Source organism: Rhodococcus daqingensis (assembly GCF_042665615.1).
GTDB lineage: Bacteria > Actinomycetota > Actinomycetes > Mycobacteriales > Mycobacteriaceae > Rhodococcus_G > Rhodococcus_G daqingensis.
This window is the reverse complement of record NZ_JBHTCS010000009.1, coordinates 1-57,671: the sequence shown is the minus strand read 5'-3', so window position 1 is coordinate 57,671 and position 57,671 is coordinate 1. Positions and strand designations below refer to the sequence as shown.

The window sequence follows — 57,671 nt, the reverse complement described above, 5'->3', positions numbered from 1 at the left end:
GGAGCCGCGCCACACGCTGGCGGTGACCCGTCCCGGGAGCGCGCCGCGTTCGGTGGGCGAGGTGAGGGAGATCGCGTGCGGGCGCAGGCAGAGCAGGGCTCCGGCGTCGGACTCCCACTCGGTCGGGCTGATGTCCGGCCGTGGGGCGTGCGCGGTGACCGGTGTGCCGCCGACCGACACCAGGGCCGAGGTGCCGATCACCCGGGTCACGGTGCAGGGCAGCAGGTTCGCGCCGCCGAGGAAGGCCGCGGTGAAACTGCTCGGCGGCCGCTTCCAGAGGTTCTCCGCGGTGTCGATGTCGACGAGCCGGGCGTCGCGCATCACGGCGATCCGGTCGGCCAGCGCCAGGGCCTCGCTCTGGTCGTGCGTCACATAGAGCATCGCGGTGTCCGGCAGGGCCGCCCGCAGCTGCTGCAGCTCGGCCAGCATGCTCTGCCGGAGTTGAGCGTCGAGCGCGGCCAGCGGCTCGTCGAGCAGCAGCACCCTCGGACGGATGGCCAGCGCGCGGGCGATGGCGACCCGCTGCTGCTGCCCACCGGACAATTCGCGGGGCAGCCGTTTGCCGTAGGCGGACATGCCCACCATCTCCAGCGCCTCGGCGACCCGCGTGCCGATCTCCGCGCGGGGCACCCGGTGCGAGCGCAGGCCGAACGCGACGTTCTCCGAGACCCGCATGTGTGGGAACAGCGCGTACGACTGCACGACCACGCCGATGCCGCGCCTGGCAGGGGGCAGGTCGGTGACGTCCCTGCCTGCCAGCCGGACCGAGCCCGAGACCGGCCGGGTGAAGCCGGCCAGAGCCTTGAGCGCGGTGGACTTGCCGGACCCGCTGGGCCCCAGGAGAGCCACCGTCTCCCCCGGGGACACCCGTAGGTTGAAATCGATCAACGCCCGGGTGGCGTTCTTGCCCCGCCCGTAGGCCACGTTGACGCGGTCGAAGGTGATGGCGGGGGCGGAGTAGTCGGTGGCCCCGAGGATGCCGGATTCGGCGGTTCTCGTGGGAGCCGATCCGATTCTCGGCCAGGCCTGCTCGGTGTTGATCTTCCTCATGTCAGTTCCCGGTGGCCTTCTGGTAGGCGGCGACGTCGGCGTCGAGCTCGGTGATGACGGTGTTCCAGTTCGGGGTCCAGACGGTGACGCCGTTCAGCAGGCCCGCCGGGGTGGACTTGTCATTGACATCGACGGTCGCGGCCTCGCGCACGTCCTTGCGGACCGAGACGCCGAGCGCGTCGGAGCCGACCGTCTTCTGTGCCTGCTCCGAGAGCAGGTACTCCATCAGCTTCTTGGCCTGCTCGGACTGCGGCGCGCCCTTGGCCAGTCCCATCACGTAGGGCAGCGCCACGGTGGTGCGGGCGCCGTTCGCCTCGGCCGGGAAGAAGATGTTGAACTTCGAGCCGTCGTCCGCGATGGATGCGAGGTTCATCTGCACGTCGCCGTTCGCGACGAGCAGCTCGCCGTTGCTGACCTTCGGCTGCAGCTTGCCGGTGGAGGAGGACGGCCCGACGTTGTTGGCCTGCAACTTGTTCAGGTACTCGAGTGCGCCCTCCTTGCCCTTGAGATGCTGGAGCAGAAGCAGCACCGCGGTGCCGTCGCCCGCCTGGCCGGGGGTGGAGTACTGCAGCTTGCCCTTGAACTGCTCGCCGAGGAGGTCGTCCCAGGTCGCGGGGGCCGGGTTCGCGCCCGGGTTGGCGATGAAGTTGAGGTAGTTGTTGACGACCGGGACGTACTTGCCCGCCGGGTCCTTCTCCTCGGTGGGGACCGCGGAGGTGTCGATCCCGCTGGGCTGGAGCAGGCCCTGCGCGTCGGCCTTCTGGATGAACGGCGGCAGCGTGACGACGATGTCGGCCTGCGGGTTGGACTGCTCCTTCTCGACGCGGGAGACCACCTCGCCGGAGCCGGCCTCGACCAGGTTGACGGCGACGCCGGTCTCCTTGGTGAACTCGTCGAACCTGGCCTTGTACCAGGTGCTCAGGCCGTCGGCGCTGTAGACGGTGACGGTCTCGGTGTCGGAGCTCGCGGCGGTGCCGGTGCCACCGCAGGCGGTGGTCAGCGTGAGCAGGGTCGCGGCCAGGGCGGCTGCGGCCAGGCTGGGGCGGATGCGCATGACGGATTCCTAACTGTGGGTGAGGGATTCTTCGTGTGCTGAGCGGTGGAGCGGTGGTGCCGTGAACCGGAAGTGCTAGGAATTCAGGAGGAGCTGGGCGAACTCGCGCACCGAGGGCACGACGTGGGTGGCGCCCGCCGCGCGGAGCTGGACCTCGTCGTGGGCGCCGGTGAGGGTGCCCGCGACGATCGACGCGCCCGAGCGCAGCCCGCTGGTGACGTCGTTGGACGTGTCCCCGAGCACGGCAACGCCTTTCACGTCATCGACCTCCAGGCGCAGCAGCGCGGTGAGGATCAGGTCCGGGTAGGGCCGACCGCGACCGGCCTCGGCGGGGGAGAGGGTGAGGTCCGCGATGGTCTGCCAGCCGAGCGCGGCGAGCAGCTTGTCCTGGGTGCCGCGACTGAACCCCGTGGTCAGTGCGACCTTGATCCCGGCCTCGCGCAGCGCGGTGATCGACTCCGCCGCGCCGGGGATCGGCTCGGCATTGCCCTCCTCGATCAGCCGGTCGTAGGCGGACTCGAAGGCGGCGTTGGCGACCTGGGCGCGGTCCTCGTCGCCGAACAGGGCGCGGAAGACGACGATCTTGGACTGGCCCATGGTGCCCTGGACGTACCGGCGCGCGTTGTCGGCCTCGGCGCCCTCCGGGGGCAGGCCCGCGGCGTCGGCAGCCGCGGCGAAGGCCCGCAGCACCAGCCCGTCGTCGGAGACGGTGGTGCCCGCCATGTCGAGCACGGCGAGGGCGATGGGGGTGACGGTCACGATTTCTCCTGGGGCGTTGGATGTATCGGTGATTCAGAGGCCGAGCTGATCGGCGGTCTGTTCGGCGAGGGCGGGGCCGAGGGTCATGCCGCGGCCGCCGGGGCCGGCCACCACCCAGACGTTGTCCGCGGGGCTGCCGCGGTGCACGAGCTCGCCGGGATCCAGGCACTGGCTGTAGACGCCGGCCCAGCGCTTGACGATCGGGGGCAACGTGCGGCCGAGGAGTTCCTCGACCACCCCGGTCAGGTGCTCGTACGGTTCCTCGTCGACATCGAAGTCGAACGGCTCGTCGTACTCGTGGGTGTCGCCGATGGTCAGGCCGCCGTGCAGGCGCTGCACGGCGAGCAGCTGCATCCGGTGCCGCTCGGCGGTGGGGGCCTGGGGCTGAGCAACTCTCAGGTTCTCGAGGGCGGCGCCCGCGAAGCCCGGGTAGTACCGCAGGCTGTCGCCGTCGGCGATGGCCGTGGTCAGCTCCTCGCCGAGCGGGGCGGTCTGCATCATCTGCAGCCGGACCCGGCGCAGCGGCAGCTCCCCGGCCAGGTCCCTGGCCAGACCGCCGAGGGTTGCGCCGGGGCAGATGACGGCCAGGTCGGCGTCGAAGGTGCGGCCGTGGTCGTCGCGGATGTGCACGCCCGCCCCGTCGGAGGTCACCTCGCGGGCCTCGGTGCCGGCGTGGAAGGTGTAGCGGCCGCTCGCCTCGAGGTGGCGGCGGATCGCGGGCAGGGCCACGCGGGACTCGACCGCGCCGTCGCGGACGCAGTGCAGGCCCGCGAGGAACTTGCCCCGCAGGGCGGGGTTGACGGCGAGCACCTGCTCCGGGTCGAGCAGCGCGAAGCCGCGGGCCTCGGCGTCGGGCCGGGTCATGGCCTCCTCGGCGACCGCGACCTCTTCCGGGGTGCGCAGCAGCGTCATCGAGCCGGCCGGGCGGAACCCGATGGCCGGGACCCGGGCGGCGAGGTCCTCCCACAGTTCGCGCGAACGCAGCGCGGCGTCGAGCTCGTGCTCCGCGCGGCCGGAGACCCACACCAGGCCGAAGTTGCGCACGGTCGCGCCGCGCGCCTCGCTCTCGCGCTCGAGCTGGACCACCTCGTGTCCCCGGCGGATCGCCTCGTCGGCGTGCGCGGTGCCGAGGATGCCTCCGCCCACAATCAGAATTCGCATGGCGAGGAGCATGCATTTTGGTCTAGACCAAGGAGTGATGGCGAGGAGAACGCCGGGTGAACAATTGGTATAGACCAATCTGGGGTACGCTGACCTGCATGAACGACGAGAGGTATCTGGTCGCCCGACGGGTGCGTGCCGAGATGGGGGTGTCGCGATGACCGAGACCGCCCCGAAGTACTACCGGGTGCGTACGGAGCTCGCGGCCATCATCGACGGCCTCGACGAGGGCGATCCCGTGCCCGCGGAGCGTGACCTCGCGGTGCGCTTCGAGGTGTCCAGGGAGACGGTTCGCCAAGCCGTGCACGAACTCCTGGTGGAGGGCAGGATCCAGCGTCGCGGCCGCGGCACCGTGGTGGCCAGCCCGAAACTCACCCAGCCGCTCTCGCTCTGTTCGTACACCGAGGGTGCGGTCAGTCAGGGCCGGGTGCCCGGCCGGGAGTTGGTCACTTTCGAGGACGAGCGCGCCGATGCCGAGCTCGCCGCGGACCTCGGGCTGTCCGTGGGGGCCACCGTGATCCACCTGGAACGGGTGCTGCTCGCGGACGGACTGAAGATCGGGCTCGAGAGCACGTACCTGCCGGCCCGCCGATTCGCCTCGATGGCGCGGTCGTTCGACCCGGGCACCTCGCTCTACGCCGCCATCCGCGCCACCGGGGTGGCGTTCGACGCGGCCACCGAACGGATCGAGACGGTGCTGGCATCGCCTCGCGAGGCCACCCTGCTCGACTCGACGACCGCGATGCCGATGCTGTTGCTGAACCGGATCTCTCTGGACGCCGACGGCGTTCCGATCGAGCGGGTCCGCTCGCTCTACCGCGGCGATCGGGTCGCGTTCCTCGCCACCTTGCGGGAGTGAGTGCCTGCTGCGCGACTACGCCGGTAGGGGCTGGCAGTTCTCGAGGGTGCGCTGTGTCGCCGACCGCACCACCTCGCCGATGCTGTGGCTGTTCGCGAACGTGTTTCGCTGCCAGATCGCGCCATTGCCCTGTGCGAGTTCACGTTTGAGTGCCGCCTCGACACGGCGGAACTCCCCGAGCTCGTCGAGCGCATCGCGCACATGGTCGAGCAGGAGCTCGACTCGGCGCGCGCACGGGACGGACTCGGACGTCCGCGGGTCGAGGCCCTGACCGGACAGGCCGTCCCTGGCGGCCATCCAGTTGGCGATCCTGAGCGTCTCCAGTCCGATGTCGGGCGGGTGGTCGCCCCGGTCGACGGCCGATACCGCCGTCATGACCAGGGCTCGCACCAGGGTTGCGATCAGCACTGTCTGGTCCACCGTCGGCATCACGTCGCTGACCCGGACCTCGACGGTGGGCAGGTGGGAGGAGGGGCGGATGTCCCAATAGACCATGCGCTCGTCCAGCAGGCAGTCGCAGTCGACCAGCATGGCGACCAGGTTGTCGTACGCGTCGGCCGAGTCGAAGAACGGTGGCGGTCCGGAGACCGGCCATCTGGACCACAGGATCGTCCGCCAGCTCGCGAAACCGCTGTCGACACCCCGGTGCAGCGGCGAGTTGGCGCTCAGCGCCAGCAGCGTCGGGAGCCAGGGCCGAGCGTGGTTGCAGACCTGGACCCGGGTCTCGCGGTCGGGAACGTCGACGTGCACGTGGCAGCCGCAGATGCCCTGTTCCAGGGCGAGGGTGCCGAACCGCCTCGCCATTGCGTGATAGCGGTCGCAATCGCTCACCGGCATCCGGGCGGGACCCGCGGGGAGGGTGCCGGTCGCGAGGAGCCTGCTGCCGTGCCGGGCCGCCGCGGTGGCCGCGATCGTGCGGGCCTCGAGCAGGTGGGTGCGCAGTCCGCCGCTGTCCCAGCACACCGGGGAATTGGTCTCGACCTGGCACTGGGAGAGCTCGAGCTGGAGCGGTACCCCGAGCTCGGTCGCGGTCGAGACCACCGCCGAGTTCCGCATCTGCGGGAGCCCCGTTTCTGGATCGACCAGCAGGAATTCCTCTTCCACACCCACCGACGGGCACGTGGGGTGGCTCATGCGGGGGATCGCCCCACTCCGGGCATCGACATCAACTCGGATCCGTGGAATCGGAAGGTCCTGACTTCAGCTCAATTCAAGCACTCGGCGCAGACCGCGGAAAGGGTCGCCGGAGCGCCATCGCCATCGGACCCGACGCCTACGAGACGCGTGCCGGGCGCGCTGCCGAGTCCGCGCAGCGGCAGCCGAGGGGCACGTCGCCGCAGTCCAGGGCCAGTGGGTGTCGCATCGGGGCCAGGTCGACGCACTCCTCGTCGGTGCACTCGGCCGGGTCGGTCCGATGCACGATCAGGGTTCCGTGACAGTGATCGAGAGTGTCGGTACACGCGGCGCAGGCCATGGGTGGTACCTCCGTGTCGGGGTGATCGGCATCCTGCCCCCGTTGGTACCACCTGGCGCCGACAGCGCGGGGATTCCCCGTGGCGTGTCAGTCGACCGGAGAAATCGGACCTGGCGCTTTCGCGGAGGTGCCGTGGGGCGGACAATCGAGGGGCAAGAATTGACGGCCTCGACCGACGGAGGAGGGGCAACGGTGAACCGGACCGAGCTCCCACAGACAGTGCGGCGATCGTCCAAGGAGGCGCAAGCGGTCTTCGCGGCGGCACGTGACACGGCCATCAAACGGTATGGGGAGGGCGAGGACGCACTGCGCGCGGCGTACGGCGAGCTCAAACACGATTTCGAGTTGGAGGTCGATCACTGGGTGCCCAAACAGGGTTGACTTCGGCGCACCACGGGTCGGCGTCGCGGTAGGCCGGCGACGCGGTGCGTCTGATCGTGTGCGGACGCGGTGCGTCTGATGCTGTGCGGATGCGGTGGGTCTGATCCTGTGCCGACGCGGTACGTCTACCCTTGTCCGTATGCCAGTTCGCACCCAGCTCAGCCCCGGAACCGTCGCTGCGACGCTCGCCGTCCCCGCCAACATCGAGCGGCCGGAGTACGCGTGGAAGCCGACCGTCAACGAGGGCAACGAGCCGTGGGTGCAGACCCTGGAGACCATCGAGGCCATGCGGGTGGCGGGCGCGATCGCCGCGCAGGCCCTGCAGGAGGCCGGCAAGGCGGTCGCGCCGGGTGTGACCACGGACGAGCTCGACCGCATCGCGCACGAGTACATGATCGACCACGGCGCCTACCCGTCCACGCTGGGCTACAAGGGCTTCCCGAAGTCCTGCTGCACCTCGCTGAACGAGGTCATCTGCCACGGCATCCCCGACTCGACGGTGATCCAGGACGGCGACATCGTCAACATCGACGTCACCGCGTACATCGGCGGGGTGCACGGCGACACCAACGCCACCTTCCTGGCCGGCGACGTGTCCGAGGAGAACCGGCTGCTCGTCGAACGCACCCGCGAGGCGACGATGCGTGCCATCAAGGCGGTCAAGCCGGGCCGCGAGCTCAACGTCATCGGCCGGGTCATCGAGGCGTACGCCAACCGCTTCGGGTACGGCGTTGTGCGCGACTTCACCGGTCACGGCATCGGCGAGACCTTCCACAACGGGCTGGTCATCCTGCACTACGACCAGCCGAACGTGGACACCGTCATCGAACCGGGCATGGTCTTCACCATCGAGCCGATGATCAACCTCGGCACCGTCGACTACGACATCTGGGACGACGGCTGGACCGTGGTCACCAAGGACCGCAAGTGGACGGCCCAGTTCGAGCACACGATCGTCGTCACTGACACGGGCGCGGAAATCCTCACTCTCCCGTGAAAGGTGCGCTGCTCGTCGCCGGAACGACCTCCGACGCGGGCAAGAGCGTGCTGGTGGCCGGGCTGTGCCGGATGCTGGCCCGGCGCGGGGTCTCGGTGGCGCCGTTCAAGGCGCAGAACATGTCCAACAACTCGGTCGTCACCCTCGACGGCGGGGAGATCGGGCGGGCGCAGGCCCTGCAGGCGCGGGCCTGCGGGCTCGAGCCCAGCGTGCGGTTCAACCCGGTGCTGCTCAAGCCGGGCAGCGACCGCACCTCGCAGCTGGTGGTCCGCGGCCGGGCGGTGACGAACGTGGGGGCCCGCGACTACATCGAGCACCGGGAGTGGCTCCGGGGCGTCGTCGCCGACGAGTTGTCCTCGCTGCGAGCGGAATTCGACGTGGTGATCTGTGAGGGCGCCGGCTCGCCCGCCGAGATCAACCTGCGCGCGACGGACCTGGCGAACATGGGGCTGGCGCGGGCGGCGTCGCTTCCGGTGATCGTGGTCGGGGACATCGACCGCGGGGGAGTGCTGGCACACCTGTTCGGCACCCTCGCCGTGCTCTCGCCCGAGGACCAGGCGCTGATCGCCGGGTTCGTGGTCAACAAGTTTCGTGGCGACGTGGGACTGCTGGAGCCGGGCCTGGCCCAATTGCAGGAGATGACCGGCCGCCCGACCCTGGGCGTCGTGCCGTTCGCCGAGGGGTTGTGGATCGACGCCGAGGACTCGCTTTCCATGGTCGCCGATGCCCCGGTCGGCAGACCCGCCGCGCCCGCGGGACGGGGGTGGCTGCGGGTGGCCGCGGTGCGGCTACCGCGGGTGTCCAACTCGACCGATGTCGAGGCACTGGCCTGTGAGCCGGGCGTCTCGGTGCACTGGGTCGGCGAGCCGTCACGGCTGCAGGACGCCGACCTGGTGGTGATCCCCGGCAGCAAATCCACCGTCACGGACCTGGCCTGGTTGCGATCGAGCGGGATCGCGGACGCGCTGGACGCACGCGCCGCGGCCGGGCTGCCGATCCTCGGCATCTGCGGCGGCTACCAGATGCTCGGCAGCACCATCGTCGACGAGGTCGAATCGGGCTCGGGGACGGTGGACGGGTTGGGCCTGCTGGACATGGACGTCGAGTTCGCGCCCGAGAAGGTGCTGCGGCAGGTCACCGGGACCGCCGACTCGGTTGCGGTGTCCGGCTACGAGATCCACCACGGCCGCGTCGTCCGCAACGCAGACCCGCCGCTGCTGCGTGGCACGGACGGCGAGCCGGAGGGCAGCGTGCGGGGGCAGGTGTTCGGCACCCACTGGCACGGTCTGCTCGAGTCGGACGAGTTCCGTCGCGGGTTCCTGACCCGGATCGCGGCCGTCACCGGGCGGCCGTTCACCGTCGCGCCCGACACCTCGGTGGCGGCGGAGCGGACCGCGCAGCTGGACCTGCTGGCCGACCTGGTGGAGCGGCACCTGGACGTCGACGCCGTGCTCGCCCTCGTCAAGGACGGTGCGCCCCAGGGTCTTCCGGTGATCACGCACGCTCCGGCGGCGGTGCCTCGAGCTCGCTGATCGAATGCCCGAAGTGCGCCGCCCAGGCCGCCGGGGTCGATCCGAACCGTTGATCGCTGACCGACGGGTCGGCGCCGAGGCCCAGCAGCAGCACCACCAGGTCGCGGTTCCCGGCCCCGGCCGACGCGTGCAGCGCGGTCTCCCAGGGCTCTTCGATCGGTAGATCCGCGCGGCCGAGGGCGTTGACGTCGAACCCGAGTTCGGCCAGTAGTTGCACCGCGTCGGCGTTTCCCGCGCCGGTGGCCCGCAGGATCGCGGACGGATGGCGTGCGGCAGCGGCCGCGGCGAGTCCGGGTTGCGCGTCGACGAGTGCTGCCGCGGTGGGTCGGTCCGCGATCATGCCCGCCGCCATCAGCCGGTCGACGGGGTCGAGTTCGGGGCCGGTGGCGCCCGCGGCCGTCAACAGGCGCGCCGCATGGGTCTTCCCGTAGACCGTGGCGAGCTCGAGGGGCGTCCGCCCGTTTCGGAGCCGCCGGTCCGGTTCCGCGCCGCGGTCGAGCAGCAGCGCGATGCGGGCGTGGTGCTCGTGGAGGATCGCCCAGCCGAGTTGATCGCCGAGCAGGCTCGCGGGGCTCTCCGGTCCGGCGCCCCGACGAGAGGTCCACGGTTCGCGGTCGCCCCGACCGAGGCCGAACTCCAGCAACAGCGTCAGGTGGTCGTCGTCGCGGCCGAACATGCGGTTGTACAGCGCCTGGCCGTCGTTGGGGTTAGCGCCCGCCTCCAGCAGCAGGCGGGCGAGCGCGATCGAGTGAGGGTGCCGGGGTTGGTTGTCCTCACCGCGCTCGCCGCCACCGAGCGCACCGGTCAGCGCGGTGAAGGGGGGACTCTCGCCGTCCCAGAGGTAGCCGGCGTTCGGATCGGCCCCGGCATCGAGTAGCAGTCGAGCAGCGCCGACCGCCGCGGCCTCGGTGACGGCGGCGTCGTGCCGGGCATAGGTGAGATACAGCAGCGGCGGCCAGTCGAACGGCCCGCCGTCGGTGCGAACGAGCGTCCGGTCTGCGCCGAGCAGCCTCCGCAGCGCCCCGACATCCGCGCAGGCCGCGGCGGTGTGCACGGTGGCGGTCCGGATCTCGGGGTGGGCATCGAGGAGTGCCGAGGCGCGGCGCCACCGGTCCTCGCCGTCGTCGGGGGAGTAGCGCAGGCAGGCCAGCAGCAGGAACTCGTCCGCCAGGGTGCTCGCCGTCGCCATGTCGGGACGCCGGTCGTACGGCCGGGCCTGGCCGCCGGTCACGGTGTGGCCCTGCGCAATGCCGTCCACGCGACCGCGAAGGCGACCGCCGACAGGCCGAGGGGCAGCACGGCCAGGGGCACCACCCGGGGCACGTTCTGGAACCACGCACCGATCGCGGGCCACCACCGCGCCCAGGTGATCAGGATGGCCGCCAGGCCGCCGGCCCCGAGCAGCCCCACGCCCGCCGCCATCAAGCCGGTGACCCGCCAGCGCTGGTAGATCGCCCCGGCCGCCATGGCGACGGCGGCGACGAGGAGCAGCGACGAGAACAACGCGAGGAACTGCAGGACCGGACTGTCGGTGAGGTAGCGGGCGAGGCCGAACATCCGCATCCGCACCCCCCAGCCGTCGGTGGCGGCCTCCACGATCGACAGCAGGTACAGCACGATGGCGAAGACCGCGGCCTGGGCGAGCGCCAACAACATTGTGGCGGTGAAGAATTCGCGCCGAGTCACGCTCATGCCGAGCGCGAAGGGGAAGGTCTGGGTCATCGCCTGCAGGTAGAACGCTATGACCAGGCCATAGAGGGAGAAGACGCCACCGGCGAAGCCCTCGTCCTGATCGTTCTGGACGATGAAGTAGATCGTGTAGCTGAGCAGGAAGGAGACGGCGAGGAGGCCTACCGGCCAGGCGATCAGCAGCGGCCACGCCACGGTGTGCACCCGGAGCACGGCGCCGATCCGGGAGGCGGACTCCGGCTCGGTCCTCGGTGGTGTCGTGGTCGCGTCGACGGTCTGGGTGGTCATGCGGTGATCTCCCGTGTTCCGGTGGTGGTCGCGATGACGAGGTCCTGCATCGATACCGGTTCGAGCTCGACGCCCGCCGCGCGCAGCCTGGCGCGCTCCGGCTCGGTCGCCGTGCGTTGGACCGTGGCGCGGGCCTGCGAACCGAGCGATTCGCGGTGCAGCACCCTGGCGCCGGCCGCGAAGGCGTCGACGGCCGCGGCGGGCCCCGTGGCGACCACGGCCCGTCGGCGCAGCGCGTCGGCGTCGTCGTCGACGACGATCCGACCGCGGTCGACGACGATGACGTGCTCGAGCAGGTCGCTGACCTCGTCGATGAGGTGGGTGGACAGCACGATCGTGCGAGGGTGCTCGGCATAGTCGGCGAGCAGTCGGTCGTAGAACAGGTGCCGGGCCACGGCGTCGAGTCCCAGGTAGGGCTCGTCGAACAGGGTCAGCGGTGCCCGCGCCGCGAGGCCGATGATCACGCCGAGCGTGGACCGCATTCCCCTGGAGAGCTTCTTGACCTTGCGGCCGAGCGGGAGCTGGAAGTCGTCGAGCAATCGATCCGCGAAGTCGCGGTCCCAGCCGGGCATCAGGTGTCCGGCGGCGGCGAGGACGTGCTTGACCCGAAGGTCGTCCACGTACGTCTGACTCTCCTTGATGAAGCAGATGTTCCGCAGCACGCGCGAGTTCTCGAACGGCGTGCCCCCGAGAACCGTGACGTCGCCGGAGGTCTGGGTGTCCTGTCCGGTGAGGATCTGCATCAGGGTGGTCTTGCCCGCGCCGTTGCGGCCGAGCAGCCCGTAGATCTTGTCGCGGTCGATCGTGAACGAGATGTCCTCGAGTGCGGTGACGTCGCCGAATCGTTTGCTCACGCCGCGAACCGACGCGATCGGTTCGGGATCGATGGCGGTCGCTGTCATCTGTTGGCCTCCCGGTTGTCGAGCATGGACTTGAGCTCGGCGATCGACATGCCGAGCTTGTCGGCCTCTGCGATCAAGGGCTCGATGTATTGACGTGCGAACTGCTCGCGGCGTCGGAATCGCAGCGCGTCCCGGGCGCCCACCGTCACGAACATTCCGATCCCTCGCTTCTTGTAGAGGATCCCCTCGGCCACGAGTTGGCCGAGTCCCTTGGCGGCTGTCGCCGGGTTGATCCGATGGAACGTGGCGAGCTCGTTCGTGGAGGGAACCTGGCCGTCCTCCGGTAGGGAGCCGTCGATGATGGAGTTCTCCACGAGCTCGGCGATCTGCTGGAACAGCGGCCTACCGTCGTCGTTCACCGGAACCGCCGCCCGCCAGGCTCACTGGTTCATTACTCATGTAATGAACCATAGAACTAGCGGGCTCGGTGTGCAACGGGTGGTGGGCGCAGTCGCATGGCGTACCGTCCGTAGCCATGGAATTGACGCAAGTTCCCGTCGGGGAGGGCACCTACACCGTTCGCGTCGACGGTCCCGAGAGCAGACACACGGTGCTGCTACTCCCGGGCGCGGGAGAGTCCGCCGCCGTCTTCGATGCGGTGTGCGAGCGACTGCACAACTCCGACCTGCGCACGGTCGTGCCCGAGTCGATCGACGGACTCGACGAGACCGGCGCGATCGAGTTGCTCGACGCGCTGAAGCTGCCGTGGGTGAACCTCGCAGGAAACCGCGAGGGTGCCGCGCTGGCCTGGCTGCTCGCCGCCAAGACCTTCGGCCGGTTCGCCAGCCTCGTCGTGGCGGACTGCCCGCACCCCGCGGTGCCGGACCTCGACGGCGTCGTGCGCGAGTCCGGTTGTGCGCCTGTGGAAATGCCGACCACGCTGCTGATCGGGAACTCACTGGGCCGCCCGATGGCCGACACCAGCGGCCGCCACGTCTACTCCGACTACCGGGTCGTCCAGCTCGACGGTGTCGACTCGGTGCCGCAGGGCGCGGCCGCCGAGATGGCCACCGAGATCGTGCTCCGCACCAGCAGCTGGTAGGCGCTTCGCGCCCGTGCGCGGTCGGCGAGTCCAGAGGCTCGTCAACCGCGCACAGGCGGCGCAGCCGCCTACTACTCGAGCCCGAGCAGGGCGTTCTCGACGACCTCGGTCAGCGCCGGATGGATCCAGTACTGGCCCAGCGCCATGTCCTGCGCGGACAGCCCGAAGTTCATCGCCTGGATCAGCGGCTGGATCAACGTGGAGGCCTGCGCGCCGATGAGGTGGGCGCCCAGCAGCCTGCCGGTGCCGCGCTCGGCGATCACCTTGCACAGTCCCTCGTCGTCCTCCATCGCCCAGCCGTAGGCGACGTCGGAGTAGTTCTGCACCTTCACCGCTACGTCGAGGCCCTGCGCGCGGGCCTGCTCCTCGGTCAGGCCAACGGTGGCGATCTGGGGGTCGGTGAACACCGCGGACGGCACGTAGCGGTGATCCGTCCGGACCAACTCGACGCCGTCCCGCCACCCGTCGCGCAGCAGGTTCGCCTGCACGACCCGCGCCTCGTGGTTGGCCACGTGCTTGAGTTGGTGCGGCGAGGACACGTCGCCGAGCGCGTAGACGCCCTCCGCGGTGGTCCGCTGGAACTCGTCGACCACCACCCGGCCGTCGGCGGTCACCGCGATGCCTGCGGTCTCGGCGCCGAGCCGGTCGCCGTTCGGGGTGCGACCGGTCGCCACCAGCAGGGTGTCGCCGGTGACGACCGTGCCGTCCGCGAGCACAACCTCCACGCTGGCGACGTCACCTCGCACCTCGGCGACCGGGTTGCCCAGGTGCACATCCCATTTGGCGCGCGCCAGGTCGGTGAACCGCTGGGAGACGTCGACGTCGAGGTCGCGCAGGAGTCGGTCGCCGCGGCCGATGACGGACACCTCGCTGCCGAAGGCGGAGAACACGTGCGCGAACTCGGAGGCGATGAAACCGCTGCCGACGATCACCAGGCGCTCGGGCAGGGCCGGCAGCCGCATGATGTCGTCGTTGGTGAAGTACGGGACGCCCGACCGGGCGATCTCGTCGGGGACGATCGGCCGTGATCCTGCGGCGATCACCACCTGGTCGGCGGTGATCACCTCGCCGGTACCGGTCTGGATCGTCCGCGGGCCGACGAAGGTGGCGTACCCGGAGAACACGGTGGTGTTGGGATTCTCGTCGCGTCGGTAACGCTCTCCGCCGGCCGAGATCGGGTCGATCCGGTCGAACACCCGGTCGACGATATCGGACCAGCGGACCTTCTCGACCCGAGCGTCGACGCCGTATCGTGCGGCCTCGCGTACCGTTCGCGCGACCTCGGCGGCGTAGACGAACATCTTCGTCGGGATGCATCCGACGTTGAGGCAGGTACCGCCGAAGGTACCGCCCTCGAGGATCGCGACCTGCATGTCGGCGTACCGGTCGTCGAGAATGGTGTTGCCGGAACCGGATCCGATGATCGCGAGGTCGAAATGGTTCATGAGCCGTGTCCGTGCAGCCAGGACAACCACAGGTCGACCTCATCGAAGGCCTGCTTGCGGGGGACCTCGGTGGAGAGGAACACGTCGTGCCGGGCGCCCTCGATCGGCACGATCGTGGTGCGGTCGCCGAGGCAGCCCGCCCAGCGGGCGATCTGCTTCACGTCGAGTACGAGGTCGGCCTCGTCGGACTTGGACGTGTACCGCGAGGAGTAGTGCGTCTTCTCGGACCGCAGGATCAGCGACGGGACGCCGACGTCGAGCCCGCGGTGCAGTTTCGCGTGCCCCTGCCTGATGGCGCGCAGCCAACCGAAGGTGACGGGGAAGCCGGTCATCGGCTTCCATTCGAGGTTGTAGTCCCACTCGCCGCTGGCGCCGACGTGCAGGCTGCGTCCGTAGACGTCGATCGGCGGCTGCTTGAGGGCGAGCCGGTCCTTGACCCGGCCGACCGCGTTCACGGCCACGGTCCCGACGCTGCGCAGGTACGACGGCCCCTGCAGGTCGAACCACGGACTGTTGAGGATCAGCCCGGCGATGCCTGCGCCCGCGCTGCCGCCGGGACGCCTGTTCAGCCGGTCGAGCCACAGCGGCAGGATCAGTCCACCGGTGGAGTGGGCGACCAGCAGGACGGTGCCGCCGCCGATCTGCTCTCGCACCAGTGTCAGCGCGCGGCCCAGCTCCTCGTCGTAGAGGCTCAGGTCGGTCACGAAGTGCGGGGTCTGGCCCTGCTTCAGGGAGCGGCCGCATTTGCGCAGGTCCAGGGCGAAGAACGAGTACCCCTGGTCATGGAAGTGCTCGGCCATGTGGTGCTGGAAGAAGTAGTCGGTGAACCCGTGTACGTACAGCACGGCGCGCGCGGGTGAGCGGTCGATTCCGCCCTCGGGCTGGTACCGGACCAGTGTGGCGTCGATCTCACCTTCACCGTCGGGATCGATTCCGAGTGGGATGGTCAGCTGCTGATACCCGTCGCCGAGGACGTCGGGAGCCCAAGTAGTCACAGATCACAATGTAATGCGCAGGAAAGCCCCCCGCAGTGGCGCACAATTGGGGGAGGTGAACGTCGCTGATACGCGCGGGTAACCTATCCGCTGCAGTCGGCGCGACTGCGCACTGCCAATGGACAAGGAAGTCGATTTTCCAGTGTCAGACAACAACGCGGTAGAGACCAAGACCGATGTAGTGCTCGTGGGTGCGGGCATCATGAGTGCGACCCTCGGAGCCATCCTGCGGCAGCTGCAGCCGGACTGGTCGATCAGCGTGTTCGAGCGGCTCGATGCCGCCGCCGCGGAGAGCAGCGACCCGTGGAACAACGCGGGCACCGGACACTCGGCTCTGTGTGAACTCAACTACACACCCGAGAACAATGACGGCTCCGTCGACATCGCCAAGGCGATCACGGTCAACGAGCAGTTCCAGGTCTCCCGGCAGTTCTGGGCGCACGCGCTCGAACAGGGCATCCTCACCGCGCCCAAGGAGTTCATCAACCCCATTCCGCACGTGAGCTTCGTGCACGGCGCGGACAACGTGAAGTACCTGAAGGCGCGCTACGACGCCCTCGCCGGACACACGCTGTTCGACGGCATGGAGTACACCGACAGCGCGGACGAGTTCGCCCGCCGCCTGCCGCTGATGGCCAAGGGCCGGGACTTCTCCGATCCCGTCGCCCTGAACTGGACCGAAGGCGGCACCGACGTCGACTTCGGCGCGCTGACGAAGCAGCTGCTGAACCACGTCGCCTCCTCCGGCGGCACCGTGCACTTCGGTCACGAGGTCACTGGCATCAAGAAGCAGTCCAACGGCAGCTGGACGCTCAAGGTGCACAACCGTCGCACCGGCGGCCGCAAGACCGTCAACGCCAAGTTCGTCTTCGTCGGAGCCGGCGGCGGTGCTCTTCACCTGCTGCAGCAGTCCGGCATCGCGGAGGCCAAGGGCTTCGGTGGCTTCCCCGTCAGCGGCGCCTTCCTGCGCTGCACCAACCCCGAGCTGATCGATCAGCACCGCGCGAAGGTGTACGGCAAGGCCGCGGTCGGTGCCCCGCCGATGTCGGTGCCGCACCTCGACACCCGCGTCATCGGCGGCAAGCCGGGCCTGCTGTTCGGCCCGTACGCCGGCTGGTCGCCGAAGTTCCTCAAGGAGGGCCGGGTCACCGACCTGCCCGGGTCGGTCAAGCCGAACAACCTGCTGTCCATGCTCGGGGTCGGCGTTTCCGAGCTCGGCCTGGTCAAGTACCTGGTCAGCGAGCTGGCGAAGAACGCGGAGGGTCGCATCGAGACCATGCGCGAGTTCGTCCCCGAGGCCATCGGAGCGGACTGGGAGCTGATCACGGCCGGCCAGCGCGTCCAGGTGATCCGCCGTGACAAGCGCAAGGGCGGCGTGCTCGAGTTCGGCACCGCGGTCATCAGCGCCGCGGACGGCTCGATCGCCGGTCTGCTGGGCGCCTCGCCCGGTGCCTCGACCGCGGTCCCGGCGATGCTCGACGTGCTCAAGCGCTGCTTCGCGGACCGGTTCGCCTCATGGGAGCCGCAGCTCAAGCAGATGGTGCCCTCACTGGGTGTGAAGCTCTCCGACGACAAGTCGCTGTTCACCGAGGTCTGGGACTGGTCCAGCCGCGTGCTCGAACTCGACACCGACGTTCAGGAGACCGCCTCCGCCGCGGTGTGATAGTCACACCGTATGACGGCAACAGCGGCGCTGCACCGCGCCTGGGCGCTCGATCTGGACCTTCGCACGCTCTATGACCTGCTGAGACTGCGGGTCGACGTGTTCGTCGTGGAGCAGGCCTGCCCGTACCCGGAATTGGACGGGCGGGACCTGCTCCCCGACACCAGGCACCTGTGGATCGAGCAGGACGGACAGGTCGTGTGCACGCTCCGCCTGACGGAGGAGCACGACGGCAGCACCTCGTACCGCATCGGACGGCTGTGCACCCGGGCTGACGCGCGCGGGCACGGACACACCACCAGGCTGCTGCGCACGGCGCTCGCCGAGGTCGGGTCGGCGCCGTGCCTTCTCAGCGCGCAGAGCCACCTGGTGGACATGTACGCCAAGCACGGGTTCACTCCCGACGGCGAGGAGTTCATCGAGGACGGGATCCCGCACGTGCCGATGCGGCGCGGTGGCGGCGAGCCGTGGCGCGAGGTCTAGAGTCAGGACCCGATAGTCCCTGCCGCGGGGAAGTCCTGTGTGAACCAGGCACGGTCCCGCCACTGTGATGGGTCCGGCCCTGCCGGATTCCCGAGTCAGAACACCGCGGCGGCGGATCAAGGTCCGAACCCTCGGCGTGGATACCGGGGAGTGAAGGGAAATGCGCTGTGGCACAAGCTGGTACCGATTCCGAACCGGGTTTCCCGTTCAGTGCGATCGTCGGGCAGGACACGCTACGACTCGCCCTGACCCTCTGCGCCGTGCACCCCGGTATCGGGGGCGTGCTGGTGCGGGGCGAGAAGGGCACGGCGAAGTCGACCGTGGTGCGCGCGCTCGCCGCCCTGCTCCCGGCCGTCGACGACGGCAACGGTGGCCGGCCGGCCCGGCTGGTGGAGCTGCCGGTCGGCGCGACCGAGGACCGGGTGGTCGGGTCGCTGGACCTGGAGAAGGTGCTGCGGGACGGGGAGCGGGCCTTCCAGCCCGGACTGCTCGCCGCGGCCCACGACGGCGTGCTCTACGTCGACGAGGTCAACCTGCTGCACGACCATCTCGTGGACGTGCTGCTCGACGCCGCCGCGATGGGGCGCGTGCACATCGAGCGCGACGGCGTCTCGCACTCCCACCCCGCTCGGTTCGTCCTGGTCGGGACCATGAACCCGGAAGAGGGCGAGCTCCGCCCGCAGCTGCTCGACCGCTTCGGGCTCGCCGTCGACGTGGCGGCCTCGCGCGAGGTGGACGTCCGCATGCAGGTGGTGCGCCGTCGACTCGACTTCGAGGCCGACCCGGCCGGGTTCGCGGCCCGGTACTCGGACGAGGACTCGGCGCTGGCCCGCCGCATCGCCGCGGCCAGGGCGGCCCTGCCCGCCATCGAGTTGAGCGACACCGAACTGCGCCGCATCGCCGCGCTGTGCGCCTCGTTCGACGTCGACGGCATGCGGGCCGACCTCGTGCTGGCCCGCACCGCCACGGCGCACGCCGCCTGGCGCGGCGCGGAGGCCGTCGCCGAGGAGGACGTGCGGGTCGCCGCCGAGCTGACGCTGCCGCACCGGCGCCGCCGCGACCCGTTCGACGAGCCGGGCCTGGACCCGCAGCAGCTCGAGGACGCAATGCGCGACGCCGCCGAGCAGGCGAATCAACCCGAACTCGAGCCGGAGCCCGACCCCGACGGACCCGGTGGCGGCGCGCCGGAGCCCGACGGTGCCGGGCCCCAGAACGATTCCCAGCAGGCCCCCGAGCCGAGCGAGAACGAACAGCCCGGCCCTGCCCGCGCCCCCGAACGCCAGGCCGCGGCGCCCTCAGCGCAGTTCAAGACCCGGTTGCTGACCATTCCCGGCGTCGGCGAGGGCGCGCCCGGCAGGCGTTCGCGGTCGCGCTCCGCGCAGGGTCGGACCGTGCGGCCCACCACCGAACCGGGCCGCGGTCTGCACCTGGTCGGCACCCTGTTCGCGGCCGCCGAGCACCAGGTCGCCCGCGGACGGCGGGACGGCCGGATGCTGTTGGCGCCCGGCGACATCCGCGGGGCGCACCGCGAGGGCCGCGAGGGCAACCTGGTGGTCTTCGTGGTCGACGCGTCCGGTTCGATGGCCGCGCGGGATCGGCTGTCCGCGGTCACCGGTGCCGTCGTCTCGCTGCTGCGCGACGCCTATCAGCGCCGTGACAAGGTCGCGGTGATCACCGTGCGGGGCGCCGCCGCCGAGCTGGTGCTGCCGCCCACCTCGTCCGTCGACGTCGCGGTCCGGCGACTGCGCTCGCTGCGTACCGGCGGCAAAACTCCACTGGCGCAAGGATTCCTGAAGGCCCGCGAGGTGGTGCTGCGGGAGAAGGTGCGCGATCCCCAGCGCCGGGCGATGGTGGTCGCCCTGACCGACGGGCGCGCGACCGGCGGGACGGACCCGGTCCATCGCGCCCGGGTGGCCGCGACCCTGCTCGCGGGCGAGTCGGTTGCCTCGGTGGTGGTGGACTGCGAGTCCGGCATGGTGCGACTGGGCCTGGCCCGCGACCTGGCGACCGCGCTGCGGGGCGCTTACATCCGGCTCGGCGAGCTCTCGGCGGAGCAGGTGGCCGGGGTCGTCCGGGCCGGCACCGCGACGCTCGCGGCCTAGAACGAGAAGAGGAGGAACAGACGATGCCCAAGGGTGTACCGCTTCCCGAGAGCGTCCCGGACGATGGCCTGACCACCCGGCAGCGCCGCAACGCACCGGTCCTGGCCGTGCACACGGGGCCGGGCAAGGGGAAGTCGACCGCCGCGTTCGGGATGGCGTTGCGAGCGTGGAACCAGGGCTTCGACATCGGGGTGTTCCAGTTCGTCAAGAGCGCGAAATGGAAGGTCGGCGAGGAGTCGGCGTTCCGCGCGCTCGGCGAGCTGCACGAGTCCACCGGGGTCGGCGGACCGGTGCAGTGGCACAAGATGGGCGAGGGCTGGTCCTGGACCCGCAAGAAGGGCGACGACGAGGACCACGCCCGCGTCGCGCTGGACGGCTGGCGTGAGGTGGCCCGCCGGATCGCCAACGAGGAGCACAAGTTCTACGTCTTGGACGAGTTCACCTACCCGCTCAAGTGGGGCTGGGTGGACGTCGAGGAAGTGGTCGAGGTGCTGGGTTCGCGGCCAGGGAACCAGCACGTGGTGATCACCGGCAGGGACGCGCCGCAGGCCCTGATCGAGGCGGCCGACCTCGTCACCGAGATGACCAAGATCAAGCACCCCATGGACGCCGGACGCAAGGGCCAGCGGGGCATCGAGTGGTGAACGCCGTTCCTGCGGTGGTCATCGCCGCACCCGCCTCGGGCAGCGGAAAGACCACCGTCGCAACGGGTCTGGTCGGTGCCCTGCGCGCGGCGGGTGACCGGGTGGCCCCGTTCAAGGTGGGCCCCGACTACATCGATCCGGGCTATCACGGCCTGGCGGCGGGACGGGTCGGTCGCAACCTGGACCCGGTGCTGGTCGGCGCGGACCGGATCGGCCCGCTGTACCGGCACGGCAGCGCGGGCTGCGACATCGCCGTCGTCGAGGGCGTGATGGGCCTGTTCGACGGCAAGATCGCGGACCCGGCGCCCGAGGGCGCCGCGGAGGGGTCGACGGCCCAGGTCGCCGGGCTGCTCGGCGCCCCGGTGGTGCTCGTCGTTGACGCCCGCGGCCACAGCCAGTCGCTGGCTGCGGTGCTGCACGGGTTCGCGACCTTCGACAGCGGCGTCCGGATCGGTGGGGTGATCCTGAACCGGGTCGGCAGCGAGCGGCACGAGCAGGTCCTGCGCCAGGCCTGCGATCGCGTCGGGCTGCCGGTGCTCGGGGTGGTGCCCCGGCTCGCGGAGCTGGCGGTCCCGTCGCGTCACCTCGGTCTGATCACGGCCGTCGAGCACGGCCGTGCCGCGACCGACGCGGTGGACGCGATGACCGAGCTCATCGCACAGCACGTCGACCTGGCGGCCGTGCGGGCGCTGGCCCGGTCGAACGTCGACGCGCAGGCATGGAACGCCGTAGACGAGGTCGGTGGCGACGTGTCCGGGCCCGCCCCGGTGGTGGCGCTGGCCGGCGGCTCCGCCTTCACCTTCGGCTATGCCGAGCACCGCGAGCTGCTCGAGGCCGCCGGGGCGCGGGTGTGCACCTTCGACCCGGCCGCCGACCAGCTCCCCGACGGCGCGGCCGCGCTGGTGCTGCCGGGCGGGTTCCCGGAGGAGCACGCGCCCGAGCTGGCGGCGAACATCCCGCTGCTCACCACCGTCCGCGAGCAGGCGCGCCGCGGGATGCCGATCCACGCCGAGTGCGCGGGCCTGCTGTACCTGGCGCGTCGCCTCGACGGGCACCCAATGGCGGGGGTGATCGGCGTGGACGCCGAGTTCGGCAAGACGCTGACGTTGGGCTACCGGGAGGCCGTCGCGCTGGGGGAGTCGGTGCTGTTCGAGCCGGGGACGCGGGTGGTCGGTCACGAGTTCCACCGGACCCGGCTCGAGTCGGCGTCGGTGGACGGCTGGGCCCCGGCCTGGGGCTGGCGGGCGGCGGGGACGTCGGCGCGGGAGGGCTTCGCGGGCGGCGGCGTGCACGCCTCCTACCTGCACACCCATCCCGCGGGAACCCCGGCCGCCGTACGCCGGTTCGTCTCCGCGGCAAGAGCTTTCGAGGTATCCAATGGGTGATCTGGTGGTGGGCATCGGTGCCAGGGACGGGGTGGACCCGGACACGGTGCTGGCCGCGATCAGCGCGGTCGTCGACGACCCGTCGGCGCTGCACGCGCTGGCCACCCTCGAGCGCAAGGCCACCGAGTCCTCGATCGCGACGGCCGCGGCCGAGCTGGGGGTGCCGGTGCTCGGGTTCACGGCCGACGAGCTCTCGGCCGTGGACGTCCCGACGCCGTCCGGACGGGTCGCGGTCGAGGTGGGGACGCCGAGCGTGGCCGAGGCCGCGGCGGTCCTCGGCGCGGGCGGAGGCGACCTGCTGGTGCGCAAACGCGCCCGCGATGGCGTCACCGTGGCCGTCGCCCGTAATGTTTGGTAACCCGAAGACCCCCGACAGCCCAGTCAAGGAGCGCGAAGTGCCAGCAGCGGCCGGAGACGAGCCCAACTACCTCGTAGGGCTCAACCTGACCGATCGACGGGTGGTCGTCGTGGGCGGCGGCACCGTCGCACAGCGGCGCCTCGGCCTGCTCGTCGCCAGCGGGGCGAAGGTGCACGTCGTCAGCCGCGCCGTCACCCCCGCCGTCGAGGCGATGGCCACCGGCGGCCAGATCACCCTCGACCTGCGCGCGTACGTCGACGGTGACCTCGACGGCGCCTGGTACGCCATCGCCTGCACCGACGAGCCCGACACCAACGCCGCCGTCGTCGCCGAGGCGGAGCGGGGTCGCACCTTCTGCGTGCGCGCCGACAGCGCCCGCCAGGGCACCGCCGTCACCCCGGCGAGCGCGTCCTTCGACGGGCTCGAGCTCGGCGTGCTGGCCGGCGGCGACCACCGCCGCTCGGCCGCGGTGCGCACCGCGCTGGTGGAGGCTCTGCAGTCCGGCGGCGTGGTCGATGTCGCCGAGCCGCACGCGCCCGGCGTCGCGCTGGTCGGCGGCGGACCCGGCGACCCGGATCTGATCACCGTCCGCGGCCGCCGGTTGCTGGCCCGGGCCGACGTCGTGGTCGCGGACCGGCTCGCCCCGCCCGAGTTGCTCGCGGAGCTCGGTCCCCAGGTCGAGGTCATCGACGCGGCGAAGATCCCGTACGGCCGCGCGATGGCGCAGGAGGCGATCAACGCCGCGCTGATCGACGGTTACAAGGCGGGCAAGTTCGTGGTCCGGCTCAAGGGCGGCGACCCGTACGTGTTCGGCCGCGGCTTCGAGGAGTTGCAGGCGTGCGCGGCGGCCGGGGTACCGGTCACCGTGGTGCCGGGCATCACCAGCGCGATCGCGGTGCCGTCCGCGGCCGGGATCCCGGTGACTCACCGCGGCGTCACCCACGAGTTCGTCGTGGTCAGTGGGCACGTCGCTCCCGACCACCCCGATTCGCTGGTCGACTGGTCGGCCCTGGCGAAGCTGCGCGGCACCCTGGTGTTGCTGATGGCGGTGGAGCGGATCGAGAAGTTCGCCGCCGTGCTCACCGAGGGCGGCAGGCCGGCGGAGACCCCGGTGACCGTCATCCAGGAGGGCACCACCCGCGCGCAGCGCGTGCTGCGCGCCGACCTCGCGACGGTCGCGGCGCGGGTCCGCGAGGAGAACATCCGCCCGCCGGCGATCATCGTGATCGGGCCGGTCGCGGGCCTGACCGCCGACGCGCAGTAACCTGGGCGACCGTGCCTGACTCCCTCGTCGTGAAGTACCCCGTGACCACACGGGCGTTCGGTCTCGCGATCATCGTCCTCGGCGGTATGCAGTTGATGATGGTGCTCGACGGCACCGTCGCGTCGCTGGCCCTGGCCCGGATCCAGGAGGACCTCGACCTGAGCGACTCCGGTCGTAACTGGGTGATCACCTCGTATGCGCTGACCTTCGGCGGGCTGATGCTGCTCGGCGGGCGCCTCGGCGACGCGTTCGGGCGCAAGCGGGTCTTCATCGGCGGGGTGGTGCTGTTCACGGTGGCCTCGCTCGTGTGCGGGCTGGCCACCGGCGAGATCTCGCTGATCGCGGCCCGCGCGCTGCAGGGCGTGGGTGCGGCGATCGCGTCGCCGACCGCGCTGGCCCTGGTGGCGACGACCTTCGCGCCGGGCCCGGTGCGCAATCAGGCGATCGCGATCTTCGCCGCGATGACCGGCATCGGTTCGGTGACCGGGCTGATCGTCGGCGGCGCGCTGACCGAGGTGTCCTGGCGCTGGATCTTCCTGATCAACGTGCCGATCGGTCTGCTCATCATCGCCCTGGCGTTCCGCTCGCTGGTGGAGACCGGTGCCGAGCGGCTCAAGCTGGACGTGCCGGGTGCGGTGCTCGCGACCCTGGGCTGCACCGGCGTCGTCTTCGGCTTCACCGAGGGTGCCGAGATGGGCTGGACCAGCCCGGCGGTGGTCATCGCGCTGGTCGCGGGATTGGCACTGCTCGCGGCGTTCCTGGTGGTCGAGCGCAGGGCGGAGAACCCGCTGCTGCCGTTCTCGCTCTTCCGTGACCGGAACCGGGTGGCCACGTTCGTCGCGATCGCGCTCGTCGGCGCGGTGATGTTCAGCCTGGCGCCGTTCGTCGCGCTGTTCGTGCAGGACATCCTCGGCTACAGCCCGCTCGATGCAGGGCTGGCGTTCGTGCCGTTCGCCTTCGGTCTCGGCGCCGCGGCCTTCGTGGCGTCGAAGCTCGCGGTCCGCGTCCAGCCCCGGTGGCTGATCCTCGTCGGCACGGTCCTGACCGCGCTGGGCCTGCTGTACGGGTCCACGCTGGACACGTCGGCGACGTACATGGGGAATCTGTTCATGCTCGTGGTCGGCGTCGGCTTCGGTGTCGGCCTCGCGGTGGTGCCGCTGCCGCTCTGCGCGATCGCGGGGGTCGGGCCGCACGAGATCGGCCCCCTGTCCGCCATCGCCCAGGTGGCGCAGGTGCTGTTCGGCCCGATCGGTCTGGCGATCGTCGGGGCGATGGCCACGTCGCGGACGCTCTCGCTCGGCGGTACGTCCGGCGTGGCGGCGGGCATGAGCCCGCTCCAGCTCTCGGCGCTCAGCGAGGGATACACCTTCGCGCTGCTGGGCTGCGCGATCTTCGCCGCCCTCGCCGCCGTCGTGGCCCTGTTCATCCGGTTCACCCCGGAGCAGGTGGCACAGGCGCAGGCCGCGGAGAAGGCCGCCCAGGAAGCGGCGTAGGCGGCTGCGCCACTGAGCAGACCAGCGACATCGCCGCACACCTGTGCGGGCGCGGCCTGTGCCAGGAGATGCTCGTGTGGGAGTCCGCCGAGCAGACCATGTCCGGCGGGGTGGAGCTGGAGTTCGCCCGGATCGAGTCCCGGACCTTCAACTCCCGCGTTGTCTACCTTCGCTACCAGCGCACGCGCTGAGCCCGGCACACGGGCTGTGGCATCGCGCCGGGGCCTTGACAATCTACAACCATTTGGTTGTAGATTGGTGACGTGAACGGAGATGACGAGGACCGGGCAGACGCCCTGTTCCATGCGCTCGCCGACCGGACCCGGCGCGACATCATGCGCCGCGTACTGGCCGGGGAGCACTCGGTCTCCGTGCTCGCGGCGAAGTACGAGATGAGCTTCGCGGCGGTACAGAAGCACGTCGCGGTGCTGGAGAAGGCCGGCCTGCTGACCAAGCGGCGCAGCGGCCGGGAGCAGCTGGCCAGCGGCGACGTGGCGGCGGTGCGATCGGTGGCGTCCATGCTCACCGAGCTGGAGCAGGTGTGGCGCGGCCGCATTGCACGCATCGACGAACTCATTGCATCCGGCTCGACCAAGGAGGACTGAATCATGCCTGTGACCAATGTCCAGCAGGACCTCGACAACCTGACCCTGACGATCACCGCCGACTTCGCGGCGCCGGTGGCGCGGATCTGGCAGGTCTACGCAGACCCGCGCCAGCTGGAGAAGGTGTGGGGACCGCCGACGTACCCGGCGACGGTGGTCGACCACGACCTCACGCCCGGCGGCCGCACGACCTACTTCATGACCGGCCCGGAAGGCGAGAAGTTCGCCGGGTACTGGCAGATCACGGCCGTCGACGAGCCGACGAGCTTCTCGTTCGACGACGGCTTCGCCGACCTGGACTTCAACTCGAATCCCGAACTGCCGGTATCGAAGAACGTCTTCACCTTCGCCGAGCACGACGGTGGGACCCGCGCAACATACGTGAGTACCTACGAGTCCGCCGAGGCGCTGCAGCAGGTGCTGGACATGGGTGTGGTCGAGGGGGCCACGTCGGCGATCAACCAGATCGACGAGCTGGTCGCCTCCTAACCGGCGCGCCGCAGCAGCCGGGATCACCGCACCTGATGCTGCTGCGCCGAACAGGGCCGAGAACGGGCCCCACGCCGATTCGGTGTGGGGCCCGCCTCGTGTCGGCGAATCGGCGCGCCGCAGGTATGCACCGCCGGTGGATGGATTGTCCCGTTCAGTGGGAGGTTTGGATTGAGGAGGGCGGGCGGCGGTTGTTGTCTGGCTCACACCGAACCCCAAGGTATTGCAGAAGGTGATGTGAATGGTGATGAATGCTCACGCTGATACCTCTTGGTCAACCGACTCGGCGACTGGTGCGCTTGCGCGCTATGCCCCGGAGGCGGAGGCGGCACTCAATGAGCTGATCGCGCTGAGTCCGGCTCGCTTGGGGCCGCTGGTGGGTTCCGTGCGCGAAAGGTGTGCCGTGACGTTGTCGTTGGCGCCCGTTCCAGCACCCGACCTGGGCGTGGCGACCCCGGCGTCCCGGTCGAAGGGGCACCGAGTGGCTCTCGAATTCGCCGAGCAGTTCTGTGTGGATGTCTCGTCCGTCGGCGCGGACATGCGCGAGGCGCTGATCGGCGCGCTGGGCTCGCGGACCGGAGCGTTTGTGACGACGCTCTATGTCGCGGACTGGGCGCCGCGGCTCCACCGGGTCTTGGATGAGCTGTTCGGGCCGGACCCGTCCGGGTGGACGGGTCCGGCCCGGTGGAACGAATCGGATGATGATCCGTGGCCTGCGGTCGATGCGTTCCTGCGTAGTGTTGGTCGTCTGCGCGCCCTCGACTCTGTCACGACCGAACTGGTCCGGCTGCGCCAAGCGCGGCAGCACAACTGCCGCATCTGCAAGTCGCTGCGCAGCAGGTCAGCACTCTCGGCTGGAGTCGGTGAAGGGACCTTCGGCGAGGTGGACCACTATCAGGACAGCACACTCTCCGAGCGGCACAAGGCGGCGCTCACGCTAACCGATGCCATGATCTGGCAGCCCGGCTACATCAGCGATGACGTCATTGATGATGTGCGGCAGCATTTCTCGCCCGTCGAGGCCGTTGAGCTCGTCCTCGACCTGACGCGGAACGCCAGCAACAAGATCGCGGTCGCGACCGGTTCGGACGAAGCGCACGTGAGCGAGGGCGTCGAGATCTACGACGTCAAGGAAGACGGCACGCTCGACTTCGGACTGTCTGCGCCAACCGGATAGGCGCAACCTGGCGATGGGTCCTGCATTCAAGGGGCCTTGGGCACTCGTCATGCCGCTGATCAACTCGACGTGGCGTGGCTACTAACGGCAGGCGGACACACCGTCAGTCGCAGAGGTTCGGTCGTGGATCGGCTATCGAGATATGACGCGTGCACATTGCCCGACGGTAGTGGTGACAAGAGTGTCAATCATCGCGAAGCTCGATCAGCGATAGCGCTGCATCAATCGCAGTCGCATTGTCGTGCAATGGAGTGGGCAGCAGCTCATCTGCGCGCACAAGCCGACGGTCGATCGTGTTGCGGTGGGCAAACATTCGCTCAGATGTGCGAGAACGGTTGAACCGTTCGCGAACGAAGGTGCGGACTGTGTCGCGAAGTATCTGATCCGCATCGGCGAAATCACCGAGAGTGTCGGAGATGAACAGTTCGGCCTCAGCCGGATCCGCTGAGATAAGCGATGCGAGATGTACGTCCTGAAAGCAGACGACGCGACGACGCGACCCGAGTCGCTCCACGAGGCGCTTGGCTGAGGCCGCGTCGAGGTGACTGCGACGAAAACCTAGCACGTCGGCGGCCGGTCGTCCGAAGGCCACTCGTGCAGCCGGGGTGGAGGCGAGTACGGGGGAGATTTGGGAAGCCACAACTGCTGTGCTGGTAGGCATCCACAGCCACACGGTGGTTAGGCCCGCCCCAATCGACAGGCGGTCGGGGGCGTGAGTCGCCCTCGCGATCTGTTCGGCAGCTTGGGTGGCTTGGGAGGCGGCGTCGACCGAGTCGACCCATACGATCGCCGCCAGGTGGCTGCCGGTGAGGACGTACCCGAGTTGGCTTTCGGCTCGGTCGCGCGGGATCGGCGCACCCTCGAGCAGGAGCTGGACAGTCGACTGACGTCTTAGTTGGGTCGCTGCGCTGAGGTCTTCGCGAGTCGCCTTGATGTGTTCGTCGAGCCGTGCCATGGAGTCGTCGATGAATGCCGTCAGTGAGGTGGCCGACAGGTCGATCAGCTCTCGCAGTACCTGCGGGTCGGCGCCGGCGCGGAAGCACGCGTTCACCCACCAACTCCAGCTCACGCGTTGTGCAGCACGCCAGGCGCTGATCTGGTTGACGAAGATGCCGCGCATCACGAGATCGCGGGCGTACAGCGCGAACTCCTCGACGTCGGCGGCTGGCACCGGCCGCCCGGGCGTGTCGATGTTCGCCGCGAGCCAGTGCTCGAGGTTGGCGCGAGTAAGGCGACGGTCGACTTCTGCGAGCGGGGAGTCCGGGCTGAAACCGGGGTCGGCGGTCGTCTGGTACTGGGCTGCCGCCAGATCGTCGAGGATCGACTCGGTCTGCGGCAGCAGTGTCCTGGCCACGGAACGGAATAGATCCTTCGCGGCGTCCGACGATGCCGGCCAACCGGCTTCCAGTTCACTCATGTGCTGCTTCCGTGCAATAGCGTGCGACGGTACGAATGTACTCCATCTCCCACGATGAATAGACGAGATCGCGCGCGGAGACTGGTGGGCTTTATTTCAATAAGGGCGCAGCCTGAAAAAGGCTTGCTTCGGCCGTGTGGCTACGGTTTCGTTTCGACTTTATTAATTGGAATTCGACTTGGGAGCGTGTGGAAAAGTCCTTTCCGGGCGAGGCATGCAGGTGGATTACGTCTGCACTTCCGATGCGTGATGCTGATCTCAGTATCGGATGACGAGGTGGGGATCGCTACGACGAAAACGCGCGATACTGGCTCGGTAGCGGTGCAAATTGCCTCACTGCTCTGCAAAAGTCCAGCGTAGCCGCGCGGGAGCTCGCACCTGGTGTTGCCGAAATGAAGATTCTTTCCGAAATGATTGCATAAGGCAGATCGCGTGAGTACAGTCCGTTTCATTCGAAGGCTGATCGTGGATTGGATCGTCTCGGATTCTTCCGGCCATTAGGCCTCCATCATCTGGATTGTTCGCGTATTCGCCTGGCCGGCTGTGGCGGCCACGGTTCGTGCGGCGGCGAATTGAGCAGAACCGTCATGTCGTGAATCGCCAGTGCCAGACCTACCAAGGAGTTGCAGTCATGAAGGTCGTCATCGTCGGAGGGGCCGGGCGCGTGGGAACCCGCATCGCCCAGGAGCTTTCCCGGCACTCACACGTCGAGGTGCGGGTCGCCGACAGGACGCAACCGCGAGACCCGGGTCTCGACTTCAGCGAAGTCGACCTTGCCGACGTGGCAACGCTCGACACCGCGATCGCGGGCGCCGACGTCGTCGTGAACACGGCGGGACCGTTCGACCGATGGGGCACCGTCGTGCTGGACGCGGCGATCGCGAGCGGCGTGAATTACGTCGACGTCTGTGACGATCCGATCCCCACGGCCGAACTGCTCGACAGGGACGACGCCGCCCGCGCCGCCGGTGTCCGCGCCGTCATCGGTCTCGGGATGAGCCCGGGGCTGACGAACTTTCTCGCGGTCGTCGCTGCGCGCCAGCTCGACTCGGTCGACCTACTGGCGACTTTCTGGGGAGACCCCGGCGAAGGAAAGAGCATGGCCGAGGCGGAGACGATGGCTGCGGCCATGGCCTCGGCATTCGAAGAGGGACGCGCGGCGTTCCACCATCTGATTGTCCAGGCCTCCGCGATGGCGCCGATCTGGCGTGACGGCCAGCAAGCTGAATGCAGGGCCTGGAAGGAGGCCTACCGGGTCACCACCTCGAGCGGCGCGACCGGAGTGTTCAGGATGATCGGTCACCCGGAACCGGTCACGCTGCCGCGCGCGGTTGACGTTCAGGAGTGCGTCAACGTGGGCACCATCGACGCGGGGTCCGACGCGCTCATGCTTCCGACGCTCGACCGAGTCAGTCGAGGCGAGATCGATGTCCCGACTGCACTGAAGTTTCTCGCCGCACAGCTCCGGGCCAGGCCCCAGGTCCTCGCGACACCGCGGGTGGGGCCCGCTCTGTCGGTGTTCGGTGGCGCGGCGGTGACCGGTGAGCGTGACGGCCTTCGGAGTGGGGTCGTCGTGCTTCCGGGTGGACCGGTCGACGGTTCGATGAGCTTGGAGACCGCACGGCCTGCCGCTGTCGGAGTGTTGAGCATCGACAGTGCCGAAGTCGGTGTTCATGCACCGGAGTCCGCTTTCGATGCGGACGCCTTCCTGGCGAAGTTCTCCGACATCTACTGGGACGGCGTTCCGGGCTTCGTCGTCGATGAAGCCGGCCCCGACGCGATCGTCCGCGTCGAACCCTGAGACCCCACGACCCGAGGAACCATCATGACAAGGCAACTTCCCGAGATCCATGCACGGCCCCTTATCGGCGGCGAATGGACCGACCGAGACCTGGAACGCAGGAATGTGTACAGCCCCGTCACCGGTGCAGCATTAGGTTCAATAGCGCTGTGTGACAGCAGATTCGCCGACATGGCGCTCTCTGCTGCCAACCGTGCGGCGGGCGACTGGTCGCACACCACCGTCTTCGAACGCATCGAGGTGTTCGAAAAGGTCAAGCAGGTTCTCGCGGCGCGCCGCGACGAGATCGCGACAGTCATCGCCTACGAGGTGGGCAAGGAGTTCGCACACGAGTCACGCGGCGAGATCGATGAGGCGATCGCACATTTCGACGAGGCGATCACCGGGTGCCGGGATCTGGAGGGCAGGCTGCTCCCGTCGGCTGTGCCGTCCTGCCGGAACTACGCGTATCGCGTCGCCCGCGGCACCGTGGTGGCGATTCAGCCGTGGAACTTCCCGATCGCCATGGCCGTCCAGCACATCGCTCCCGCACTGGCGGGTGGAAACACGGTCGTCATGCTTCCGGCGCCCACCACCACACTCTCGGCGACCCTGCTCGTCGAGTGCCTCGTCGAGGCGGGCCTGCCGGCCGGGGTCCTCAACCTCGTGACCGGCGACGGGGCCGTCATCGGTGACGCACTGACCAGGGACGAGCGCGCCGACGTCGTCGCCTTTACCGGATCGACCGCCACCGGTCGGCTGATCGCTGCCAATGCACACAATCGTGCCCAGATCCTCGAGCTCGGAGGCAACGGCCCGATGGTGATCCTCGAGGACGCCGACCTCGACAAGGCGGCCGAGGGCGTGGTGATGTCGTCCACCGTCGCGTCCGGGCAGGCCTGCACGTCGGCCGAGCTGATCCTCGTGCACAGCGAGGTCTACGACGCATTCGCCGCGCGGCTGGTGGCAGAGGTCGAGAACACCACCCGCGTCGGTGACCCGTTCGACGAGCAGACCACGATGGGTCCGCTGCAAAACGAGTCCACTGCGATAAAGGTCGCGACCCACGTTCGGGACGCCATCGACAACGGCGCCAAAGTCCTGACCGGGGGATCACCACTGACCGGGTTCGACACAGACCTGTACTGGCCGCCCACCGTGCTGACCGGTGTCACCAACGACATGTTGATCAGCCGTTCGGAGACCTTCGGGCCGGTGATGCCGCTCCAGCGGATCGAGTCCGAAGACGAGGCGCTGGCCATCATCGACGCCTCGGAGTACGGCCTCGCATCGTCGGTGTACACCCGCGATATCGGTCGCGGACTCCGCTTCGCCGAGCGTGCGTCGACCGGGATGGCGAATGTGAATCTGCCGAGCGTGTGGTCCGAATACCACCTGCCGTTCGGTGGCCGATCCGGCAAGGGCAGCGGTACCGGACGCGTGCAGGGCCGCTTCGCGCTCACCGACGTGTTCACCGAACTCAAGACCATCATTGTCGATCTCGGTCAATGACCGACGGTCAAGGACGGACAGAAACATGAACACAGGGAAGCAGTCCTCTGGTGCTCACCCGGGGCGACCGGTGGGACCGAGTTACTCCACCCGGGGCGAAACAGATGCACTGATCATCGGCGCCGGCCCGTCGGGAACGACAGCGGCTCGGCTGCTCGCCGAAAGTGGTTACCGCGTCACGGTGCTCGAACAGGGCACCTGGCCGGACGTCTATCCGAGCACCCTCCCCGAGCGGGAACTCGTGCAGGCCGGGCCGTGGAACCCGAACCCCAACATCCGCAAGTTGCCCAGCGACTATCCGATCAACGAGGACGAAGCCGACATCCACACGCTCCAGTTCAGCGGGGTCGGCGGCAGCACAGTGATGTTCGGCGCGGAATGGCCGCGGCTGATTCCTTCCGATTTCCGGGTGAGGACCCTCGACGGGGTCGCCGCGGACTGGCCGATCACCTACGAGGACCTCCAGCCGTACTACGAGATGATCGACGAGATGATCGGCGTCTCCGGCGTCGGCGGGAACACCGCCTACCCGCCGGGGGAGGATCCTCCGCAGCCACCATTGCCGATCGGCCGGATAGGACAGGTCGCCGCACGCGGTATGAACGCACTCGGTTACCACTGGTGGCCGGGAACCCATGCGATCCTGTCGCGGGCGCACGACGGCCGCTCTGCCTGCGCCCGCTGGGGGACATGCGTGGCCGGCTGCCCCGAAGGGGCGAAGTCGTCCTGGGACGTCGCGATGTGGCCGGCCACCCTGGCCGCAGGCGTCGAACTGATCACGGGCGCCAGAGTCCGTGAGGTCACCGTGTCCCCGCGTGGCCTGGCGACCGGCGCCACCTGGATCGACCGCGACGGAACCGAGCACCACACCGCCGCGCCGGTCGTCATCGTGTGCGCCAACGGCGTCGGCACGCCGCGGTTGCTGCTCATGTCGGCCTCGTCGCGATTCCCCGACGGACTTGCCAACTCCTCGGGCTACGTCGGCCGGAATTTGATGATGCACCCGACGGCGACCGTGCTCGGATGCTACGAGGAGGATCTCCAGGCGTACCTCGGCCCGGTGGGGCAGCCGATCTGGTCGATGCAGTTCGCAGAGACAGATGTGACGCGGGGATTCCGCCGGGGAGCCAAGTGGACGATCGCCCCCGTGCCGGGACCGGCGGAACTGCTGCAGCGCATCGCAGGCCTGCCGCTCAGCCAGCGCAGTGGTATCGCCGGCCACGAGTTCGTCGAGAGGTTCACCGGCCGCGCCTTCGAATGGGTCGCCGCGATCGAGGACCTGCCCGAGTTCGACAACCGGGTCACCCTCGACGACACGCTCGTCGACGGCGATGGGCTGCCTGCGCCGAAGCTGCGCTACAAGCTCTCCGACGAGAGTATTCGCGCACTCGACTGGCACATCGCCAAACTCACCGAGGTTCATGAGATTTCGGGGGCGGTCTTCACCCACCGGGTCGACTACATGCCGGAGGTCGGCTGGCACCTACTCGGCACGGCCCGATGCGGAGACGATCGCGAGACATCGGTGGTGGACGGATACGGCAAGTCGCACGACGTGCCGAACCTGTACATCTTCGACGGCAGCGTCTTCGCGACGTCGTCGGCCGTCAATCCCACCTCGACGATCGCCGCATTCGCTCTGCGCGGCGCCGAGCACATCGTCGAGACCGCAGCCGAGCAGAGGACTCCATTGTGAACGAACCACTCACCGTTGTGAACGCAGCACTCACCGAGATCGAACAGTGGGGTCTGCAGCGTCTGGCCGATCTGTGGTTCCCCGGGACCGACACGTCTCCGGCGATGAGGGCGTTGCCAGATTACGAGTCCGTCGTCCGCACCGCGCTGGCGGCGAACGACGAGGTCGCCGCGGCGCTGCGCGAGATCGCACGAACAGCGGCCGACGCCGCAGATCTCACGCCCGAGGTCGTCGACAGCTGGCCGACCGAGACGGTCGAGGCGGCGTACCTGTTCGTGATGTGCGCCTACTACATGTCCAAGACTGTGCGGGCCGCCATCGGATACCCGGGCCAGACCAGGGTTCCGGTGGCCACGGCCACGCCGGATCAGGTGTTCACCGACGAACTGCTCGCCCCGGTGATCGCACGGGGACCGATCTATGTTCCGACTCCGGGGAGCACAGGCGATGAGTGAGGGATCGATGAGTGAGAGATACGGTCTGCGGAGTCCGGTCGACTTCCTGCTCGACGCCGAGGCCGAGGGCCCGGATGCACCATTGCTCAGGCATGCGGGGGGCACCGTCACGGTGACCGAGTTCGCGTCGCTGGTACGACGGTGCGCCACCGACCTGATCGACCGGTTCGCCGTCGAGTCGGGTGATCGGGTGGCCCTCGTCGGGCGCAACTCGGTACATCGCCTCGCCTGGCAGTACGGCGCGTACTGGATCGGCGCCGTGGAGGTCTCGCTGAACTTCGACCTCAAGGGCCCGATGCTCGCGCATGTGCTCACCGACAGCGAGCCGACCCTGATCCTGACCGACGACGAATTCCGCGCGGAGGTGACTCGACATGCCGGATCGACGCGGATCGACGCGCTGACCGGACCGGTCACGGAGCAGACAGATGTGCCGCCCGGCCTCCGCCGCCATCTCGACGCACTGTCGCGGGACCACCTGGCGACCATCCTGTACACGTCGGGGACGACGGGGCCGTCCAAGGGCGTGATGCTCCCGCACGGGTACCTCGCGAACAACGCGGATGCGGCCCAGGAGATGATCGCTCTCACCACCGACGACGTCGGGCACAGCGCCCTGCCGTTCTTCCACGTCGACATACACGTCATCTTCCCGGCGATCATCAGGTCCGGGTCGTCGCTGTACTTCACCGAGCGTTTCAGTGTGAGCCGATTCTGGGAGCAGGTCACGACGCACGGCTGCACGTGGGCGATGGCCGTCGGCTCGATGCTGGCCGGCGTCGCGCTATCGACGCCCCCTGGGCGAGCAGACATTCCGTTGACGCGTGTGGTCGGCGCTCCGGTGCCGCCGGAGGTGTACGGGTACTTCGAGGACCGGCTCGGGGTGCCGGTCCTGAGTACCTACGGGCAGACCGAGGCGCACGGTATCTCGATCGAGACGATCGACGCCCGGCGTCGTGGAAGTGCGGGACGGATCTGCGATGCGTTCGACGTGGCGATCCTCTCGCCGGACGGGCGCCGTCTTCCTCCAGGGACGGTGGGGGAGATCTGTCACCGCCCGAATCACCCCGCCATGGTCTTGCTCGGCTACTGGCGGCGCCCAGCGTCGACCGTCGCCGCGTGGCAGAACCTCTGGTACCACACTGGGGATCTCGGCCTCATCGACGAAGACGGTTTCCTCTTCTTCAAAGGACGACTCACCGACTCGTTGCGTCGACGCGGCGAGAACATCTCTGCCTTCGAACTCGAAGCGGTGCTGCGGACCGCTCCGGGTGTCGTCGACGCCGCGGCGATCGGTGTGGTCGATGAGCTCGGCGGAGAGGACGAGATCAAGGTCTTTGTGGACTGCGGAGACACCGGCGTCCTTGACCCGCAGAGCTTCTTCGATTTCTGTGTCGCGAACCTGCCGCGGTTCGCGGTGCCGCGGTATGTCGCGCAGGTCGACGCCGCGTCATTCGTACGCAGTCCCGGCACCGGTGTGATTCAGAAGCATCGGTTACCGACCCGAATCACAGGTGCCGGTGTCTACGACCGGCTCGCCGAATCGGGATCGGCGAACAACTTCAGCTTTTCGGAAAGGAATCACCATCGTGGCTGAATTCACGTGGGAATCTGCACTCGCCGAACTCGATCGACGGCGGGCAGCCGCGCGGGAGCTCGGTGGTCAGCGGCGCATCGATCGCCAGCACGCCCAGGGAAGGCAGACGATCCGAGAACGGATCACCGCTGCTGCCAAGGAGTTTCACGAGATTGGCGAGTTTGCGGTCTTCGAGGAGCGCTCGGCGACCGGTGAGTTGCTCGGAAAGATGCCCGCGAGCTATGTCTGCGGTCTCGCACAGTTCGGTGGGCGGACCGTCGCGCTCGGCGGTGAGGATTTCACCGTACGGGCCGGAGCCCCGCAGTCGTACCTCGATCGGATGAAGGGCGGCCTGGGTGGGTTCGTGGAAGACCTCGCCCACGAGTACCGAATCCCACTGGTGCTGTTCATGGAGGGCATCGGCGGTGACGTCGCAGCTCAGGCGGAGAAGGGGCACTCCTACCTCGTGTCGTCGATGAGCTGGCAGCGCTCGTACGAGCTGCTCTCCGAGGTTCCGGTGCTCGCAATGGTCAGCGGGGCCGCCGCCGGCGGCACCGCGGGCCGCACGGTGCTCAGCCACTTCAGCGTGATGACCAAAGACTCGGTGCTCTTTGCCGGTGGCCCTCCGCTGGTCAAGCGTGCACTGGGAATGGACGTCGACAAGGAGCAGCTCGGAGGCGCCAAGATCCACACCGGTGGGTCCGGTGCCGTCGACAACCTCGCTGAGGACGAAGCCGATGCGATCGAGCAGATGCAGACGGTTCTGAGCTACCTGCCGCAGAGCGTATGGGAACTGCCGCCGCGCGGTGAACAGACCGACCCGGTGGATCGTCGCGGCGACGAGATCCTCAAGATCATCCCAGAGAACCGCCGGCGGCCGTACAAGGTGCAGAAAGTGATCGGCGAGATCGTCGACCGCGGGTCGTTCTTCGAGGTGGGAGGGCGCTGGGGCAAGAGCGTCGTCACCGGGTACGCACGGATGGACGGAATCTCGGTCGGCGTCGTCGCAAGCAACTCGATGCATCTCGGTGGCGCGCTCGACGCGGCCGCGGCCGAAAAGCAGATCCGGTTTGTTGACATCTGCTCCACCTTCCATCTGCCGATCATCTATCTCGTGGACGTCCCCGGATTCATGGTCGGGCCCGACGCCGAGCGTGGAAACGTCATCCGTTGGGGGATGCGAGCGATTCAGTCGATCATCGAAGCCGAAGTCCCCGTGATCACCATTCACGTCCGCAAGGCTTACGGGATGGCCGTCTCTGCGACCGCTAACCCCGACTCACTGTGCCTACGACTTGCCTGGCCCACCGCGGAGTGGGGCGATCTGCCGGTCGAAGGCGGTGTGGAAGCAGGCTTTTCACGTGAGATTGCCGCCGCCGAGGACCCTGCTGAGTATCGCCGCGCGGTGGAGGACCGGATGCACGCACTCGCCGACCCGTGGGGAACGGTCGAGGCGTTCGGTGTGGAGAACATGATCGACCCGCGTGAGACACGGGAGATCGTCTGCGCGTTCATCAACGCGTCGCGGGGACTGATGGAGACCAAGCGTGGACCGCAGCAGCGGCGTTGGAGCCTGCGGCCCTGACTGGGGCGCGCATGTCAAAAGACACAGATGAAGCAGGGAGAGAAACGATGAGTGAGATCACCGCGGAGATGGCCGCATCGGTCTGGAAAATTGAAAAGGCCGTGGGCGACCGGGTCGAAGTCGGCGACACGATCATGATCCTGGAGTCGATGAAGATGGAGATCCCCGTCGACGCCGAAGAGACAGGCACCATCGTCGAGATCCCGGTCGCCGAGGGCGACTCGATCGGGCTCGATGACATCCTCGTGAAGCTCTCGGACTGAGTGGGGAGGCAAACGTCAGTGTTCACATCAATACTTGTCGCCAACCGAGGCGAGATCGCAGTCCGGATCTTCCGGACGCTGCGCGCAATGGGCATCGAATCGGTCGCCGTCCATTCGGACGTCGAAGCCGATGCTCCCCATGTCCGCGCCGCAGACCGCGCCGTCGAGATCGGTGGCGGCCCGGTGAACGAAAGCTACCTGAAGATCGACGAGATCATTCGAGCGGCACTGGAGACCGGAGTCCAGGCGATTCACCCCGGTTATGGGCTGCTGTCGGAGAACAGTGATTTCGCGAGAGCCGTCGAGGCCGCGGGATTGACCTTCATCGGGCCGTCCGCCGACGCCATGGACCGAATGGGATCCAAAGTCGCCGCCCGGCAGACGATGTCAGCGGCCGGGGTGCCGGTGGTGCCGGGCTCGCCGGATGCGGTCTTCACGGTCACACAGGCAGCTGAGGTCGCTGCCGAGATCGGCTATCCGGTCGCGGTCAAGGCCTCCGGCGGCGGCGGCGGCAAGGGGTTCCGGATCGCGCGCAATCCCGACGAGATCGGTGCAGCGTTCGAGGGTGCGAGCGGTGAGGGCGAGCGTTTCTTCGCCGACCCCGTCGTCTACCTGGAGCGCTATCTCGAAAACCCGCGTCATGTCGAGGTTCAGGTGCTGGCGGACGGATGCGGGAACGTGATCCATCTGGGCGAACGAGACTGTTCGGTACAGCGCAGACACCAGAAGCTGATCGAGGAGTCGCCGGCACCGGCCGTCACCCCGCAGCTACGTGAGCACATCGGGGCCATCGCGGTGCAGGCCGCGCGCGCAGTGGGGTACCGGTCGGCGGGAACCGTCGAAGGGCTTCTCGTCGACGGAGACTTCTACTTCCTGGAGATGAACACCCGCATCCAGGTCGAGCACGGTGTGACCGAGATGGTCACCGGGATCGACCTCATCGAGGAGCAGGTACGCATCGCAGCGGGGGAACCGCTGCGGCACACCCAGGAGTCGGTGTCGTTGTCCGGGCATGCGATCGAATGCCGCATCAATGTCGAAGACGCGGCGAAGGGCTTCGTCCCGCGACCGGGTGCCATCGGCACCTACCGGGAGCCGGTGGGCGAGCACATCCGGGTGGACAGCGGTGTCACCGAGGGATCGGAGGTCCATCGTTTCTACGATCCGATGGTTGCCAAGGTGCTCGTGTGGGGCAGTGACCGGGAGGAGGCGACGAAGCGGATGGTCGCCGCACTCGATGACTTCGAGATCGGCCCCGTCGTCACGCTGATTCCGTTCCATCGGGCACTGCTGCACACCCTGCAGTGGCAGCGTGGTGAAACGTGCGCCGACCTGGTCGCCGATCGCGCCTGGCTGAAGGAGAACGTCGTCCATGGCTGAATCGACTGGCTTGCTGTCGACCCGGCAGCTCGTCGCACTGGTGGTTTCATCTGGGATCCCGGCGGTGGGAATGGCCTCGTTCCCGATGCTGCTCTTCGGAACCGCCGGCTGGGGGAGCTGGGCGGCGGCGTTGCTGACGACCGTGGTTGGGTTCTCCCTGGGCCGGGTCATCATGGTATTCGCCCGGCGATCGGTGGCCTCGGGGTCGTTGTCGTCCTACGTGGCGGAAGTCTCCGGGGAGCGCTCTCGTGCTGTGGTCGCCGGGGCACTGCTACTGGGCTATCTCGGGCAGATGGTTGCCATCCAAGTGCTTGCCGCCACCTATGTGACCAGCTTCTTCACCAGCACGGGGTTCGGCTTCGCCGGCACCCCGGAATCGTTGATCGTGATCTTCCTGCTCACGGGACTGGTGCCGGCGGCGATCGCGTGGCGTGGTCTCGACGCCTCGGTCCGGTGGGCGGTCACGTTGACCGTCATTTCGGTCCCCGTTGTGCTGACGATCAGTGTCGCCAGTGCATGGCACACCGGACTGCAACTCGGGCAGCAGCTGTCGATGGAAGGCTCGACCTGGGGCGGAATTCTCGTCGGCTTCGGTGCGGCGGCCTCGTGGCTTGCAGGCTTCGAAAGCGGAGTGACCTTGGCTGAGGAGACAGCTGAACCAACGAAATCAATGCCGGTCGCGGTGCTGGCGGTTCCGGTCGTGACGATCGGCTACCTGCTGGTGACGATGATGCAGATCCCTGGACTCATGCTCGTCGGCGATCAGATCAGGTCGGGGGTGTCGGCACCTGCTGCCCTCGCCGAGCTCGCAGGACTCGGCCGGGGCGTCGGACAGGCATGCGATCTGCTCCTCACCGTGGGGGTATTCGCGGCACTGATCGGTTTCACCAACTACCTCTCTCGCCTGGTGGTGGGGTACGCGGCGGAAGGGATGCTGCCGTCATTGCTCAGCCGTCACAACCGTCGCCATGGAACGCCGACTTCGGCGATCGCCGTAGCCACGGGGATCTCGACCGTTGCGCTGATCATCGTTGTCGCGGTCAGCGACGAGTGGGGGCTCACCGTCTACACGATGGTGTCGACCTCGATTGTCTATCTGTGGGCGGTCCCGTATGCGTGCATCAGCGTGGGTGTACTGGTGCTCTTGGCACGTGAGCGTGCGATGCGTGTGCCGATTATCGTGTGCGCACTGATTGGTGGCACCGGCATGCTGTGGCCGTGGGTCAACAGCCTGGTCGATCCACCGCCCAGCCCGATCAATCACGTGTCGTATGGGGCGGTGATTGCGGTCGTGGTGGTCGGTACCGCGTTCTACCTGCAACGCGCGCGCCGCGGCCGCGATGTTGCGGACCCTGTCGACACAGCGGGAACGGACCCTGCCGGCGAGGTGGACACGGTTCACTGAACAGCAAGCAAGCGCGGATACAGGCCCGGCCTCTCGGCGATGACCGAGAGGCCGGGCCTGCCTGCTTCGCGTGGGGGCGGTCGCCATTCACCCGTCGATCGGCCAACGGATCCCGCTCCCTGAAGCGAACTTGCGGAGCCGATGTCCTCGGCGAGAATCAAGAGTCGAGTGCAGGGCTGGCTGTGCCACTCGGACGCCCGGCGGTGCGACCCAGCGCCCCGGCATCGCCCCCCAGAATCGCACCCAACGACAACTGCCGTATGCGCTTGCTACGCGCCGCAACGACCCTTCGCGCAGTAGCGTTCGAGCTGTCGGCCTTCGAGGATCAGTTTCACCGTCGCGTGTTTGTTCAGGCACACCCGCCCAGTTCGACAGCTCGGGTCCGTTGCCTCGATGTCGGCGGGAGCGCGGCTCACGTGTCGTCGGGTTCAGCTCGAGTCGTACTCCGACGCGCTCACCGTCGGCAGCGGTGGAATCGCTGACGGCATCAATGGTCCCTCACACCTGCGGCGGAAGGCGCTCGGCGATATCGTCGATCGGGCGCCGCAGCTACCGACGGGATCGGCCACAACTGCGCCGTCTGATCCATCGCCCCGGGTCCGGGTTTACCGCTGCCAGGGTCCGAGGCGAAGGCGTGTGATGCGGCGGGACCCCACAGCAGAATGCACCGCCCGTTGAAGGACGGCGCATTCAGCCGGTATGAGTCGTGGGGGACGGATTAGAGGCCCAGGTAATCCGCCACATCCGCGACGTCTACTGTCCAGATGCCGGGCGAACCGATCGGGTACTGGGAGCGGAAGCCGAGCAGCCGCTGGATTCGCTCCGGAAGCGTCTTCACCAGTTCGAGGTCGACCATGAGGGGGAAGGCCTCCTCGCCGACGAGGTAGCCCGGTGACATCGCGAAGGCAAGTCCGCGTCGGTACTGGTCCGAGGTTACGTTCGCCCCGCCGCCGTGCACGGTCTTACCGCTGAACAACAGTGCGTCGCCGGCGTTCATGACGGCCGGGATCGTCTGCTCCGGCTCGCCGCGATCGGTGAAGTCCTCCCAGTGATTGCTGCCGGGGATGACTCGCGTCGCGCCGTTCTCCTCAGTGAAGTCCGTGAGTGCGATGAGGAAGTTGGCTACGGCTTCCGGGCCCGACGGACCCAGCGTGACGAAGGGCGGCCAGCTCTCGAGATCGCGATGCAAGAACTGGGCGCGATTGCCGGGGCCGATCTCGATCAACTGGGAGGAGGTCATCCAGTACGTTCCCGATTCCTCGAGGAAGATGGCGTCGCAGAGAGCGTGGACAAGGTCGTGGTCGACGATCTTCGTGCGGTAGGTCTCGCTCAGAGTGATCATGTTCGTCAGGCGCTTGGTATTGGCGCCGTGGAACTCGGCAACGAGCTCGTCCGAGTGCTTCCCGCCCGGTGCCATCGCCCGCAGCTTGGGTTCGATTTCCGCATTGAAGCGCTCGATCTGGTCGGCGGTCAGCAGTCCCTCGATGATGACACCGCCATCCTTACGGAAGACACTCAGGATCTCCTCGACCGGCGCAGTGGCCGGAACCTTTCGCAGCGTCGTATCCGTCGTATCCGTCATGGAGTTCCTCTCGTTCCAGGCCGGCGGGACGGCGCTTTGCCATTGCCGGGCTGCAGTGTGGCGTACATCTCAATAGTCGTGCGTTCGTGGGGGACGTAACAAGGTCGAAAGGACGCATGGTTACGAGCTACGTGGTGCAAGATGCACATGTCCGCGTCCGGTGTTTCGCGGCAGATGGGGCCCGAGAGCTGTCGCCCGGCCGGCTCAGTTGCGGCGTTCCACCAGCACAAGGGTGCAGTCGACTGCACTCGCGTTTACGAGCGGCCCCGGCAGCCCTAGCCGCGCTCGTAAGGAGCTGGCCCGTCATGCCAGTCGCCTTGTTCGCCCCCATTCGCGTGCCCCTCGACAGTGCCGGAGCTGTGCCTGCACCGACGTGGTCGGGTGAGGATTCGCCAGGTGCGCTGAGATGGTGTGCGGGTCCTGCTCCCGCATCTGGCAGGTATCGATGAGTCGGTGTGTGGGCGAGTCGGATCGACGACACTGACTGCGGGGGCAGAACTTTCGCAGATCAGATCGCGGGGGCTGACGCAACGGTGGCGTCGGCGAACACCGGCGGGGGACAGCGATTGATCGACGCGCTCGGTCTGGCCGCGGCAGGCTCGGTCAGTGGCACGCCGAGCGACTTCACACTTGGTTTACCGAACGACATCGCCGATTCGAGGAGCTGCAGGTCGAGTACTCCGCGGGAGTGGCAGTGCCACCGATGTCCAGGCTGTCTGAACACAGACGAACACGTCGAGGTCGTCGTCATGATCGACATGTCATCTGAGCAATTCGTGCGAACTCACGCCCGCTGGCAGGGACCGCTCACCGACACAGGTGGTCGTCGGGCGAGCGGTCCCTGCCTCGTGGCAGCGCAGGAGTCAACGCGCGTGCACGTCGGCCAGCGCCTCGGTGATCGCCTCGGCGAAACGCACGGATGCACGCAGGCTGGTCTTGCTGATCGCAGTGAAGGAGACAAAGCCGTGGACCAGTCCGTCCTCTCGAAGGAGGCGGGTCGGTACACCTGCGTCCGACAGGCGTTCGGCGTACGCCACTGCCTCGTCACGTAGAGGGTCGAAGCCTGCCACGGTGATAACAATCGACGGAAGACCGCTGACGTCGTCGGCACACGAGGGAGACAGTCGAGGATCACGTCGATCGGCCCCTGCCGGGATGTACTGATCCTGGAACCAGTCGATCTGCTTCCGGGTCAGAGCGGGGGAATCGGCGAACTCGATCTGAGAGCGGTATTCACCTGCGAAGTCGACCGTCGGATAGAGCAGTGCCTGGACGGCCGGCCGGACGTCCTCGTATCGCAGCTGTTGGGCCAAAACCGCGGCGATGTTCCCGCCGGCGCTGTCACCGGCCACGACGATCCGGTGCGGATCCACTCCCCAGTCGACACTCTGGGCGACGGCGTACTCCCACGCTGCAAAAGCGTCGTCGATCGGGGCAGGGAACGGGTGGTCCGGTGCCAGTCGGTAGTCAACGGACAGCACGTCCAGCCCGGTGTGGACTGCGAGCAGGCGAGCCGGCGAATCGTATGCCGCACAGTTCCCGAAAACGAATCCGCCGCCGTGGAAGTACAGGAGCAACCCCTTGGAGGAGTCCGTCGCGCGGTAGCGGACCGCCCGCAGTCCGGCCTTGATCGTGACGTGCTGGACGAGATTCAAGGAGGGAATGTTCGCAGCGAACGTCGCGGTCTCAGCGTCGACGGACTCCCTCGCGCGAGCCGCGGGCTGGTCGGAGAAGTCGGGGCCGGCAGCCGCCATCTTCATCAGCAGGCCGATCTCCGGCGCCATGACGTTGCCGGCCTGATTTGTTTGGCTTCCTCCGGAGAGGATGCGAAGAATGTTCGGCGGCAGCTTGCCGAGTCCAACCCCGATACTGCGGGCGATCCGCTGTGAGCCGGTGAGTTCGATGGACGATGACATCAATATCCTCCCTAGTTCGCCGCAGCCGAGACCGACGGCGAAGGATCGACCGCCGCCACTGCGAGGTCATCGCGGCGCGATGGGGGCGCCGCTTTGGAGAACCGGAGATTGCTGTCGACAATGTCTGTCCGCATCAGCTTCCGGTCGTGGGGAACGTGAGTGAGTACCCGCCATGGCAGCTCGGTTCCCTGCTGCGGCATGAGATGCTTGCCGCGGTTGGCGTATCCAGACTTCAGATCCAGAAACGGTACGGTCTTCATTCCTGGTTCGGGCTGGGGAACCACCGCGTCGTAATCGTGTGCCTCGATGTACTTGATCATCTCGATCACGAAGTCGGCGGTCATGCGAACCTTCATCGTCCACGAAGCGGACTTGGTGTACCCGAACGACATCGCCCAGTTCGGCAGTTCAGAGACCATCATGCCGCGATAAGTGACAGTGTTGCCGATGTCGACTGGCTGCCCGTCGACTGTGTGGGAGATGCCTCCGAGCATCTGGATGTTCAGACCGGTGGCAGTGACGATGACATCTGCCTTCAGTTCCTCATCGTTGGCCAGCAGAATGCCATCCCGGGTGAAGCGTTTGATCGATTCGGTGACGACCTCGGTGTGTCCGTCACGGATCGACGCGAAGAAGTCGCCGTCGGGCGCCTGACACATGCGCTGATCCCAGGGTGCGTAGGGCGGTGAGAAGTGCTTGTCGATGTCGTAGCCGGCGGGCAGGTCCTTCGCATTCATCGAACGCACCAGTGATCGTGCAGCCTTCGGGAACCGTTCCATGAACTTTACGGTGAGAAAGTCGCGCCACATGTTCTTTTCCCGGGTGGCCCAGTATCCGCGTTCGGCCCCGAGGAGCTTCGTCAGTCGTAGCGCATTCTTGTCGACGCGGGGTGACGACACGATGTACGTCGGCGTGCGCTGAAGCATGGTGATGTGCGACGGGGGTTTCTCGCTGTACGCCATCGCGGGGATCATCGTGATCGCGGTGGCGCCGCTGCCGATGACCACTACCCGCTTGCCCGAGTAGTCGTAATCCTCGGGCCAATGCTGGGGATGGATGATCTCCCCTGTGAAGTCGTCTCGGCCGGCGAAATCAGGCGTGTAGCCCTTGTCGTAGTTGTAGTAGCCGGTCCCGCCGAAGACCCAGCGTGCTCGAATCTCCTTGGGCCCATCAGGGGTGTCCACGGACAACGTCCAACGAGCGTCCCGGCTCGACCAGTCTGCAGTCTTGACTTTGTGGTTGAGCTTCAGCATCGACTCCAGGCCGAAGTCGTCGACAGCCTCATGCATGTATTCGCGGATCAAATGGCACTCGGCGATCGCTTCCCGATGCCTCCACGGCTTGAAATCCCATCCGTAGGTATGCAGATCCGAATCTGATCGGATGCCCGGGTACTTGAACAGGTCCCATGTACCGCCGATATCGTCTCGACCCTCGAGCACGGCGATCCGCTTGGTCGGAAAGGCGCGGCTGAAGTAGTAGGCCGCCCCCAGGCCCGAGACTCCTGCTCCGATGATTGCGACGTCGATGTCCTCGGTCGGACGCGCCTTCCCCTTCGCCATATCTGTCTCCTTGCTGATCGTCGGCTACTGGTGGTGTAGACGATCCTGACAACAGCGAAGTGACTCAGGCTACATCGGAAGGTTGCGAGGTTTCAGGGTTGGTGGTGCAGCATGCACCGTTGGGTACGCAGTTTGGCCGCTTGGTGCATGGTGCACCGGCGGGGTCGTCAGGTGGTTGCATCGTGGTGTAGCGAAGCGGGTCACACCCAGAAAAGAATGTAATCGCAGCTTCAAGCATTCGAAAACCGAGAAGTTCGGCTCTATTTGAGATCAACGATACGACGGGACCAGAACTGTGCACCAACTCGCGGGCCTCATCGACGACCTGGAAGCCGAGCAGATCGCTCTCGACGATGTCGTGTCGACTTTTGGCAACGATGAGTGGAACCGCCTCACCCCGGCCGAGGGGTGGACGAGTCGTCATCAGATCGCTCACCTCGCCTTCTTCGACAGCGCAACCGAGATGTCGCTCACCGATCCGGACAACACGTTCGCCGAGCAGCGACGTCGAGCCGATCAGGATCCGGACGCGTACAGCATCGCGGTGCTCGACCCCTTGCTCGAACTGTCCCCCGATCAACTCCTCGAAACGTGGCGACAGGGCCGTCGATCACTCCTGAATGCATTCCGTTCGGCCCCGGCTGGCACGCGTCACCCGTGGTACGGACCGTCGATGAGTCTGGCGTCGATGATCACCGCCCGGCTGATGGAGACTTGGGCCCATGGACAGGACATAGTCGACGCCGTCGGCGCTGCGCGTCCGGTGACGTCTCGGTTGGAGCACATCGCCCGGATCGCCTGTCTTGCGTTGCCTTTCAGCTTCGTCAACCGGGGGATGCTCGTGCCGGATACTGGTGTGCGGGTGAGTTTGTCTCTCCCCTCGGGTGGGACATGGGAATTCGGCGAGGAGCGCTTCGCGGATTCGGTCAGTGGGGCGATCGAGGACTTTTGTCTGGTGATGACCCGTCGGCGCCACATGACTGATACCGCCCTGGTCACCACCGGACCCATCGCCGGGAAATGGGTCTTGGTCGGCCAGGCCTATGCGGGCCCGGCCGGACACGGGCGGGCGCCGGGACAGTTTGCGCGGCGGGGCGTTCCGGCGTCGGGTCGGGGGAAGAACACCCTGGACGCGGTATCTGTACGGCCGTAAGCCGGCACGAGATCGGCGTTACGAAGTCAGATTGGCGACGCTCGCTCGACGATACTTGAGCAGTCATATACGGCCGTCGCGGGACTGTTCCACCACCCATGAGGCGATTTGGGCTCGGGAGGTGAATCCCAGTTTGGTCAGGATGTGTTCGACGTGTCCTTGCGCGGTGCGTGGCGAGATCACCAGTCGGCCGGCGATTGCCTTGTTGGTGAGCCCTTCGGCCACCAGTTCAGCCACCTGGTGCTCACGTTTAGTCAAAGTTGTAGTCGGACCGGCTGTCGGCGCGGTGGCCGGAAATGTTTCGTCGAGGGCGAAGCTGACGGCTGCGCCGAAGTTCATGGTTCTGCCCTCGTGGCGGGCAGCCTCGAATTCTTTCTCGCCGAGCAGCGTGCGGGCAGTTCGGGTGCACCCATGGTGATGGACGAGCAGGTTCGGGAGCAGGACGGTGGAGGTGCCTACTATCTGGCCTAGCGCTTCGGCGGCGCCCATCAGCGTCGTGGCGCGGCGGCCATCGCCTCGCTCGGCGGCGATCCAGGCCAGTACCTCTGCGCTGATTGCGGCGACGAGTGGATCGTTGACCAACCGAGCCAGGTGAAGACCTTCTCGCAACAGTTGCAGGGCGCGATCGGAGTCACCCTGGTGCCAGTAGGCGATTGCCATCGACCACAGCGTCCACGACCGAACGATTGTTTCGCCGTGGGAGTTTTCCAGGGCGAGCGTGTGCTGATAGCAGGCGAGGGCGCGGCGGGAATCTCCGCGGAGTTCGTACGCCCACCCGAGGAGTATCACTCGCTCGAGCTGAAGGGCCGGTTCTTTGTGTGCGCCCAAGACCTCGTCGGCACCGTCGAGGTGCAGGATCGCGCGGTCCGGATCTCCACCAACAAGGGCGGTCAACCCGTCGGCAACCGCGGCCAGCGTGGCAGTCGGCCGGTCGTCGATCTGCTCGGCCAGGGTGCGGAGCTCCGCTGCCCAGGAGGTCGCTGCCGATAAATCCCCCTGGCCCGCCGCCATCGAGCTGGCCGCGTAGAGCGCCCGTGCCCGGTCCTGGCTCGGTGCCCCGGAGTACGAAGGATGTGCCAGCGCACGATCGATCCATGTGCGCCCCTCGCTGAGCCGCCCACCGAAGGGCCAGAACGAAAACAACGCAGTGACGATCCGCAACCCGCCCTCACCACCTTCACGCAGACTGAACTCCAGCGCCCGCCGCAGATTTGGCAATTCCCGGGTCAGCCGGGATATCCACTCCAGCTGGCGGGAGCTGATCCACTCAGCCTCCGCCGCGCAGGCCAACCGCTCGCACCAGTCCCGGTGCCGCCGACACAGCTCCAGGTGCTCACCGGCGTCCTCGAGTGCATTCCTGCCGTAGTCCTGCACGGACTCGAGCATCCGCAACCGGACCGCGGCATCGGATTCCTCCCGGATCAGGATCGACTTGTCCACCAGCGCCGACACCGAATCGAGCAGGTCCGGCCCGGGCAGATCACCGCCACACACCTGTTCGGCGGCGTCGAGCTCGAAGCCGCCGGCGAACACCGACAATCGCGCCCACAGCTGCTGCTCGCTGGGTGTACATAGCTCGTAGCTCCAGCCGATGCACCACTGGAGGGTTTGCTGCCGTGTCGGGGCGCCCCGACTGCCGCGGGTCAACAGCCCGTATCGATCGTCGAGCCGCTGCAAGATCTGCGCGGTCGACATCGACCGCAACCGCGCCGCGGCCAGCTCGATCGCCAACGGCAACCCGTCCAGCCGAGCACAGATGCGAGCGACGTCGAGCCGGTTGTCCTCGGTCAGCTCGAAGCCCCGGACCGCCGCGGCCGCGCGTTCGGTGAACAGGGTCACCGCGTCGTAATGGGCCAACTCCCTCGGCGTCGGCTCACTGGCCGGGTCCGGGAACTCGAGCGGTGTCACCGGTAGCACCGCCTCGCCGCCGATGCCGAGGGCCTCGCGGCTGGTCGCCAGGATCGACAGGTCGGGGCAGGTTCGCAGGAGCGACTGTGCAAGCTCCGCCGCCGCCGCCACGACCTGCTCGCAGTTGTCGAGCACCAGTAGCAATGTGCGTGTGGACAGGAACTCCGCTAACACTTCCAACATCGGGCGATCGGTCAGGTTGCGCACGCCCACGGCGGCGGCCACCACATCCACCAGTAATGCTGGGTCGCGGAGTTCGCCCAACTCGATCAACCGCACGCCGTCGGCGTAACTCCGTCGCACCTTGCTTGCGGCCTGGAGCGCGAGCCGGGTCTTGCCGACCCCGCCGATCCCGGTCAAGGTCACCAGACGCGACCCGGTCAGTACGTTTCGCACCTCGGACAACTGTGTGCGCCGCCCGATAAAACTGGTCATCTCCAGCGGCAGCCCTCCGGTCTGGCCCCGGGCGGGAGCGACGTGCGGCACGGCTGCCGGTGCCACAACGTGCTCCGGTTGTTGGCCTGGTTGCGGACGGAGCGCCATCTCCTCGACCGGGTACCCCCGGTCTCGCTGGACCTGCTGCAGGTGCCCGCCCAAGGCGGCGGCGGTGGGCCGCCTCGAGGGGTCGCGAGCCATCGCTGATTCGATGACGGCGGACACGGCGTCGGGGATGCCCTTCTCGCGGAGATCCGGTACCGGTTGGGTCGTGATGCGCAGGAACTGCGCCACCACCTGCTCGCCACTGTGGCGCTCGAACGCGGCGTGCCCGGTGAGGGCGCAGAACAGGGTGGCGCCGAGTCCGTAGACGTCGGAGGCGGGGGTGGGGGGATCGCCGCCGAGGACCTCGGGCGCGGTGAACGCGGGTGAGCCGGTGACCGTGCCGGTCGCGGTTTCGAACCCGCCGGTGATGTGGGCGATGCCGAAGTCCGTCAGGGCGGGCTGGTCGAAGTCGGTGAGCAGGATGTTCGCCGGTTTGACGTCCCGGTGCAGCACGTCGACGCGGTGCGCGGTCTCCAACGCCCCGGCCAGCAGCACCCCGAGGCGCAGGACGGCCCCGACCGGTAGAGGGCCGTCGTGTCGGATCCGCGTGTCCAGGGAACCGTGGTGGTGGTACTGCATCACCAGGTACGGGTGGCCGCCTGAGAGTTCGCCGACCTGCAGCACGCCGACGATGTTCGGATGCCCGGTCAACCGGCCCATCGCCCGTTGTTCGCGAAAGAACCGTTCTCGGTTCTCCTTCAGGTCGCCGGTGAGCACCTTCACCGCGACGGTGCGGTCAAGGCCGACCTGGGTGCAGCGGTATACGACGCCGAAACCACCGTGCCCGATTTCGACGGCGCCCTCGAATCCCTCCGCGTCCAACTGCGTGACGACACTGACTGCGACATCACGCTGTGTCTTGGACGGGTCGGTCTCGGCCACGGATCTACCCGGGATTCACATATTTCTGCACATCAGCCAGGATATCCTTGGCCACCGGTGGGGCCAGCGCGATCTCGCGATCACCGATGACAGTGGTGGACTCGCGGTGTTCATCGCCGGCAGCGGCGGCATCGACGCCCTCGAATGGCGGCCCGGCCGGCCACCGGATTCGACGGAGGTGTCCGCTCCGCGGCAGCGAGATACTGCCGAGGTCACGCGCTCTTGAGGGCGTCTCAGCGCCATGGTGGTCATTCTGAGGGCAGCCGCTGTTTTCCGTGACATGGGGTCTAACGGTGGAATCGGAAGAGTGGTTCGGCGACACAGACGGGTTTGTCGACGGAATCACATTCGACGGTCGCTGCGACCACGATCTGGACGCCGCCGCTGATGTCCTGTGCCGAGGCTATCTCTGCCTTCAGTCGGACCTTCGATCCCACGGGGACAGCGGCGGGAAACCGCACCTTGTTCAGGCCATAGTTCACCGCCAGGGACAAACCCCGAACGTCGAGAACCTGCGCGAACATGGCGCTGAGCAATGACAGGGTGAGATAACCGTGGCCGATGGGCCCGCCGAACGGGCCTTCCTTGCTCGCCCGTTCGGGGTCGACGTGGATCCATTGGTGGTCGTCTGTGGCGTCAGCGAAAGTGGAGACACGGTCTTGGGTGATCTCGAACCAGTCACTGGGGACCAGTGTGGTGCCGACGAGGGTCTTCAGTTCGTCGACGTTCGTGGTGGTGGGCATGGCGACTACTTTCGACGTGAGGGGCCTGCGGGTGCGGTGTGGTCAGGTGATGGTGATGCCGCCATCGACTGCGAGGGTTTGACCGGTCACGTAGCCGGCGGCGTCGGAGGCGAGCCAGACGAGGGTGGCGGCGAGCTCGGCAGGATCGCCGGTGCGCCCGAGCACCATCCGGGCGGCGAGGCCGTCGAGGTAGCCGTCCTGGTACTGGTCGGTCATCTCGGAGGCGAAGAATCCCGGGGCGAGCGCGTTGACACGAATACCCTTGCGGGTGCCCCATTGTTGGGCGAGGTCTCGGGTCAGACCGACGATGCCGGCTTTGCTGGCACTGTAGGCGGCCTGGGGCAGACCGGCAGTCGTGAGTCCGAGGATGCTGGAAATGTTGACGATGGAGCTGCCCGGTTGCATCACCCTGCCACACGCCTGGGCTGCCCAGTACGAACCGGCCAGGTTGATGTCGATGACCGAACGAAACTGATCGGGGGTCTCGCGGGTAGCCGGGAAGGCAGTCGCGATTCCGGCGTTGTTGACGAGAACATCGACGCGGCCAAACTCCGCCATCGCCGAGTCGACCATCGCCGTGCATTGATCCGGATCGGCGATGTCCGTTGCCACAGCGAGAGCGCGGCGTCCGCTTGCCCGAACCATCGCGGCCGTGTCATGCAGCTTGTCGACGCGCCGCGCCGCGAGGACGATGTCCGCGCCGGCCTCGGCGAGGGCCTGGGCGAAGGCAACCCCAAGGCCGGACGAGGCGCCCGTGACGATGGCAACGCGGCCGTCGAGGCGGAAGGTGTCGAGTACGCTCATGTGTGGCCTTCTTTCGGTCAGAACCATTGGGGGTTCATTTCGGCGGCGGTGCGGTCTCCGCTGGCCAGGAGATCGAGTTGCGGACCGACCTTGGGTAGCTCGTGGGCGAAGAAGTAGCGGGCGGCCATGCGCTTTCCGTCGTAGAAGTCACCGTTCTTGCCGTAGGTGGCGATGAGTTGTTCGAGCCACATCCACGCGATGACGGTGTGCCCGAATGCCTCCAGATACACCGACGAGTTCGCCAGCGCGGTGGTCGCATCGCCGGAGGCCCACAGCGCCTCGGTGACGTCGAGGATCCGATTCCAGACGGTGTCCAGGGCGTCGGCATGGCGCTTGGCCTCGCCACCGAGGACACGTGCCCGCACAACGGTGGCGGTGATCTTCGAACCCAGCACCCGCAGTCCGGCGCCGCCCTGCATGGTGACCTTGCGGCCGAGCAGGTCGAGCCCTTGGATCCCGTGTGTGCCTTCGTGGATCGGGTTCAACCGGTTGTCGCGGTAGTGCTGTTCGACGTCGTAATCGCGGGTGTAGCCGTATCCACCATGCACCTGGATCGCCAAACTGTTCGCCTCGAGGCACCACTGCGAGGGCCAACTCTTCGCGATCGGAGTCAGCACGTCGAGGAGCAACGTTGCCTCGTCGGTCGTTGCTGCATCCACGGCGGTGTCCTGTTCGTCGACCAACCGTGAGCAGTACAGGCCCAGGGCGAGAGCACCTTCGACATAGGACTTCTGAGCGAGCAGTAGTCGGCGGACATCAGGATGGTCGATGATCGGAACCGGCGGGGCGGCGGGATCCTTGGCGCCCAAGGGGCGGCCCTGGGTGCGGACTTTCGCGTACTCGAGTGACTTCCGGTACCCGACGTAGCCGAGGGCAATTGCCAGGAAGCCGACACCGATTCGGGCCTCGTTCATCATGTGGAACATGTAGGACAGACCGCGATGTTCCTCGCCGACCAGGAAACCGACGGCACCCGATTTCCCGCCAGGGGTGTGGGTGCCGTCACCGAACGCGAGCATGGTGTTGGTGGTGCCGCGATTGCCCATCTTGTGGTTCAGACCCGTCAGGGTCACATCGTTTCGCTCGCCGAGTCCGCTGTCGGCACCGGGCAGGACCTTGGGCACGATGAACAGTGAGATGCCCTTGACGCCGGGCCCGCCGTCCGGGGTCTTGGCCAGGACCAGGTGCACGATGTTCTCGGTGAGCTCGTGGTCGCCGCCGGAAATCCACATCTTGGTCCCGGTGACCCTGTAGCTGCCATCGTCCTGGCGCACCGCTCTGGTGGTGATATCCGCCAACGACGATCCGGCCTGCGGCTCGGACAGGCACATCGTGCCGAACCACCGGCCCTCGAGCATCGGACGGACGTAGTCGTCGATCTGCTGGTCGGTGCCGTACGCGGCGATCAGATTGGCATTGGCGGCGGTCAGAAAGGGATACGCCGCGGTGCCGGCGTTGGCCGCCTGGAACCAGGCCATCGCTGCCCGCGCCACTGTGGTGGGTAGCTGCATCCCGCCGACGCTCTCGTCGAACTGCCCCGCGATCAGTCCCGACGCTGCGTAGGCGTCCAGCGCCGCCTTGACCTCCGGGATCATCTCGACGGTGCCGTCCGAGCGCATGGTCGGCTCGTTCGTGTCGGCCTTCTTGTTGTGGGGGGCAAAATGCTTGTGCGCGAGGTCCGCACTGAGGTCGAGCACCGCGTCGAAGGTGTCCTTTGAATGTTCCGCGAACCGCTTGCGGGCCGCCAGCGCGGGCACCTCGAGCCACTCGTACAGCAGGAAATCGAGATCGCGGCGAGAAAGTACATCAGTCATGAGGTTCAGTTCCGTTCAGAAATTGGGCACTCAGATGGAGATGCCGCCGTCGACCGGGAGGACGACACCGGTGATGTAGCCCGCCTCCTCGGACGCGAGGAAGGCGATGGCGTCGGCCATCTCGGACGGGTCGGCGAATCGCGAAATCGGGCCCGTCAGCTCGGCGACCTTCTCCTCCGGGATGGAGGCGGTCATCCGGGTCGCGGCGTTCGGGGAGATGGCGTTCACGGTGACCCCGAAGGCGGCGAGTTCCTTCGCGGCGGTCTTGGTGAACCCGATGATGCCGGCCTTGGCGGTGGCGTAGTTGGCCTGCCCGCGGTTCCCGTGCAACCCCGTGTAGGAGGTGATATTGACTACCCGCCCGAACTCCTGCTTCCGGAAGTGCGGTACGCATGCCCGCGTAAATCGGAATGTCCCGCCCGCGTGCACATTCAGGACCTGGTCCCAGTCGTCGTCGGTCAGCTTCCAGAGCACCTTGTCGCGCAGGATCCCGGCGTTGTTGACCAGGACATCGACCCGCCCGGTCTCGGCGATCACAGTGGAGACGACCCGTTCGACGTCGCCGGTGCTGCTGACGTCGGCGGGGATGCCGATGGCACCGACCTCGCGTGCGGCCTTGTCGAGTTCGTCCTTGTCGAAGTCCACCATGAACACCGTCGCATTGGCATTGGCGAAGTGGCGCGCGAGGGCCTGTCCGATGCCGCGGGCGGCGCCGGTGACGATGACCGATTTTCCGGTGAAGTCGAAATTGATGTTGCCCATTGAGTTTTCCTGTTCTCTTAGTCAGCTGAGGCGTTCGAGGACCATGGCCATGCCCTGGCCGCCGCCGACGCACATGGTCTCGACACCGAACTGCTTGTCGTGGGTTTGCAGGTTGTTGAGCAGGGTCGCGGTGATGCGCGCGCCGGTCATGCCGAAGGGGTGACCGAGGGCGATCGCACCGCCGGAGACGTTGAGCTTGTCCTCATCGATGCCGATCTCCCGCGCGGAGCCGAGCACCTGCACCGCGAAGGCCTCGTTGATCTCGAACAAGTCGATGTCGGAGACCGACTTGCCGGCCAGGGCGAGGGCTCTCTTGGTGGCTTCGATCGGACCGAGGCCCATGATCTCGGGCGAGAGGCCCGAGACCCCGGTGGACAGGATCCGCGCCAGCGGTGTCAGGCCCAATTCTTTGGCCTTGGTATGGGACATGATCACCAATGCGGCGGCGCCGTCGTTGAGCGGGCACGCGTTACCGGCGGTAACGGTGCCGTCCGGCCGGAACACCGGCCTCAGCTGGCTGACCGCCTCGTAGGTGGTGCCGGCGCGGGGGCCGTCGTCCTTCGACACGATCGTGCCGTCGGGCAGCGTGACCGGGGTGATCTCCCGCTCGAAGAAGCCGTTGTCGATCGCTACCTCGGCGCGGTTCTGCGACCGCACCGCCCAGCGATCCTGCTCCTCGCGGGTGATGCCGGTGAGCTGGGCGACGTTCTCCGCTGTCTGACCCATCGCGATGTAGGCGTCGGGAACCCGCCCCTCCGTGCGGGGATCGACCCACTGGTGCCCGCCCTGCGCGAGCTTCTCGGTGGACGCTCGTGCGTCGGCATAGAGCGGGTTCTCGGTGTCGGGCAGGGAGTCGGAGTTGCCCTTCGCGAACCGGGACACCGTCTCGACCCCGGCGGAGATGAACACCTCACCCTCCCCAGCCTTGATGGCGTGCAATGCCATTCGGGTGGTCTGCAGCGACGACGAACAGTAGCGGGTGATGGTGGTGCCGGGGATGAAGTCGTAGCCCAGCGCGATCGCGACGGTGCGGCCCATGTTGAAGCCCTGCTCACCGCCGGGAAGACCGCACCCGAGGATGAGGTCATCGATGTCGGTCGGGTCGAGTGCGGGCACCTTGTCGAGCGCTGCCTGCACCATCTGGGCGGCCAGATCGTCGGGGCGCATCTCTTTGAGCGAGCCCTTCATGGCTCGTCCGATCGGTGAACGCGCGATCGAGACGATGACGGCTTCGGGCATCGTGCCTCCTGGTTGCGGTCGCCTAGTGGCGGTGATGTGGGTTGCTACAGCCTGTAGCAAGAAAATATGCGAGCGCATAGGTTGTATGCGCTCGCATATACTGGCTCGGTTGGCAGAGGCCTGTCAACCCCCCACCAACCGAGAGGCGACAGTGCGATGAACGCACCACAATCCGCCGTTGCCAGCGAGCTGGGTACCTCGAAGGCGGCTGCGCGGATACGCGCCGCGGCAATCGAGGTTTTCGCCGCCAAGGGCTACGGCGCCACCACCACCCGGGAGATCGCCGCCAGCCTCGACATGAGCCCCGGAGCCGTGTACCCGCACTACAAGACCAAAGAATCCCTCCTCTACGCCATCAGCCTCGAAGGGCACCATGCGGTACTGACGGCCATCACCGCAGCTGATCGCCCCGACCTCTCGGCGACCGACCGGCTGACATCGACCGTGAACGCGTACGTGACGTGGCACGCCGACAACTACGCCAGCGCCCGGGTCGCCCAGTACGAACTGCGGTCGCTCTCGCACGATCACTTCGCAGTTGTTGCGGACATCCGCCGATCCACCTCGAAAGTGTTCAAGCGGATCATCGAAGCCGGCGCAGCATCAGGCGACTTTCAGCCCCTCGACATCGAGGCCGCGGTACTGGCAATCACGTCCCTGGGCGTCGATGTCAGTCGATGGTTCCCATCCCATGCCTACTCCGACCCAGATGCCCTGGCGGCGCGCTATGTCGAGCTCGCCCTGCGAATGGTCGGTTGCGCCGACCGGCGCCCGATCGACGAGTCCTATTGATTCACGGTTGGCCGACTACAGGATTCGGGAGTACGTCTCAGTCGAGGGGCAGAACCTAACCCTGTCCAGTGGACATGGATAACCGAACTCGCATTCGCACCTATGAGTTCACAGGTGCCGAGTTCGGCCCACCTGGTGTCCTATCTCCACAATGCGTGCTGTACGGATCACCGGACGCCCACCTCATAGGCCAGTGCGGGATACTCGAGATTCATCCCCGCGATCGCAATCCCGAATTCCCTTGTCGTGAATTGCCGAGGGCAGCCGGCGGCTCACTACTGATTGACACCGGCGAAGTCGGGTTTTCTCTTGGCCACGAAGGCATCGACGCCTTCTCTGCCGGTCTTGCTGTTTGCGGCGATGGCGATGCCGTCCCGTTCGGTGTCGAGTTGTTGTTTCAGCGTCGTGTCGGGTGATTGGGCCAGAAGTTGTCGTATCGTCGTGTAGGTGACGCGGGGTCCTTCGACGAAACTGCGGGCGACACGGAGAGCTTCGGTATGGATCTCGTCGTCGCCGACGATTCGGCTGAGCAAGCCGAGGCGCACAGCCTCGTCGGCGCCGATCACGGTGTCGGAGAGGAGTATTTCTCTAGCGCGGCGTGCCCCCACGATGCGGGGCAATGACCAGGTGATGCCTCCGTCGGGGCTCAGTCCGATGCCTGGATATGCGGGGCGCAATGTGGTCGACGGGCCGCCGATTGCGATGTCGGACGCGCAGACCAGGCTCATGCCGGCGCCGGCCGCCCAGCCCTGCACGGCGGCAACCACGGGAGTGGGGGCCGCGGTGAGCGCTTCCACGAAGTCGTGCAGCGCGGTCGCCTTCTCGTGGAGGTAGGCACCGCGGTCGTCGGCCGCCGCGAAGTGGCGGACGTTGCCGCCCGCGCAGAAGTTGGCGCCCGTCCCTGTCAAAAGGATCGCGCCGATCTCCGCGCCGTAATCGCGCAAGGCCTCGGTGGCCTCGTCGATCAGGGTGAAGTCCATCGATGTTCCCGCGGCCGCGGTGGAGATGGGCAGCTGCAGGACACCGTCGACGAGTGTGGCGGTATCAGTCGGTTCGGTGTTCTTCATGTCGGACTCCTACTTCCCCGCAGCTTCGTTCGCCCGGAGATCCTTGCGGAGGATCTTGCCCGCCGCCGACTTGGGCACGCGGTCGATGAACTCGACCCTGCGGACCTTCTTGTGCGGGGACACCCGCTCGGCGACGAATGCGATGACCGCGTCCTCGTCGAGGTCGTCGGCGCCCTGCTGCCGGACGACGAACGCCTTCGGCACCTCCTCACCCTCGTCGTCGAGGACCCCGATGACGGCGGCGTCGGCGATCTGCGGATGCGTCAGCAGCAGCGCCTCGAGCTCGGCCGGCGGCACCTGATAGCCCTTGTACTTGATCAGCTCCTTCATCCGGTCCACGATCGTGACCACGCCCTCGGCGTCGACGGTCGCGATGTCACCGGTGTGCAGGTACCCGTCCGCGTCGAGGGTCTCCGCGGTCGCCTCGTCGTTGCCGAGGTACCCGACCATGATGTTCGGTCCCTTGCACCACAGCTCACCTGGCTCGCTGACCCCCGCGGTCGGGTAGGCGATCTCGTCACCGGTGCCGGGCTGGACGAGCTTGCAT

At 67.6% G+C, this 57,671-nt stretch carries 51 protein-coding genes and 1 riboswitch (1 of these 52 running past the window's edge); of the genes, 27 read left to right on the top strand and 24 right to left on the bottom strand.

Translation table 11 applies throughout. The annotated features are described in order from the left end of the window. The 4 genes from ACFQS9_RS04715 to ACFQS9_RS04700 all read right to left on the bottom strand — a co-directional run. Positions 1-1,050 carry the 5' portion of an ABC transporter ATP-binding protein gene (locus ACFQS9_RS04715; RefSeq protein WP_378402090.1) on the bottom strand. The gene continues 156 nt to the left of window position 1, outside the view, so 1,050 of the gene's 1,206 nt are visible here — the first part of the coding sequence; it begins with the start codon at positions 1,048-1,050; its stop codon lies beyond the left edge, outside the window. A 1-nt stretch (position 1,051) separates the two neighbouring features. Continuing rightward, a complete protein-coding gene (locus ACFQS9_RS04710) occupies positions 1,052-2,104 on the bottom strand; it encodes a 2-aminoethylphosphonate ABC transporter substrate-binding protein (RefSeq protein ID WP_378402088.1) in 1,053 nt (350 codons plus the stop codon). A gap of 75 nt (positions 2,105-2,179) precedes the next feature. Then, complete coding sequence (locus ACFQS9_RS04705; RefSeq protein ID WP_378402086.1) at positions 2,180-2,863, bottom strand: phosphonatase-like hydrolase; 684 nt, start codon at positions 2,861-2,863, stop codon at positions 2,180-2,182. 33 nt (positions 2,864-2,896) lie between these two features. Next, complete coding sequence (locus ACFQS9_RS04700; protein WP_378402084.1) at positions 2,897-4,024, bottom strand: TIGR03364 family FAD-dependent oxidoreductase; 1,128 nt, start codon at positions 4,022-4,024, stop codon at positions 2,897-2,899. Between the two features lie 157 nt (positions 4,025-4,181). Between ACFQS9_RS04700 and ACFQS9_RS04695 the strand changes: the two genes are divergently transcribed. Then, the gene (locus ACFQS9_RS04695) at positions 4,182-4,883 is read left to right on the top strand and encodes a GntR family transcriptional regulator (RefSeq protein WP_378402082.1); all 702 of its coding nucleotides are present in this window, start codon (positions 4,182-4,184) and stop codon (positions 4,881-4,883) included. 15 nt (positions 4,884-4,898) lie between these two features. Here ACFQS9_RS04695 and ACFQS9_RS04690 read toward each other — a convergent pair whose 3' ends face one another. Both ACFQS9_RS04690 and ACFQS9_RS04685 read right to left on the bottom strand, forming a co-directional pair. After that, the gene (locus tag ACFQS9_RS04690; protein ID WP_378402081.1) at positions 4,899-6,017 is read right to left on the bottom strand and encodes a carboxylate-amine ligase; all 1,119 of its coding nucleotides are present in this window, start codon (positions 6,015-6,017) and stop codon (positions 4,899-4,901) included. Between the two features lie 139 nt (positions 6,018-6,156). After that, a complete protein-coding gene (locus ACFQS9_RS04685) occupies positions 6,157-6,303 on the bottom strand; it encodes a hypothetical protein (RefSeq protein ID WP_378402079.1) in 147 nt (48 codons plus the stop codon). 246 nt (positions 6,304-6,549) lie between these two features. Here ACFQS9_RS04685 and ACFQS9_RS04680 point away from each other — a divergent pair, with 246 nt between their 5' ends. The 3 genes from ACFQS9_RS04680 to ACFQS9_RS04670 all read left to right on the top strand — a co-directional run bounded on the left by ACFQS9_RS04680 (position 6,550) and on the right by ACFQS9_RS04670 (position 9,267). Continuing rightward, a complete protein-coding gene (locus ACFQS9_RS04680; RefSeq protein ID WP_378402077.1) occupies positions 6,550-6,738 on the top strand; it encodes a ChaB family protein in 189 nt (62 codons plus the stop codon). A 139-nt stretch (positions 6,739-6,877) separates the two neighbouring features. Further along, on the top strand, positions 6,878-7,735 hold the full coding sequence (gene map / locus ACFQS9_RS04675) for a type I methionyl aminopeptidase (protein ID WP_378402075.1): 858 nt from the start codon (positions 6,878-6,880) through the stop codon (positions 7,733-7,735). Next, a complete protein-coding gene (locus ACFQS9_RS04670; RefSeq protein ID WP_378402073.1) occupies positions 7,732-9,267 on the top strand; it encodes a cobyric acid synthase in 1,536 nt (511 codons plus the stop codon). Before map ends, ACFQS9_RS04670 begins: the two co-directional genes overlap by 4 nt. On the opposite strand, the gene ACFQS9_RS04665 is transcribed toward ACFQS9_RS04670, so the two are convergent. From ACFQS9_RS04665 to ACFQS9_RS04650, 4 genes are read right to left on the bottom strand one after another with little or no spacing between them, the layout of a single operon-like run. After that, positions 9,230-10,525 carry an ankyrin repeat domain-containing protein gene (locus ACFQS9_RS04665; protein WP_378402071.1) on the bottom strand — a complete coding sequence of 432 codons (1,296 nt, stop codon included), beginning with the start codon at positions 10,523-10,525 and terminating at the stop codon, positions 9,230-9,232. The two genes, ACFQS9_RS04670 and ACFQS9_RS04665, sit on opposite strands and share 38 nt — an antisense overlap. Then, positions 10,495-11,244 (bottom strand): ABC transporter permease, encoded by a 750-nt coding sequence (locus ACFQS9_RS04660; RefSeq protein ID WP_378402070.1) that lies wholly within the window; start codon positions 11,242-11,244, stop codon positions 10,495-10,497. Before ACFQS9_RS04660 ends, ACFQS9_RS04665 begins: the two co-directional genes overlap by 31 nt. Then, positions 11,241-12,146 carry an ABC transporter ATP-binding protein gene (locus ACFQS9_RS04655; protein ID WP_378402068.1) on the bottom strand — a complete coding sequence of 302 codons (906 nt, stop codon included), beginning with the start codon at positions 12,144-12,146 and terminating at the stop codon, positions 11,241-11,243. Before ACFQS9_RS04655 ends, ACFQS9_RS04660 begins: the two co-directional genes overlap by 4 nt. Further along, positions 12,143-12,505 carry a GntR family transcriptional regulator gene (locus tag ACFQS9_RS04650; protein ID WP_378402066.1) on the bottom strand — a complete coding sequence of 121 codons (363 nt, stop codon included), beginning with the start codon at positions 12,503-12,505 and terminating at the stop codon, positions 12,143-12,145. Before ACFQS9_RS04650 ends, ACFQS9_RS04655 begins: the two co-directional genes overlap by 4 nt. 116 nt (positions 12,506-12,621) lie before the next feature. Between ACFQS9_RS04650 and ACFQS9_RS04645 the strand changes: the two genes are divergently transcribed. Further along, the gene (locus ACFQS9_RS04645; RefSeq protein WP_378402064.1) at positions 12,622-13,188 is read left to right on the top strand and encodes an alpha/beta hydrolase; all 567 of its coding nucleotides are present in this window, start codon (positions 12,622-12,624) and stop codon (positions 13,186-13,188) included. A 71-nt stretch (positions 13,189-13,259) separates the two neighbouring features. Here ACFQS9_RS04645 and mtr read toward each other — a convergent pair whose 3' ends face one another. Together mtr and ACFQS9_RS04635 are read right to left on the bottom strand one after the other, a co-directional pair. Then, positions 13,260-14,633: a mycothione reductase gene (gene mtr, locus ACFQS9_RS04640; RefSeq protein WP_378402062.1), complete on the bottom strand. Its 1,374-nt coding sequence runs from the start codon at positions 14,631-14,633 to the stop codon at positions 13,260-13,262. Beyond that, the gene (locus ACFQS9_RS04635; protein ID WP_378402060.1) at positions 14,630-15,628 is read right to left on the bottom strand and encodes an alpha/beta hydrolase; all 999 of its coding nucleotides are present in this window, start codon (positions 15,626-15,628) and stop codon (positions 14,630-14,632) included. The genes mtr and ACFQS9_RS04635 overlap by 4 nt, the downstream gene beginning before the upstream one ends. 118 nt (positions 15,629-15,746) lie before the next feature. Between ACFQS9_RS04635 and mqo the strand changes: the two genes are divergently transcribed. From mqo to ACFQS9_RS04580, 11 genes are all read left to right on the top strand, one after another. Then, positions 15,747-17,291: a malate dehydrogenase (quinone) gene (gene mqo, locus ACFQS9_RS04630; RefSeq protein ID WP_378402059.1), complete on the top strand. Its 1,545-nt coding sequence runs from the start codon at positions 15,747-15,749 to the stop codon at positions 17,289-17,291. A 12-nt stretch (positions 17,292-17,303) separates the two neighbouring features. Beyond that, complete coding sequence (locus ACFQS9_RS04625; RefSeq protein WP_378402057.1) at positions 17,304-17,774, top strand: GNAT family N-acetyltransferase; 471 nt, start codon at positions 17,304-17,306, stop codon at positions 17,772-17,774. A 27-nt stretch (positions 17,775-17,801) separates the two neighbouring features. After that, positions 17,802-17,879: riboswitch (cobalamin riboswitch) on the top strand. Between the two features lie 62 nt (positions 17,880-17,941). Beyond that, the gene (locus ACFQS9_RS04620) at positions 17,942-19,876 is read left to right on the top strand and encodes a magnesium chelatase subunit D family protein (protein WP_378402055.1); all 1,935 of its coding nucleotides are present in this window, start codon (positions 17,942-17,944) and stop codon (positions 19,874-19,876) included. A 23-nt stretch (positions 19,877-19,899) separates the two neighbouring features. Further along, on the top strand, positions 19,900-20,520 hold the full coding sequence (cobO, locus tag ACFQS9_RS04615) for a cob(I)yrinic acid a,c-diamide adenosyltransferase (protein ID WP_378402053.1): 621 nt from the start codon (positions 19,900-19,902) through the stop codon (positions 20,518-20,520). Beyond that, positions 20,514-21,905: a cobyrinate a,c-diamide synthase gene (locus ACFQS9_RS04610; RefSeq protein ID WP_378402051.1), complete on the top strand. Its 1,392-nt coding sequence runs from the start codon at positions 20,514-20,516 to the stop codon at positions 21,903-21,905. Before cobO ends, ACFQS9_RS04610 begins: the two co-directional genes overlap by 7 nt. After that, entirely contained in the window at positions 21,898-22,263 is a 366-nt protein-coding gene (locus ACFQS9_RS04605) for a cobalamin biosynthesis protein (protein WP_378402049.1), read from the top strand. Before ACFQS9_RS04610 ends, ACFQS9_RS04605 begins: the two co-directional genes overlap by 8 nt. 37 nt (positions 22,264-22,300) lie before the next feature. Beyond that, positions 22,301-23,527 carry a uroporphyrinogen-III C-methyltransferase gene (gene cobA / locus ACFQS9_RS04600; RefSeq protein WP_378402048.1) on the top strand — a complete coding sequence of 409 codons (1,227 nt, stop codon included), beginning with the start codon at positions 22,301-22,303 and terminating at the stop codon, positions 23,525-23,527. Positions 23,528-23,538: 11 nt separating this feature from the next. Then, a complete protein-coding gene (locus ACFQS9_RS04595; protein ID WP_378402046.1) occupies positions 23,539-25,020 on the top strand; it encodes an MFS transporter in 1,482 nt (493 codons plus the stop codon). A gap of 263 nt (positions 25,021-25,283) precedes the next feature. Continuing rightward, positions 25,284-25,625: an ArsR/SmtB family transcription factor gene (locus ACFQS9_RS04590; protein ID WP_378402044.1), complete on the top strand. Its 342-nt coding sequence runs from the start codon at positions 25,284-25,286 to the stop codon at positions 25,623-25,625. A gap of 3 nt (positions 25,626-25,628) precedes the next feature. Next, positions 25,629-26,114, top strand: coding sequence for an SRPBCC family protein (locus ACFQS9_RS04585; protein ID WP_378402042.1), 486 nt, complete (start codon positions 25,629-25,631; stop codon positions 26,112-26,114). A 241-nt stretch (positions 26,115-26,355) separates the two neighbouring features. Then, positions 26,356-27,291, top strand: coding sequence for a carboxymuconolactone decarboxylase family protein (locus tag ACFQS9_RS04580; RefSeq protein ID WP_378402040.1), 936 nt, complete (start codon positions 26,356-26,358; stop codon positions 27,289-27,291). 184 nt (positions 27,292-27,475) lie between these two features. Here ACFQS9_RS04580 and ACFQS9_RS04575 read toward each other — a convergent pair whose 3' ends face one another. After that, positions 27,476-28,708, bottom strand: coding sequence for a helix-turn-helix domain-containing protein (locus tag ACFQS9_RS04575; RefSeq protein ID WP_378402038.1), 1,233 nt, complete (start codon positions 28,706-28,708; stop codon positions 27,476-27,478). Positions 28,709-29,339: 631 nt separating this feature from the next. Between ACFQS9_RS04575 and ACFQS9_RS04570 the strand changes: the two genes are divergently transcribed. The 9 genes from ACFQS9_RS04570 to ACFQS9_RS04530 all read left to right on the top strand — a co-directional run bounded on the left by ACFQS9_RS04570 (position 29,340) and on the right by ACFQS9_RS04530 (position 40,360). After that, positions 29,340-30,509, top strand: coding sequence for a saccharopine dehydrogenase NADP-binding domain-containing protein (locus tag ACFQS9_RS04570; RefSeq protein WP_378402036.1), 1,170 nt, complete (start codon positions 29,340-29,342; stop codon positions 30,507-30,509). Positions 30,510-30,533: 24 nt separating this feature from the next. Beyond that, positions 30,534-32,000 (top strand): aldehyde dehydrogenase family protein, encoded by a 1,467-nt coding sequence (locus ACFQS9_RS04565; protein ID WP_378402034.1) that lies wholly within the window; start codon positions 30,534-30,536, stop codon positions 31,998-32,000. A gap of 70 nt (positions 32,001-32,070) precedes the next feature. Continuing rightward, positions 32,071-33,696: a GMC oxidoreductase gene (locus tag ACFQS9_RS04560; RefSeq protein ID WP_378402032.1), complete on the top strand. Its 1,626-nt coding sequence runs from the start codon at positions 32,071-32,073 to the stop codon at positions 33,694-33,696. Continuing rightward, on the top strand, positions 33,693-34,151 hold the full coding sequence (locus ACFQS9_RS04555; RefSeq protein ID WP_378402030.1) for a hypothetical protein: 459 nt from the start codon (positions 33,693-33,695) through the stop codon (positions 34,149-34,151). Before ACFQS9_RS04560 ends, ACFQS9_RS04555 begins: the two co-directional genes overlap by 4 nt. Positions 34,152-34,158: 7 nt before the next feature. After that, positions 34,159-35,748 carry a class I adenylate-forming enzyme family protein gene (locus ACFQS9_RS04550; protein WP_378402028.1) on the top strand — a complete coding sequence of 530 codons (1,590 nt, stop codon included), beginning with the start codon at positions 34,159-34,161 and terminating at the stop codon, positions 35,746-35,748. Next, entirely contained in the window at positions 35,666-37,312 is a 1,647-nt protein-coding gene (locus tag ACFQS9_RS04545; RefSeq protein WP_378402027.1) for an acyl-CoA carboxylase subunit beta, read from the top strand. Before ACFQS9_RS04550 ends, ACFQS9_RS04545 begins: the two co-directional genes overlap by 83 nt. A 47-nt stretch (positions 37,313-37,359) precedes the next feature. After that, positions 37,360-37,575: a biotin/lipoyl-binding carrier protein gene (locus tag ACFQS9_RS04540; protein WP_378402024.1), complete on the top strand. Its 216-nt coding sequence runs from the start codon at positions 37,360-37,362 to the stop codon at positions 37,573-37,575. Next, the gene (locus ACFQS9_RS04535) at positions 37,576-38,955 is read left to right on the top strand and encodes an acetyl-CoA carboxylase biotin carboxylase subunit (protein WP_378402022.1); all 1,380 of its coding nucleotides are present in this window, start codon (positions 37,576-37,578) and stop codon (positions 38,953-38,955) included. Next, a complete protein-coding gene (locus ACFQS9_RS04530) occupies positions 38,948-40,360 on the top strand; it encodes an APC family permease (RefSeq protein ID WP_378402021.1) in 1,413 nt (470 codons plus the stop codon). The genes ACFQS9_RS04535 and ACFQS9_RS04530 overlap by 8 nt, the downstream gene beginning before the upstream one ends. 718 nt (positions 40,361-41,078) lie before the next feature. On the opposite strand, the gene ACFQS9_RS04525 is transcribed toward ACFQS9_RS04530, so the two are convergent. The 3 genes from ACFQS9_RS04525 to ACFQS9_RS04515 form a co-directional block, all read right to left on the bottom strand. Beyond that, positions 41,079-41,942: a phytanoyl-CoA dioxygenase family protein gene (locus tag ACFQS9_RS04525; protein WP_378402019.1), complete on the bottom strand. Its 864-nt coding sequence runs from the start codon at positions 41,940-41,942 to the stop codon at positions 41,079-41,081. An 863-nt stretch (positions 41,943-42,805) separates the two neighbouring features. After that, a complete protein-coding gene (locus ACFQS9_RS04520) occupies positions 42,806-43,858 on the bottom strand; it encodes an alpha/beta hydrolase (protein ID WP_378402017.1) in 1,053 nt (350 codons plus the stop codon). Positions 43,859-43,869: 11 nt separating this feature from the next. After that, positions 43,870-45,420 carry a flavin-containing monooxygenase gene (locus ACFQS9_RS04515; RefSeq protein WP_378402015.1) on the bottom strand — a complete coding sequence of 517 codons (1,551 nt, stop codon included), beginning with the start codon at positions 45,418-45,420 and terminating at the stop codon, positions 43,870-43,872. 295 nt (positions 45,421-45,715) lie between these two features. On the opposite strand from ACFQS9_RS04515, the gene ACFQS9_RS04510 reads away from it, so the two are divergent. Then, complete coding sequence (locus tag ACFQS9_RS04510; protein ID WP_378402013.1) at positions 45,716-46,573, top strand: TIGR03084 family metal-binding protein; 858 nt, start codon at positions 45,716-45,718, stop codon at positions 46,571-46,573. Positions 46,574-46,636: 63 nt separating this feature from the next. On the opposite strand, the gene ACFQS9_RS04505 is transcribed toward ACFQS9_RS04510, so the two are convergent. From ACFQS9_RS04505 to ACFQS9_RS04480, 6 genes are all read right to left on the bottom strand, one after another. After that, a complete protein-coding gene (locus tag ACFQS9_RS04505) occupies positions 46,637-49,903 on the bottom strand; it encodes a protein kinase domain-containing protein (protein WP_378402011.1) in 3,267 nt (1,088 codons plus the stop codon). Between the two features lie 287 nt (positions 49,904-50,190). Continuing rightward, positions 50,191-50,646: a MaoC family dehydratase gene (locus tag ACFQS9_RS04500; protein ID WP_378402009.1), complete on the bottom strand. Its 456-nt coding sequence runs from the start codon at positions 50,644-50,646 to the stop codon at positions 50,191-50,193. Positions 50,647-50,688: 42 nt separating this feature from the next. After that, entirely contained in the window at positions 50,689-51,450 is a 762-nt protein-coding gene (locus ACFQS9_RS04495) for an SDR family NAD(P)-dependent oxidoreductase (RefSeq protein WP_378402007.1), read from the bottom strand. 17 nt (positions 51,451-51,467) lie between these two features. After that, positions 51,468-53,264 (bottom strand): acyl-CoA dehydrogenase, encoded by a 1,797-nt coding sequence (locus ACFQS9_RS04490; protein WP_378402005.1) that lies wholly within the window; start codon positions 53,262-53,264, stop codon positions 51,468-51,470. Positions 53,265-53,294: 30 nt separating this feature from the next. Next, positions 53,295-54,026 (bottom strand): SDR family NAD(P)-dependent oxidoreductase, encoded by a 732-nt coding sequence (locus tag ACFQS9_RS04485; protein ID WP_378402003.1) that lies wholly within the window; start codon positions 54,024-54,026, stop codon positions 53,295-53,297. A 21-nt stretch (positions 54,027-54,047) separates the two neighbouring features. Then, on the bottom strand, positions 54,048-55,265 hold the full coding sequence (locus tag ACFQS9_RS04480; protein WP_378402001.1) for an acetyl-CoA C-acetyltransferase: 1,218 nt from the start codon (positions 55,263-55,265) through the stop codon (positions 54,048-54,050). A gap of 156 nt (positions 55,266-55,421) precedes the next feature. Here ACFQS9_RS04480 and ACFQS9_RS04475 point away from each other — a divergent pair, with 156 nt between their 5' ends. Then, positions 55,422-56,057, top strand: a complete 636-nt coding sequence (locus ACFQS9_RS04475) for a TetR/AcrR family transcriptional regulator (protein WP_378401999.1) — start codon at positions 55,422-55,424, stop codon at positions 56,055-56,057. Positions 56,058-56,332: 275 nt separating this feature from the next. On the opposite strand, the gene ACFQS9_RS04470 is transcribed toward ACFQS9_RS04475, so the two are convergent. Both ACFQS9_RS04470 and ACFQS9_RS04465 read right to left on the bottom strand, forming a co-directional pair. Next, positions 56,333-57,124, bottom strand: coding sequence for an enoyl-CoA hydratase/isomerase family protein (locus ACFQS9_RS04470; protein WP_378401997.1), 792 nt, complete (start codon positions 57,122-57,124; stop codon positions 56,333-56,335). Between the two features lie 9 nt (positions 57,125-57,133). Next, on the bottom strand, positions 57,134-57,671 hold a 538-nt coding region (locus ACFQS9_RS04465), incomplete at its 5' end, for an AMP-binding enzyme (RefSeq protein WP_417715318.1).

Bases quoted from the DNA above. Each gene is read 5' to 3' on its own strand.
- ACFQS9_RS04580 (WP_378402040.1), top strand. From the start codon at position 26,356: ATGGTGATGAATGCTCACGCTGATACCTCTTGGTCAACCGACTCGGCG.
- mqo (WP_378402059.1), top strand. From the start codon at position 15,747: ATGGACAAGGAAGTCGATTTTCCAGTGTCAGACAACAACGCGGTAGAG.
- ACFQS9_RS04660 (WP_378402070.1), bottom strand. From the start codon at position 11,244: ATGACCACCCAGACCGTCGACGCGACCACGACACCACCGAGGACCGAG.
- ACFQS9_RS04475 (WP_378401999.1), top strand. From the start codon at position 55,422: ATGAACGCACCACAATCCGCCGTTGCCAGCGAGCTGGGTACCTCGAAG.
- ACFQS9_RS04700 (WP_378402084.1), bottom strand. From the start codon at position 4,024: ATGCGAATTCTGATTGTGGGCGGAGGCATCCTCGGCACCGCGCACGCC.
- ACFQS9_RS04570 (WP_378402036.1), top strand. From the start codon at position 29,340: ATGAAGGTCGTCATCGTCGGAGGGGCCGGGCGCGTGGGAACCCGCATC.
- ACFQS9_RS04480 (WP_378402001.1), bottom strand. From the start codon at position 55,265: ATGCCCGAAGCCGTCATCGTCTCGATCGCGCGTTCACCGATCGGACGA.
- ACFQS9_RS04485 (WP_378402003.1), bottom strand. From the start codon at position 54,026: ATGGGCAACATCAATTTCGACTTCACCGGAAAATCGGTCATCGTCACC.
- ACFQS9_RS04575 (WP_378402038.1), bottom strand. From the start codon at position 28,708: ATGAGTGAACTGGAAGCCGGTTGGCCGGCATCGTCGGACGCCGCGAAG.
- ACFQS9_RS04605 (WP_378402049.1), top strand. From the start codon at position 21,898: ATGGGTGATCTGGTGGTGGGCATCGGTGCCAGGGACGGGGTGGACCCG.
- ACFQS9_RS04690 (WP_378402081.1), bottom strand. From the start codon at position 6,017: ATGAGCCACCCCACGTGCCCGTCGGTGGGTGTGGAAGAGGAATTCCTG.
- ACFQS9_RS04530 (WP_378402021.1), top strand. From the start codon at position 38,948: ATGGCTGAATCGACTGGCTTGCTGTCGACCCGGCAGCTCGTCGCACTG.
- ACFQS9_RS04625 (WP_378402057.1), top strand. From the start codon at position 17,304: ATGACGGCAACAGCGGCGCTGCACCGCGCCTGGGCGCTCGATCTGGAC.
- ACFQS9_RS04520 (WP_378402017.1), bottom strand. From the start codon at position 43,858: ATGTCATCGTCCATCGAACTCACCGGCTCACAGCGGATCGCCCGCAGT.
- ACFQS9_RS04495 (WP_378402007.1), bottom strand. From the start codon at position 51,450: ATGAGCGTACTCGACACCTTCCGCCTCGACGGCCGCGTTGCCATCGTC.
- cobO (WP_378402053.1), top strand. From the start codon at position 19,900: ATGCCCAAGGGTGTACCGCTTCCCGAGAGCGTCCCGGACGATGGCCTG.
- ACFQS9_RS04525 (WP_378402019.1), bottom strand. From the start codon at position 41,942: ATGACGGATACGACGGATACGACGCTGCGAAAGGTTCCGGCCACTGCG.
- ACFQS9_RS04515 (WP_378402015.1), bottom strand. From the start codon at position 45,420: ATGGCGAAGGGGAAGGCGCGTCCGACCGAGGACATCGACGTCGCAATC.
- ACFQS9_RS04470 (WP_378401997.1), bottom strand. From the start codon at position 57,124: ATGAAGAACACCGAACCGACTGATACCGCCACACTCGTCGACGGTGTC.
- map (WP_378402075.1), top strand. From the start codon at position 6,878: ATGCCAGTTCGCACCCAGCTCAGCCCCGGAACCGTCGCTGCGACGCTC.
- ACFQS9_RS04655 (WP_378402068.1), bottom strand. From the start codon at position 12,146: ATGACAGCGACCGCCATCGATCCCGAACCGATCGCGTCGGTTCGCGGC.
- ACFQS9_RS04540 (WP_378402024.1), top strand. From the start codon at position 37,360: ATGAGTGAGATCACCGCGGAGATGGCCGCATCGGTCTGGAAAATTGAA.
- ACFQS9_RS04585 (WP_378402042.1), top strand. From the start codon at position 25,629: ATGCCTGTGACCAATGTCCAGCAGGACCTCGACAACCTGACCCTGACG.
- ACFQS9_RS04565 (WP_378402034.1), top strand. From the start codon at position 30,534: ATGACAAGGCAACTTCCCGAGATCCATGCACGGCCCCTTATCGGCGGC.
- ACFQS9_RS04710 (WP_378402088.1), bottom strand. From the start codon at position 2,104: ATGCGCATCCGCCCCAGCCTGGCCGCAGCCGCCCTGGCCGCGACCCTG.
- ACFQS9_RS04500 (WP_378402009.1), bottom strand. From the start codon at position 50,646: ATGCCCACCACCACGAACGTCGACGAACTGAAGACCCTCGTCGGCACC.
- ACFQS9_RS04695 (WP_378402082.1), top strand. From the start codon at position 4,182: ATGACCGAGACCGCCCCGAAGTACTACCGGGTGCGTACGGAGCTCGCG.
- ACFQS9_RS04490 (WP_378402005.1), bottom strand. From the start codon at position 53,264: ATGACTGATGTACTTTCTCGCCGCGATCTCGATTTCCTGCTGTACGAG.
- ACFQS9_RS04550 (WP_378402028.1), top strand. From the start codon at position 34,159: ATGAGTGAGAGATACGGTCTGCGGAGTCCGGTCGACTTCCTGCTCGAC.
- mtr (WP_378402062.1), bottom strand. From the start codon at position 14,633: ATGAACCATTTCGACCTCGCGATCATCGGATCCGGTTCCGGCAACACC.
- ACFQS9_RS04645 (WP_378402064.1), top strand. From the start codon at position 12,622: ATGGAATTGACGCAAGTTCCCGTCGGGGAGGGCACCTACACCGTTCGC.